General features: G+C 60.1%; 54 protein-coding genes (2 of these 54 running past the window's edge). 22 read left to right on the forward strand and 32 right to left on the reverse strand.

Annotated features, from left to right (window positions below):
* Positions 1–1,648, reverse strand: the 5' portion of a protein-coding gene (locus CFU_RS19805; RefSeq protein WP_041742511.1) for a PglL family O-oligosaccharyltransferase. The gene continues 35 nt to the left of window position 1, outside the view; the window shows 1,648 of its 1,683 coding nt (coding positions 1–1,648); its start codon is at positions 1,646–1,648; its stop codon lies beyond the left edge, outside the window.
* Between CFU_RS19805 and CFU_RS25295 the strand changes: the two genes are divergently transcribed.
* The gene (locus tag CFU_RS25295; protein WP_238531350.1) at positions 1,638–1,853 is read left to right on the forward strand and encodes a hypothetical protein; all 216 of its coding nucleotides are present in this window, start codon (positions 1,638–1,640) and stop codon (positions 1,851–1,853) included. The two genes, CFU_RS19805 and CFU_RS25295, sit on opposite strands and share 11 nt — an antisense overlap.
* A 97-nt stretch (positions 1,854–1,950) precedes the next feature.
* On the opposite strand, the gene CFU_RS25430 is transcribed toward CFU_RS25295, so the two are convergent.
* On the reverse strand, positions 1,951–2,436 hold the full coding sequence (locus tag CFU_RS25430; RefSeq protein WP_014007773.1) for a pilin: 486 nt from the start codon (positions 2,434–2,436) through the stop codon (positions 1,951–1,953).
* A gap of 52 nt (positions 2,437–2,488) precedes the next feature.
* Between CFU_RS25430 and CFU_RS24695 the strand changes: the two genes are divergently transcribed.
* Entirely contained in the window at positions 2,489–2,701 is a 213-nt protein-coding gene (locus tag CFU_RS24695) for a hypothetical protein (RefSeq protein WP_148264902.1), read from the forward strand.
* A 53-nt stretch (positions 2,702–2,754) separates the two neighbouring features.
* Here the strand turns inward: CFU_RS24695 and CFU_RS19815 are convergent, their stop codons facing one another.
* The 7 genes from CFU_RS19815 to recA all read right to left on the reverse strand — a co-directional run bounded on the left by CFU_RS19815 (position 2,755) and on the right by recA (position 9,240).
* A complete protein-coding gene (locus tag CFU_RS19815; protein ID WP_014007774.1) occupies positions 2,755–3,357 on the reverse strand; it encodes an FHA domain-containing protein in 603 nt (200 codons plus the stop codon).
* 171 nt (positions 3,358–3,528) lie between these two features.
* Entirely contained in the window at positions 3,529–4,269 is a 741-nt protein-coding gene (locus CFU_RS19820) for a Stp1/IreP family PP2C-type Ser/Thr phosphatase (protein ID WP_238531351.1), read from the reverse strand.
* 279 nt (positions 4,270–4,548) lie between these two features.
* Positions 4,549–5,430, reverse strand: a complete 882-nt coding sequence (sucD, locus tag CFU_RS19825) for a succinate--CoA ligase subunit alpha (RefSeq protein WP_014007776.1) — start codon at positions 5,428–5,430, stop codon at positions 4,549–4,551.
* A gap of 20 nt (positions 5,431–5,450) precedes the next feature.
* The gene (gene sucC / locus CFU_RS19830) at positions 5,451–6,617 is read right to left on the reverse strand and encodes an ADP-forming succinate--CoA ligase subunit beta (RefSeq protein ID WP_014007777.1); all 1,167 of its coding nucleotides are present in this window, start codon (positions 6,615–6,617) and stop codon (positions 5,451–5,453) included.
* A gap of 102 nt (positions 6,618–6,719) precedes the next feature.
* Positions 6,720–7,328: a DUF2889 domain-containing protein gene (locus CFU_RS19835; RefSeq protein ID WP_014007778.1), complete on the reverse strand. Its 609-nt coding sequence runs from the start codon at positions 7,326–7,328 to the stop codon at positions 6,720–6,722.
* Between the two features lie 205 nt (positions 7,329–7,533).
* On the reverse strand, positions 7,534–8,004 hold the full coding sequence (gene recX, locus CFU_RS19840) for a recombination regulator RecX (protein WP_014007779.1): 471 nt from the start codon (positions 8,002–8,004) through the stop codon (positions 7,534–7,536).
* 126 nt (positions 8,005–8,130) lie between these two features.
* A complete protein-coding gene (recA, locus tag CFU_RS19845) occupies positions 8,131–9,240 on the reverse strand; it encodes a recombinase RecA (protein ID WP_014007780.1) in 1,110 nt (369 codons plus the stop codon).
* Between the two features lie 96 nt (positions 9,241–9,336).
* Here recA and CFU_RS25305 point away from each other — a divergent pair, with 96 nt between their 5' ends.
* The 6 genes from CFU_RS25305 to CFU_RS19870 all read left to right on the forward strand — a co-directional run bounded on the left by CFU_RS25305 (position 9,337) and on the right by CFU_RS19870 (position 16,902).
* Complete coding sequence (locus CFU_RS25305) at positions 9,337–9,693, forward strand: hypothetical protein (protein WP_238531352.1); 357 nt, start codon at positions 9,337–9,339, stop codon at positions 9,691–9,693.
* A complete protein-coding gene (gene ggt, locus CFU_RS19850) occupies positions 9,690–11,441 on the forward strand; it encodes a gamma-glutamyltransferase (protein WP_238531512.1) in 1,752 nt (583 codons plus the stop codon). Before CFU_RS25305 ends, ggt begins: the two co-directional genes overlap by 4 nt.
* A gap of 308 nt (positions 11,442–11,749) precedes the next feature.
* Positions 11,750–12,787 (forward strand): DUF1338 domain-containing protein, encoded by a 1,038-nt coding sequence (locus CFU_RS19855; RefSeq protein ID WP_014007782.1) that lies wholly within the window; start codon positions 11,750–11,752, stop codon positions 12,785–12,787.
* An 8-nt stretch (positions 12,788–12,795) separates the two neighbouring features.
* Positions 12,796–14,214, forward strand: coding sequence for an FAD-binding oxidoreductase (locus tag CFU_RS19860; RefSeq protein ID WP_014007783.1), 1,419 nt, complete (start codon positions 12,796–12,798; stop codon positions 14,212–14,214).
* Between the two features lie 134 nt (positions 14,215–14,348).
* Positions 14,349–15,233: a transcriptional regulator GcvA gene (gcvA, locus tag CFU_RS19865; protein WP_041742514.1), complete on the forward strand. Its 885-nt coding sequence runs from the start codon at positions 14,349–14,351 to the stop codon at positions 15,231–15,233.
* A gap of 148 nt (positions 15,234–15,381) precedes the next feature.
* Positions 15,382–16,902, forward strand: coding sequence for an L-piperidine-6-carboxylate dehydrogenase (locus CFU_RS19870; protein ID WP_014007785.1), 1,521 nt, complete (start codon positions 15,382–15,384; stop codon positions 16,900–16,902).
* 75 nt (positions 16,903–16,977) lie between these two features.
* Here the strand turns inward: CFU_RS19870 and CFU_RS19875 are convergent, their stop codons facing one another.
* The 5 genes from CFU_RS19875 to CFU_RS19895 are packed head-to-tail and all read right to left on the reverse strand — an operon-like array spanning position 16,978 to position 21,699.
* On the reverse strand, positions 16,978–17,817 hold the full coding sequence (locus tag CFU_RS19875) for an SDR family NAD(P)-dependent oxidoreductase (protein WP_041742515.1): 840 nt from the start codon (positions 17,815–17,817) through the stop codon (positions 16,978–16,980).
* 22 nt (positions 17,818–17,839) lie between these two features.
* Positions 17,840–18,610 carry an SDR family oxidoreductase gene (locus tag CFU_RS19880; RefSeq protein ID WP_014007787.1) on the reverse strand — a complete coding sequence of 257 codons (771 nt, stop codon included), beginning with the start codon at positions 18,608–18,610 and terminating at the stop codon, positions 17,840–17,842.
* A gap of 21 nt (positions 18,611–18,631) precedes the next feature.
* Positions 18,632–19,339, reverse strand: a complete 708-nt coding sequence (locus CFU_RS19885; protein ID WP_014007788.1) for a histidine phosphatase family protein — start codon at positions 19,337–19,339, stop codon at positions 18,632–18,634.
* A gap of 30 nt (positions 19,340–19,369) precedes the next feature.
* On the reverse strand, positions 19,370–20,449 hold the full coding sequence (locus CFU_RS19890) for a phosphotransferase family protein (protein ID WP_014007789.1): 1,080 nt from the start codon (positions 20,447–20,449) through the stop codon (positions 19,370–19,372).
* Positions 20,446–21,699 (reverse strand): acyl-CoA dehydrogenase family protein, encoded by a 1,254-nt coding sequence (locus CFU_RS19895; protein ID WP_041742517.1) that lies wholly within the window; start codon positions 21,697–21,699, stop codon positions 20,446–20,448. The genes CFU_RS19890 and CFU_RS19895 overlap by 4 nt, the downstream gene beginning before the upstream one ends.
* A gap of 252 nt (positions 21,700–21,951) precedes the next feature.
* Here CFU_RS19895 and CFU_RS19900 point away from each other — a divergent pair, with 252 nt between their 5' ends.
* On the forward strand, positions 21,952–22,857 hold the full coding sequence (locus tag CFU_RS19900; protein WP_014007791.1) for a LysR family transcriptional regulator: 906 nt from the start codon (positions 21,952–21,954) through the stop codon (positions 22,855–22,857).
* A gap of 37 nt (positions 22,858–22,894) precedes the next feature.
* Here CFU_RS19900 and CFU_RS19905 read toward each other — a convergent pair whose 3' ends face one another.
* A complete protein-coding gene (locus CFU_RS19905) occupies positions 22,895–23,260 on the reverse strand; it encodes a helix-turn-helix domain-containing protein (protein ID WP_014007792.1) in 366 nt (121 codons plus the stop codon).
* A 93-nt stretch (positions 23,261–23,353) separates the two neighbouring features.
* On the opposite strand from CFU_RS19905, the gene CFU_RS19910 reads away from it, so the two are divergent.
* Positions 23,354–24,118, forward strand: coding sequence for an SDR family NAD(P)-dependent oxidoreductase (locus CFU_RS19910; RefSeq protein ID WP_190275186.1), 765 nt, complete (start codon positions 23,354–23,356; stop codon positions 24,116–24,118).
* Between the two features lie 222 nt (positions 24,119–24,340).
* Here the strand turns inward: CFU_RS19910 and trpS are convergent, their stop codons facing one another.
* From trpS to CFU_RS19925, 3 genes are all read right to left on the reverse strand, one after another.
* Positions 24,341–25,375 (reverse strand): tryptophan--tRNA ligase, encoded by a 1,035-nt coding sequence (gene trpS / locus CFU_RS19915; RefSeq protein ID WP_041742518.1) that lies wholly within the window; start codon positions 25,373–25,375, stop codon positions 24,341–24,343.
* A gap of 133 nt (positions 25,376–25,508) precedes the next feature.
* A complete protein-coding gene (locus CFU_RS19920) occupies positions 25,509–26,456 on the reverse strand; it encodes a Tim44 domain-containing protein (protein ID WP_014007796.1) in 948 nt (315 codons plus the stop codon).
* A gap of 218 nt (positions 26,457–26,674) precedes the next feature.
* On the reverse strand, positions 26,675–27,058 hold the full coding sequence (locus tag CFU_RS19925; RefSeq protein WP_148264903.1) for a hypothetical protein: 384 nt from the start codon (positions 27,056–27,058) through the stop codon (positions 26,675–26,677).
* A gap of 107 nt (positions 27,059–27,165) precedes the next feature.
* Here CFU_RS19925 and CFU_RS19930 point away from each other — a divergent pair, with 107 nt between their 5' ends.
* The 4 genes from CFU_RS19930 to CFU_RS19945 are packed head-to-tail and all read left to right on the forward strand — an operon-like array spanning position 27,166 to position 31,812.
* Complete coding sequence (locus CFU_RS19930; RefSeq protein WP_014007797.1) at positions 27,166–27,909, forward strand: response regulator transcription factor; 744 nt, start codon at positions 27,166–27,168, stop codon at positions 27,907–27,909.
* A gap of 11 nt (positions 27,910–27,920) precedes the next feature.
* Positions 27,921–29,477, forward strand: a complete 1,557-nt coding sequence (locus CFU_RS19935) for a sensor histidine kinase (RefSeq protein WP_014007798.1) — start codon at positions 27,921–27,923, stop codon at positions 29,475–29,477.
* A gap of 23 nt (positions 29,478–29,500) precedes the next feature.
* The gene (locus CFU_RS19940; protein WP_041743718.1) at positions 29,501–29,779 is read left to right on the forward strand and encodes a DUF4212 domain-containing protein; all 279 of its coding nucleotides are present in this window, start codon (positions 29,501–29,503) and stop codon (positions 29,777–29,779) included.
* Positions 29,776–31,812 carry a sodium:solute symporter family protein gene (locus CFU_RS19945; protein WP_014007800.1) on the forward strand — a complete coding sequence of 679 codons (2,037 nt, stop codon included), beginning with the start codon at positions 29,776–29,778 and terminating at the stop codon, positions 31,810–31,812. The genes CFU_RS19940 and CFU_RS19945 overlap by 4 nt, the downstream gene beginning before the upstream one ends.
* Positions 31,813–31,950: 138 nt before the next feature.
* Here CFU_RS19945 and CFU_RS19950 read toward each other — a convergent pair whose 3' ends face one another.
* The 5 genes from CFU_RS19950 to CFU_RS19970 form a co-directional block, all read right to left on the reverse strand.
* On the reverse strand, positions 31,951–33,510 hold the full coding sequence (locus CFU_RS19950) for a M20/M25/M40 family metallo-hydrolase (RefSeq protein WP_014007801.1): 1,560 nt from the start codon (positions 33,508–33,510) through the stop codon (positions 31,951–31,953).
* A 39-nt stretch (positions 33,511–33,549) separates the two neighbouring features.
* Positions 33,550–34,485, reverse strand: a complete 936-nt coding sequence (locus CFU_RS19955) for a transglutaminase family protein (RefSeq protein ID WP_014007802.1) — start codon at positions 34,483–34,485, stop codon at positions 33,550–33,552.
* Positions 34,482–37,028: a circularly permuted type 2 ATP-grasp protein gene (locus CFU_RS19960; protein ID WP_014007803.1), complete on the reverse strand. Its 2,547-nt coding sequence runs from the start codon at positions 37,026–37,028 to the stop codon at positions 34,482–34,484. Before CFU_RS19960 ends, CFU_RS19955 begins: the two co-directional genes overlap by 4 nt.
* A 125-nt stretch (positions 37,029–37,153) precedes the next feature.
* A complete protein-coding gene (locus CFU_RS19965; RefSeq protein ID WP_041742523.1) occupies positions 37,154–40,522 on the reverse strand; it encodes a DUF2126 domain-containing protein in 3,369 nt (1,122 codons plus the stop codon).
* Between the two features lie 109 nt (positions 40,523–40,631).
* Positions 40,632–41,855, reverse strand: a complete 1,224-nt coding sequence (locus CFU_RS19970; RefSeq protein WP_041742525.1) for a polyhydroxyalkanoate depolymerase — start codon at positions 41,853–41,855, stop codon at positions 40,632–40,634.
* 407 nt (positions 41,856–42,262) lie between these two features.
* On the opposite strand from CFU_RS19970, the gene CFU_RS19975 reads away from it, so the two are divergent.
* From CFU_RS19975 to CFU_RS20000, 7 genes are all read left to right on the forward strand, one after another.
* Positions 42,263–42,916, forward strand: a complete 654-nt coding sequence (locus CFU_RS19975) for a glutathione S-transferase family protein (protein ID WP_014007806.1) — start codon at positions 42,263–42,265, stop codon at positions 42,914–42,916.
* A 35-nt stretch (positions 42,917–42,951) separates the two neighbouring features.
* Complete coding sequence (locus CFU_RS19980; RefSeq protein ID WP_014007807.1) at positions 42,952–43,395, forward strand: cupin domain-containing protein; 444 nt, start codon at positions 42,952–42,954, stop codon at positions 43,393–43,395.
* Between the two features lie 5 nt (positions 43,396–43,400).
* Positions 43,401–43,541, forward strand: a complete 141-nt coding sequence (locus CFU_RS25310; RefSeq protein ID WP_238531353.1) for a hypothetical protein — start codon at positions 43,401–43,403, stop codon at positions 43,539–43,541.
* Positions 43,542–43,656: 115 nt separating this feature from the next.
* Entirely contained in the window at positions 43,657–45,072 is a 1,416-nt protein-coding gene (locus tag CFU_RS19985; RefSeq protein ID WP_014007808.1) for a circularly permuted type 2 ATP-grasp protein, read from the forward strand.
* A gap of 1 nt (position 45,073) precedes the next feature.
* A complete protein-coding gene (locus CFU_RS19990) occupies positions 45,074–46,075 on the forward strand; it encodes an alpha-E domain-containing protein (RefSeq protein WP_014007809.1) in 1,002 nt (333 codons plus the stop codon).
* Between the two features lie 8 nt (positions 46,076–46,083).
* The gene (locus CFU_RS19995) at positions 46,084–46,896 is read left to right on the forward strand and encodes a transglutaminase family protein (protein ID WP_041743719.1); all 813 of its coding nucleotides are present in this window, start codon (positions 46,084–46,086) and stop codon (positions 46,894–46,896) included.
* Between the two features lie 127 nt (positions 46,897–47,023).
* Complete coding sequence (locus tag CFU_RS20000; protein ID WP_014007811.1) at positions 47,024–47,896, forward strand: hypothetical protein; 873 nt, start codon at positions 47,024–47,026, stop codon at positions 47,894–47,896.
* Positions 47,897–47,982: 86 nt separating this feature from the next.
* On the opposite strand, the gene panB is transcribed toward CFU_RS20000, so the two are convergent.
* From panB to CFU_RS20035, 7 genes are all read right to left on the reverse strand, one after another.
* Positions 47,983–48,813 carry a 3-methyl-2-oxobutanoate hydroxymethyltransferase gene (gene panB / locus CFU_RS20005; RefSeq protein ID WP_041742526.1) on the reverse strand — a complete coding sequence of 277 codons (831 nt, stop codon included), beginning with the start codon at positions 48,811–48,813 and terminating at the stop codon, positions 47,983–47,985.
* 2 nt (positions 48,814–48,815) lie between these two features.
* The gene (locus CFU_RS20010; protein ID WP_014007813.1) at positions 48,816–49,475 is read right to left on the reverse strand and encodes a deoxynucleoside kinase; all 660 of its coding nucleotides are present in this window, start codon (positions 49,473–49,475) and stop codon (positions 48,816–48,818) included.
* Between the two features lie 77 nt (positions 49,476–49,552).
* Complete coding sequence (gene folK / locus CFU_RS20015; protein ID WP_014007814.1) at positions 49,553–50,053, reverse strand: 2-amino-4-hydroxy-6-hydroxymethyldihydropteridine diphosphokinase; 501 nt, start codon at positions 50,051–50,053, stop codon at positions 49,553–49,555.
* Positions 50,050–51,441, reverse strand: a complete 1,392-nt coding sequence (pcnB, locus tag CFU_RS20020; protein WP_014007815.1) for a polynucleotide adenylyltransferase PcnB — start codon at positions 51,439–51,441, stop codon at positions 50,050–50,052. Before pcnB ends, folK begins: the two co-directional genes overlap by 4 nt.
* Positions 51,438–52,112, reverse strand: coding sequence for an HAD family hydrolase (locus CFU_RS20025; protein ID WP_014007816.1), 675 nt, complete (start codon positions 52,110–52,112; stop codon positions 51,438–51,440). Before CFU_RS20025 ends, pcnB begins: the two co-directional genes overlap by 4 nt.
* Positions 52,109–52,810 (reverse strand): DnaA regulatory inactivator Hda, encoded by a 702-nt coding sequence (gene hda, locus CFU_RS20030; RefSeq protein ID WP_014007817.1) that lies wholly within the window; start codon positions 52,808–52,810, stop codon positions 52,109–52,111. Before hda ends, CFU_RS20025 begins: the two co-directional genes overlap by 4 nt.
* Positions 52,811–52,886: 76 nt before the next feature.
* Positions 52,887–53,969: an AI-2E family transporter gene (locus CFU_RS20035; RefSeq protein ID WP_014007818.1), complete on the reverse strand. Its 1,083-nt coding sequence runs from the start codon at positions 53,967–53,969 to the stop codon at positions 52,887–52,889.
* 263 nt (positions 53,970–54,232) lie between these two features.
* Here CFU_RS20035 and purM point away from each other — a divergent pair, with 263 nt between their 5' ends.
* Positions 54,233–55,285, forward strand: a complete 1,053-nt coding sequence (gene purM, locus CFU_RS20040) for a phosphoribosylformylglycinamidine cyclo-ligase (protein WP_014007819.1) — start codon at positions 54,233–54,235, stop codon at positions 55,283–55,285.
* Positions 55,286–55,362: 77 nt separating this feature from the next.
* Here purM and can read toward each other — a convergent pair whose 3' ends face one another.
* Positions 55,363–56,031, reverse strand: a complete 669-nt coding sequence (can, locus tag CFU_RS20045) for a carbonate dehydratase (RefSeq protein WP_014007820.1) — start codon at positions 56,029–56,031, stop codon at positions 55,363–55,365.
* Between the two features lie 134 nt (positions 56,032–56,165).
* Positions 56,166–56,723, reverse strand: the 3' portion of a protein-coding gene (locus CFU_RS20050; protein ID WP_050808668.1) for a chalcone isomerase family protein. 42 nt of this gene lie beyond the right edge of the window; only the last 558 of its 600 coding nucleotides appear in the window; the start codon falls outside the window, past its right edge; the stop codon is at positions 56,166–56,168.

A 56,723-nucleotide genomic window follows, 5' to 3' on the forward strand; every position in this document is an offset into this window, starting at 1 on the left:
AAAACCCTGCCAGATTTTCGTTGTTGGCGTGGCTGGCGGCAAGCTTGACCATATCAAGCATTTCAGGCGCCTGGTCCGGAAATGTTTTTTGCATCCTCAGAAAAGTTACCTTTGCTTCTGCCTCATTGCCTGCCAGCGCCTGATAGATGCTTTGACGGGTAATCACTACGCTATTCACCGAAGTATTCAGCAAGCGTTGATTGAGTGCCATGTTTTCCGACAGATTATCGGTGCCCAGAACGCGCCCGGTGCTGTCTATATAGTCGGTATAAGGCTCAAGAAAGATCCGGCTTGGCATTTGCGCAATTTCTTTCAGCTCCGCTGCGTGCAGGCTCCTCGAATAAATGGCGGTACTTCTTCTACCATACAGGTCGGTCACGTAGATGGCTTCAAAAAATGCATAAAACAAGATCCCTGCTGCAACCAGGCCCATGGCCTTGACTAATACTTCGGTCAACCTCGAAGGAAATTTCAAGCGTACAGCCTTTGTCTCAAACATCCCGGCGAACACACCAAGCGGCAGCAAAAAATAGGCGTACCAGAGCGGAGAGTCCGCCAAACTGTCCAGGCTGAGAACAATCACAACACCCAGTACAAATAGTTTTTCAGGCGACGCTGGAAACTTCAGCAGCCTCAGCAACCATAAAACGATAACAGACAGTAATGCGGCCGTGAAAAAAATGCCGGTTTCGGCGAGCAGCTGCAAGACAATATTATGGACATGGTTCACTGGCAAGATATCTGCTCTCAGGAACTCGTAGGAACCCAGGCGCCCCCAGCCCACGCCAAACCACGGCGCTTCTAAAAACACCGACCAGCCGACCTGCAACAACTTCAGATGCGCATTCCAGCTGCTGTTCAACCCTCGCGCGGCCGAAGTAATATCCATTACCGGCCAATGAAGCGCCGTGCGCATCAGATAACCCTGCAGCAGGTACACAAACGGTATGGCGCAGAGCCATACCGAACGGCGGCTGGAGCCAGGCGCGGCCTTGCCATTCATTGGAAAGCGCCAGAACAGGATGCTTAAGCACACGACATAGATAAAACCGCTGCGCTGGCCGGTCAATATGATGCCGGCAAACAGGAAAAACACAAAAGGCAGATATGCCTTCAGCTGCAAGCTGCCGCGCGATAACAAATAATGGGCTGCGGCCCAGCCGATCGCCAAATACGTGGCTGCGTGACTGGCTTGCCCGATATTGCCGTAGAGGTCATGGCGGGGAAGCCTCGCCATCAAGAAAGGCATGTGGGAAAAATCCGGCCACAACAACTGCATGAACTGCGCCACCACGGTGTAAGCAGCGCCAAACGCCAGGAAAAACCCAAGCCATGCCAAACAACGCTCGACCAGATGGCGTTGGCGCAGCCAGTATCCCAATTGGACCACTGCACACAAGCTAACGAAGTAACATATGGGTAAAAGCAGTTGCTGCAGATACTCTGGCGGCCAGACGAGCATTTGCATCGCTGCAAATGCTAGCAAGAGGCTCCCGGCGATGGAAATCATTGGTATTATCGCGGCCTGGCGCGGACCATCCCCGTGAAAGCAGGCGACGATTAGCGCAGCCCACAGCCATAAAAACGACTGCCATTCGGCAAATAACGAAGAAATCGGCGCGCCATGGAACGGCTGGATGAATGGCATTGAACATGCCAGGCCGAGCAAAACAAATATCGCGACGCTTGTGTCAATCCGTTTCAATTTTTCTCAACTCCATTTGCCCTGGCACTTACCGCCAGATGACCGGAAGTGGCTCGCCACGATTTCCGGTCTTGTTCCTTTGAAGCATTCGGCTCATTTTTCGATAGAAAAAATGGCCGAATATATTCCTATACTTCTTTGTTCTTAAAACCAAACCGACAGAAAAAAGCCCCTCACAAGAGGGGCTTTATCATGAAAAAGGCTAAAGCTTCAGCCATCCACCATGGATATATCGCTAAATGATATTAGGAACCGCTCAATTTGGTTTTAATATAGTTGAGTGCAGCATTGTTGGTGATATCAGCACTTGCCTTTGCCTCCCATTTAATGGCTGTATCGCCTTGATTAGGAGTTGACGAAAATTTAATTGTCGCATTCTTTGGGACATTAGTACCGAGGACATCGTTAAATGTCGCGGTAATTTCACCAGTAGTTGCTGTAGGACCGCTAGTTATCGTATATGTTGCTTCCTTAGTTGCAATGAGTTTGATTCCAGCTGCAGTGAGGGCATTGGTATCCGGGAACGAACCATTGGTCTGGAAGAATTCGGACATCGCCAGTTCGATAGGACCAACACCAGCTGCCACGTTAGACAGTTTGGCGCGCATTGTGTAGTCCTGATACTGAGGAATTGCCACGGCAGCCAGGATACCGATGATCGCCACGACGATCATCAATTCGATCAGGGTAAAACCGCGCTGGGCACGTTTAATCATTTTCATCGATTTCATTTGTTTCTCCGGTTAATAAAAAGGGGGCTTCACTACACAGGGGGATAGAGCAATGTCTGTGCCAGTGGAAAATCGCGGCTTTTGTTTGATCGGCGCCGGGAAAAGTGAGGAAATTTGGCAGATTTTTGATACCGCGCTGACAAAGTTTGTCACAAGAAACCGTATCGATTTTTTATTTATCGCCCCTCCGATGTCCGGCGATCTTCAGGGTTTAACAATACCAAAAAGACAAGACATCAAGCCATGTTATCGCATGCCTGGATAAATGAAACCGGCATTCATCTTAAATCCGACCGGATACTGCGTCTGCCAGCATTTTTAAACAGCCTTCCAGGAAAATTTCATCAAAGTCCCTGCAATATCAATCACATCCTCATCCTTAAGCGCCCGTGCTCCCGAGCTCAGCGGTGTATCGTTGACCCGGGTATAAGTCTGTCCTTCGACATGAGTCAGCTCATAGCCATGCGGCCGACGCGTGACTATGGCAACCTGAATGCCGGGACGCCCAATAGTAGTCAACACCTTGGTCAGCAACATCTCCTTACCGGCACTAGGCCCATCCAGCACAGTAATAGTGGCATCCGGCCGCGGCACAGGAAACATCTTCGGCCGGTTGTCCTTGATTTCCTCATCCGTATCAACCTGATACAACAGCTTGTACCTGGCCATCTGGATCACATCGTTATGCTGCAGGAAATGTTTGGTGACCGGATGACCGTTGACCTGGGTGCCGTTGGTGCTGTTGAGATCTTCCAGGAACGAATCGTTGTAGATAGTAATGATGACCGCATGTTCGCCGCTGATGGCAAGGTTATCAATGACCATGTCATTGTGGGCGCGGCGGCCGATGGTGGTGCGCTCTTTGGTGAGCGTCATCTCTTGTATCACGGTGCCGCCTTTGGTCAGGATGATCTTCGCCATTCCTATCTCTTTCGGGAAACGCTATCTGTAAGTTAATTTAAAAGCAAGCTGCAGATCCGGCCACGTCCGCAGCTACTGGTATATCCGGTTTCACATACTTCCACAAACCCCAGTTTAATGTTGTTTCGGGGCAATGACACTCAAAATCCGGGATTTATATCGGGCGCCGGCTTATTCGCCAGCCTGTCCGTTATCCGGCACGCTGACCAGGATCACCGACACATTGTCCTGTCCGCCCGACTGGTTGGCAGCATTGATAAGCATGGTGCATGCCATCTTCAGGTCGCCCTGGGCGTCGCTGACAATATTGAAGATATCCTCGTCGCCGATCCGGTCCGACAATCCATCCGAACACAGCAAATAAAGATCGCCGGCCGCCACCTGATGCTGATGAACTTCCACCACCAGCTGGTAATCGATGCCGACGGCACGTGTAACAATATTACGGTTGTTAGCGAATTGCGCGTCTTCGGCGCGGATCAGGCCGGCGTCGATCTGTTCCTGCAGCAGGGAGTGGTCGCGCGTCAGCTGTTCCAGCAAACCGTCGCGGATGCGATACGCGCGCGAATCGCCGACATGGGCGATGCTGACGCTGCCCTGCGGCGCGAACCAGGCTACCACCAGGGTGGTGCCCATGCCGCGGTATTCCGGCTCGCGGCGGGCGGCGTTGATGATGGTGCTGTTGGCCTGGCGCACGGCCTGCATCAGCCACAGGCGCGTCGGCAGCTCGGCTTCCGGCTTCTGCAGGCGGCGGTACTCCTGCAGTTGGCTTTCGATTTCTTCCTGGATGGCGACGGTGGCGATGCTGCTGGCGACTTCACCGGCGTTGTAGCCGCCCATGCCGTCGGCCAGGATCGCCAGCTGCAGGACATCGTCGACCACGACGGTGTCTTCGTTTTGTACTCGCACCATACCAATATCCGTTTTGGCGGCAAACTCAAGCGGCATATGTCGAGACACGATAAAAAGTTATGGCAGATCAGACGATTGCCTAGTTACAAGTATTTTCCTTGGTTCTGCTGGGGACGGCAAGACAAATTGCAAAGTCGGCGGCCGCCCTGCTCCTGGATGCGACACCTGTAATCCGGCCCGGTTGTGCGCGGCAATAAAAAGGGAGCCGAAGCTCCCTTTTCATAGTCCGGGCAGGTAATCGTCTATACGATAAGCGCCTGCCCTGCTAGCCAGCGACGATTACAGCATCGCTTTCAGCAAACGCGCCATTTCCGATGGATTCTTGGTGACGGTGATGCCACACGCTTCCATGATGTCCAGCTTGGCTTGCGCAGTGTCGGCGCCGCCCGAGATCAGCGCGCCGGCATGGCCCATGCGCTTGCCCGGAGGAGCGGTAACGCCGGCGATGAAGCTGACCACCGGCTTCTTCATGTTGTCCTTGATCCAATAAGCGGCATTCGCTTCGTCCGGACCGCCGATTTCGCCAATCATGATGACCGCGTCTGTGTCAGGATCGTCATTGAACATCTTCATGATGTCGATGTGCTTCAAGCCGTTGATCGGATCGCCGCCGATGCCGACTGCCGATGACTGGCCCAGGCCCAGTGCGGTCAGCTGACCGACTGCTTCATAAGTCAGGGTGCCGGAGCGCGAAACCACGCCGATGCGGCCCTTCTTGTGGATGTGGCCCGGCATGATGCCGATCTTGATTTCGTCCGGCGTGATCAGGCCTGGGCAGTTAGGTCCGAGCAGCAAGGTCTTGCTGCCAGCTTTTGCCATGCGGTCTTTCAACGCCAGCATGTCGCGTACAGGAATGCCTTCAGTGATGCAGATGGCCAGGTCGAGTTCGGCTTCGACGGCTTCCCAGATCGCTGCTGCCGCGCCTGCTGGCGGCACATAGATCACCGAAACGTTGGCGCCGGTGGCGGCCTTGGCTTCGGAAACGTTAGCGAAAATCGGGATGCCTTCGAAATCTTCGCCGGCTTTTTTCGGATTCACGCCAGCGACAAACGCGTTCTTGCCGTTTGCGTAGTCGCGGCAGCCGCGGGTGTGAAATTGGCCGGTCTTGCCGGTAATGCCTTGGGTGACGACTTTAGTGTCTTTGTTGATCAGGATCGACATAGTTGTTCCTAGTTATTTACTTATTTACCGTTAGCCGCAGCAACAACCTTCTGCGCCGCTTCTTCCATGCTGTCCGCCGCGATGATCGGCAGGCCGGAGTCGGCCAGCATTTTCTTGCCGATTTCTTCGTTGGTGCCCTTCATGCGGACCACCAGCGGCACTTGCAGCGAAACGGCCTTGGATGCAGTGATGACGCCTTCAGCGATCACGTCGCAGCGCATGATGCCGCCGAAGATGTTGACCAGGATGGCTTTCAGGCCTGGATTCTTCAACATGATCTTGAATGCTTCAGTGACTTTTTCAGCAGTTGCGCCGCCGCCAACGTCGAGGAAGTTGGCAGGTTCGCCGCCGAACAGCTTGATGGTGTCCATGGTGGCCATGGCCAAGCCGGCGCCGTTTACCAGGCAACCGATATTGCCGTCGAGCGAGATGTAAGCCAGGTCGAATTTCGAAGCTTCGATTTCAGCTGGATCTTCTTCGTCCAGGTCGCGGTAGGCGACGATTTCAGGATGGCGGAACAGGGCGTTGGCGTCGAAGTTAAACTTGGCGTCCAGGGCGATGACCTTGCCGGAACCGGTGACGATCAGCGGATTGATTTCGGCCAGCGAGCAATCGGTATCCCAGTAAGCCTTGTACAGACCTTGCAACTGGACGCGCGCATCGGCGATCGAACCGGCAGGAACACCGATCAGGGTGCTGATGCTGTCAGCTTCAGCATCGGTCAGGCCGGTAGCCGGGTCGATGACGACTTGATGAATTTTTTCAGGGTGGCTGGCTGCGACTTCTTCGATGTCCATACCGCCTTCGCTGGATGCCATCAGCACCACGCGCTGGCTGACACGGTCGGTGACCATGCTGACGTACAGTTCTTGCTTGATGTCTGCGCCTTCTTCGATCAACAGGCGACGGACTTTCTGGCCTTCAGGGCCGGTCTGGTGCGTGACCAGCTGCATGCCGAGGATCTGGCTGGCGTATTCGCGCACTTGTTCCAGCGACTTGGCAACCTTGACGCCGCCGCCCTTGCCGCGACCGCCGGCGTGGATCTGGGCTTTGACGACCCAAACCGAACCGCCCAGGGTTTCCGCTGCCTTGACCGCGTCATCGACGTTCAGGCACGGGATGCCACGCGGTGTTGTCACTCCGAACTGACGGAGAATTTCCTTACCCTGATACTCATGGATCTTCATACGAGCTTCCCTTCTGACACTTAATTGAATGAAATTGCTTGGTTGGATAAATATGGCTCTAAATGCGATGGCTCTAAATGCGATGGTTCTAATGCGACGGTTCTAATGCGACGGTTCTAAATGCGGTGTTTCTAAATGCGGCGATTCTAAATCAGACTCGGTGTCGGTTCCTGCGGGAGGGCTGATTGCCCACTTCGGATAATATTTGGCGACAACTGCGCCTTCACTACGTAAAGCATGGCAGCGATCAAGCTGGGGCGGCTTCTGGTCGGCAGCGCGATTGATCTCGCCGCCGAAAGCCTGTAATGCAGCGGTCGGCAATATCTGCGCCAACTCGGTCAGATGGGTACAGCCGAGCGCGCCGCCGATATTCTCTCTCAGAGCGTGGCGGAAACCCTTGACCAGGCTCAAGCCGATCAATTTCTTGTAATCAGGTTCGATGGTGTTGCAATGGCCGCGATACGGCACCGCTTCGGAATTCGCCTCGACCTCGACGATCACGAACTGGCGGTCGAGCGTCAGCCGCAGCCACAGGCTGTGCAGGGGCTGGCCTGCCGGTAAATTGCCGGCTGGCAAAGGAAGATCGAAGGGTTTGGTATCGGTAACATGGGCGTCGATTTCCCATAGGTCGTCGTCACGTACGAACGCGTCGATCTGAATCGCGCGGGTGTGCTTCAACGCTCGGCGGGAAATGGAAGGTGTCAGAGACATAATGGTGGACTGATTTGCGTGTCGTTACCACAGTTTCTATGGTAACTGCCGCTCCTGCGGTTTGCAAAAAACCCCAAAAGTGTAGCACAGCTTGGCGGGCTTAGCGATTTTGATGGGCCGTTGCAAAATAGCCACTGCCGGTCACCACCATTCAAATCAGCAGGGAAAACGGAGCGGAAACACGGTGGAAAACACTGCCCCGGACTCAGTAACCTTCGCCGTCGCTGTCATCATCGCCGCCACCTTTCACCGCCGCCTGTATCGCTCGATGAGAAAATCCGCGCTGCAGCAAGAAACGCATCTGCTTGGCGCGCTCTTCGGCGCTGGCCGGGACTTGCTTGAATTTCTTGCGCCAGACTTCGCGCGCGCGGGCGATTTCGCCGCTGGCCAGGCCGGCCTTGATGTCTACCAGCGCATCGGCATCGATGCCGTGGCTTTGCAGTTCCGACAGGATGCGGCTGTTGCCGTAACGATGGGCACGCCTGTGAATCAAGGATTCGGAAAAACGCGCCTGCGACAGGAGTTTTGCCGCCTCCAGCGTATCCAGCAAGGCTTCGATATCGTCGCCTTCCTGCGCATAACGGGCCAGTTTGCGCGCCAGCTCCAGGCGGCTGTGCTCGCGCGCCGACAGATAACGCAGCGCCCTGGCCTTGAGACTGATCTGTGGTTTTGCCATGGCAGCTTCCTGTAGTTCTAAATACCTGCCCGAAAACTAAAACGCCTTTCAACAATCCATCCGGCGGATATGTATGAAAGGCGTTTGCCGAACGGGGCCGGCGGACATCGCTAAAGGCGAAGTCTATTAAACCGGCTCTTCAGCCTTGGCAGCAGCCTTGCTTGCCTTGGCAGCGGCTTTTTCCGCCGCCTTGTCGCCGCCGTCCGACTTGATCTCGCCCAGTAGCGGCACACCCAGCGAAGCACGCACCTTGTTTTCGATTTCACGCGCCAGTTCCGGCCGTTCTTTCAGGTAGGTACGGGCATTGTCCTTACCCTGGCCGATACGTTCGCCGTTGTAGCTGTACCAGGCGCCCGATTTTTCAACGATCTTGGCGTCGGAGCCGAGATCGAGGATTTCACCTTCGCGCGATGTGCCTTCGCCATACAGGATGTCGAAATGCGCTTCCTTGAACGGCGGCGCGATCTTGTTCTTGACGACCTTGACCTTGGTTTCGTTGCCGATCACCTCATCGCCCGACTTGATCGAACCGGTGCGGCGGATATCCAGCCGCACCGAAGCGTAGAACTTCAGCGCGTTGCCGCCGGTGGTGGTTTCCGGATTGCCGAACATGACGCCGATCTTCATGCGGATCTGGTTGATGAAGATCACCAGCGTGTTGGTGCGGTTGATGCTGCCGGTCAGCTTGCGCAGCGCTTGCGACATCAGGCGCGCTTGCAGGCCAGGCAGGGAATCGCCCATGTCGCCTTCGATTTCGGCGCGCGGCGTCAGCGCCGCCACCGAGTCGACCACGATCAGGTCGACGCCGCCCGAGCGCACCAGCGCATCGGTGATTTCCAGCGCCTGTTCGCCGGTGTCCGGCTGCGAAATCAGCAGCTCGGACAGGTTGATGCCCAGCTTCTGCGCATAACCGACGTCCAGCGCATGTTCCGCATCGATGAACGCGCAAGTGCCGCCCAGCTTCTGCATTTCGGCGATGGTTTGCAGGGTCAGCGTGGTTTTACCGGAAGATTCCGGACCGTAGATCTCGACCACCCGGCCGCGCGGCAGGCCGCCCACGCCCAGCGCGATGTCCAGGCCGAGCGAACCGGTCGAGACAACCTGCACTTCTTCGACCACGGCGCCGTCTTCCATGCGCATGACCGAACCTTTGCCGAATTGTTTTTCGATCTGCGCCAAGGCCGCGGCAAGGGCCTTGCTTTTATCCGGATTGGGTGCGGATTTTTTATCGTCCATGGTTGTTCTTTCGGCAAAAATGGTGAGTGATAATGGTGAATGATTCAGGACCTGAGCTAGAGCTTCAGGTAGTACTGTATAAAAAAACAGTGATTTATGCAAGCACTGTCGCAAATTTTTAAAAGCCTGATGCATATTGTATGTGCAGAAATCTCTGCCGGCGATGCGAATCGCCCTAAATCCCCTGTAAAAAATCACGTTTTAGGTACGGACTTATTACGAATCTTATTGCCAGGGCTTAGAAACATCGGGCGCATTTCATGCTTATTACGCATATCGTCATCAGGAAAAGTAAAAAGGATGCCGGATGCGCAAGAGGATGCAATAATCGTGACGCACATTTTGCTTCGGCCGCCAGTCGGCCGCCGGGCAATGCGCCATATTTCGAGACAGGGGCAAGCGGCTTGCCCACTAATAAACGGGGAGAAGGTATGCGTATTACATATTGGATGAAACCATTGGCGGCGTCGGCGCTGCTGCTGGGTTTGCTGGGCACGGTCCAGGCAGCGTCCGCACCTGCGGTCGAGGCGAAGAACGGCATGGTGGTGACTTCGCAGCACCTGGCGTCGCAGGTCGGGGTCGACATCCTGAAGATGGGCGGCAACGCGGTCGATGCGGCGGTAGCGGTCGGTTATGCGCAGGCGGTGGTAAATCCCTGCTGCGGCAATATCGGCGGCGGCGGCTTCATGACCATCCACCTGGCCGACGGCCGCGATACCTTCATCAATTTCCGCGAAACGGCGCCGGCCGCGGCCAGCGCCAACATGTACCTGGACGCTAACGGCAAGGCGATCACCAACGCCAGCCTGTTCGGCTACCTGGCGGCCGGCGTGCCGGGCACCGTGCTGGGACTCGACAGTGCGCAACGCAAATACGGCAAGCTGACCCGCGCTCAGGTGATGCAGCCGGCGATCAAGCTGGCGCGCGACGGCTACATCCTGAACCGCGGCGACACCGACATCCTCGACACCACCATCGCCCAGTTCAAGAAGGACCCGGAAGCAGCGCGCCTGTTCCTGCGCCGCGACGGCACGCCGCTGCAGCCGGGCGACCGCCTGGTGCAAAAGGACCTGGCCAAGACGCTGGAAGCGATTTCGCGCAACGGCCCTGACGCCTTCTACAAAGGCGCGATCCCGGCCGCGGTGGAACGCGCTGCCAAGGCTGGCGGCGGCATCATCACCGCAGCCGATTTCGCCGGCTACAAGATCAGCGAAAGCGCGCCGCTGTCGTGCAATTACCGCGGCTATGTGTTCGTCTCCGCGCCGCCGCCCAGCTCGGGCGGCGCCACCATGTGCCAGATCCTCAACATCCTCGAGGGCTACGACATGAGGGCGCTCGGGTTCCACTCAGCGTCGGCGGTGCATTACATGACCGAAGCGATGCGCCATTCCTACATGGACCGCAATACTTTCCTGGGCGACCCGGCGTTCGTCAAGAATCCGCTGGAGCGCTTGCTGAGCAAGGAATACGCAGCCTCCATCCGAGAGAAAATCGCCGCCGACAAAGCCACGCCGTCGGTAGAAGTGCAGCCCGGCATGGCGCCGCATGAAAAACCGGAAACCACGCATTATTCGATCGTCGACAAGGACGGCAATGCGGTGTCCACCACCTACACCATCAACGGCCGCTTCGGCGCCGTCGTGATTGCGCCGGGCACCGGCTTCTTCCTCAACGATGAAATGGACGACTTCACCGTCAAGGCCGGCGTGCAGAACCTGTTCGGCCTGGTGCAAGGCGCCACCAACTCGATCGCTCCGGGCAAGCGTCCGCTGTCGTCGATGGCGCCGACCCTGGTCACCAAGGATGGCAAGACCTACATGGTGCTTGGCTCGCCAGGCGGTTCGCGCATCATCACCATCACCCTGGAAACGGCCCTGAACGTGATCGACTACGGCATGGCGCCGCAGGAAGCGGTCGATGCGCCGCGCATCCACCACCAATGGCTGCCGGACGAGGTCTACTACGAAACCCGCGGCCTGTCGCCGGATACCCTGAAAATCCTGGATGGCATGGGCTACAAGATGAAAGAGCAAACCCCTTGGGGGGCGGCTGAGCTGATCATGATCGGCCTGCCCGGCGCAGCCGGCGTCGCCGGCGCCAGCTCGGGCAACGATGCAGGCGTATCGGGCGCGGTCCGTCCGGGCCTGTATTACGGCGCCAACGATACACGCCGCCCTGCCGGCGCTGCTATCGGTTACTAAACTGCCGTATAGGTTGAATTCCTGGCGTGTTCAAAAAGGGGGAGCTCTGCTCCCCCTTTTTTATTTCAATAAAAGAAAAGCAAGACGCCTCTGCCAGCCGTAGCGAGCGGGACAAGGTTGGGGTTGAGAAGCGCAGCTGTACGAAAGTACAGTGAGCATCGCAAACCCCAAGATTGCCCCGCGCAGTAGGCTGGCAGAGGCGGCGTTGGGATCATGAGAAAAACGCATTGATGCATCAGTATTAATCGTTTTATCCAGCTTCAAATCAAATTTACACTGCGCCTATCCTCCCCCGATAGAGAGCGCGCATGTCCTCCACCAACCTGCAATATATGCTGACGTCGCTGCTGGGCGCCGAGCATGCCAATCAACTATCCGATCTGCTGCAGATCCCGGCCAGCACCCTGCGGCCGCGCGCCGATACGGTTTCCCGCATCGAAATCGCACAGGCGCTGAACATGCTGCTGTTCGAGAAACTGCTGAAAGCCGTCCCACAAGGAAATGACTATGTGCAGGACTCGGTGCGCGCCGGCAACAAGATCCGCTTCGACCATGGCGCTTTGCGCACCGTGCTGGGCATCAGCACCGGCACCCTGCCGGCCGGCGAGGCTGCCTTCACCCGTATCCTCCGGCCGCTGGGCTACCACGTGAACGGCGTCTATCCTTTGCAGCGGATCAGCATGACCGGCCGCGCCTACGCGCATGAAGACGACGCCGAGGAAATCGCCCAATTCTTCCTGAGCGAACTGCACCCGCATCATTTCTCCAGCGAATTCCAGGCCACCGTCAACAAGGTCTTGTCGACCTCGCAAGATCCTGTCGATGCGCACTCGGCGCAGCTCCTGCAACAGCTCGGCAACGACAAGAGCTTGCCGCTGGCCGATGCGCTGGCCTTGCTGCCGGTGCTGGTGGCCTGCTTCGACCGCCAGCATGCCCTGCCCAGCATCGCCGAATACCAGGTCTTGCTGGCTGAATCGGCCGAAATGGCCTGGATTTCGACCGAGGGCAACGCCTTCAACCACGCCACCGACCGCGTCGCCAATGTGGAACAGGTAGCCGACGCGCAACGCGCACTGGGCCGCGCCATCAAGGAAAAGATCGAAGTGTCGCGCAACGGCCGGGTGCGGCAGACCGCTTTCCGCGCCAGCACCGTGACGCGCCCGATGCGCGACGACAACGGCGTCATGGTCGAGATGAAGGTGCCGGGCTCGTTTTACGAATTCATTTCACGCGACCGCTACCTGGACGAGGAAACCCGGCAAGAAAAGCTGGACCTGACTTTTGACAGCGGCAACGCCCAGGGCATCTTCAAAATGACCGCCTCATCCAACGCCGCATCCTGCTGAAGGCAGACATGGACGATACCAGCCTGATCCGGCAACACATCAGCGACCTGCTCGGGCCGCAAGGCTGCCTGCTCGCCCCCGACCAGCGCCAGCCCTACGAAAAGGGCGCGCGCTACGGCGACGGCCGCAGCCTGTGCATCGCACGCCCGGCCAGCGTCGACGAAGCAGCCGAGCTGATGCGCCTGTGCGCCAGCGAAAAAATCCGCATCATCCCTCAGGGCGCGAATACCGGCCTGGTCGGCGCGTCGTCGCCGGATCGTTCCGGCCTCGACGTGGTGCTCAGCATGGAGCGCATCAAGGGCGTGACAGACATCGATCCGGTCGACCGCGTGGTGCAAGCCTATGCCGGCACCCGCCTGTCCGACCTGAACCAGGCGCTCAAGCAGCATGAATTGTACTTCCCGATCGACCTGGCGGCCGATCCGTCGATCGGTGGCATGCTGGCCGCCAATACCGGCGGCGCGCGCCTGATCCGCTACGGCGACGTGCGGCATAACGTGCTGGGACTGGAAGCACTGCTGATCGATCCGCCAGGCCAGCGCCTGGACCTCACCAACCGCCTCAGGAAAAACAATACCGGCCCCGACTGGAAACAGAATTTCATCGGCAGCGGCGGCGCCTACGGCATCATCACCCAGGCGCTGCTGCAAGTGCATCCGCTGCCGCAGCAATGCGCCACGGCGCTGGTTGTTCCTGCCTCGCTGCAGGCTGCCGCCTTGCTGCTGCGCGACGCCGAACGCAATTTCTCGGATTTCCTGAGCGCGTTCGAGGGTATCTCGCACAATGCCATGCAAGCCGTATTGCAGCACATCCCTTCGATACAAGCGCCGTTCGAGCCGCTGCCGCCTTATGTTTTCCTGATCGAACTGAGCAGCGCGCGGCCGCGCAGCGCCGATTTCGACCTGGAAAAGCTGTTCGGCGCCTGGCTCGAAGCCTGTTTCGGCGACCTGATCCTGGACGCGGTGATCGACAAACCCGAAGTCCTGTGGCGCATCCGCCATGCCATCACCGACAGCGTGCGCCAGGAAGGCAAGGTAATCGCTTTCGACATCGCCGTGCCGCGCTCGAAACTGGCCCTCTTCCGCGATGAAGCGATCGCGCTGCTGGAGCAGTCTTATGCCGGCGTCAAGGTATATGACTTCGGCCACTGGGGCGACGGCGGCCTGCATTTCAACCTGGTGCTGCCGCCGCACCTGGCCGACGACTATCCGCCGCAGCGCATCCATGCCCTGCGCCAGGAAATCTACGACCTGGCGGTCCATAAATATTACGGCAGCTTCAGCGCCGAACATGGGGTCGGACCGTTCAACCAGGAGTTCTATGAACGCTACACGGCACCTGAATCGCAGGCGCTGGCCGCCAGGGTGCAAACCGTATTCGACCCGGCCGGACTGCTCGGCCTGACGCGTTTCGGTACGGCGCCGTAAAGCCCATGCCTGACTCCCCGCGCAGCCAGGCTGGAACCGGCATTGAAGGTAAAGCTGAAAAGCGCCGCCGCGTTTGGTATAGTGCCTGCTCGACAGCAAGCACGGCAGCACATACCTACTCGGCACCAAGAAAAATGCGCAGATTCATCCCCTCCACCTCCTGCCTGATCGCTTTCGATACGGCAGCGCGCCACCTGTCGTTCACCAAGGCCGCCAACGAACTGCACATGACCCAGGGCGCAGTCAGCCGCCAGGCCGCCATCCTGGAGGATTACCTTGGAGTCAAACTGTTCGAACGCATCAACCGCCGCCTGATACTGACCGCCGCCGGCGCCGAATATGCGGCCCAGGTCGCCGCCATCCTCAAGGAAATCGAGATGGCGACGTTCCAGGTGATGGCGCACAAGAATTCCGGCGGCGTGCTCAATCTGGCAACATTGCCGACTTTCGGCGTCAAGTGGCTGATTCCGCGCCTGGCCAAATTCACCGCCGCCCATCCCGATGTGATCCTCAACCTGAGCACCGAAGTGCTGCCTTTCGATTTCAACAGCCGCGCAGTCGATGCGGCAATCCACTTCGGCGAGCCGAACTGGCCCGGCGCAGTCATGGTGCGGTTGATGGGCGAAGAGGTGCTGCCAGTGTGCAGCCTGGAGCTGGGCCGAAAGATCAAGCGTATCGAAGACTTGCCGGAAATGACGTTGTTGCAACATACGACCCGGCCGCAAGCCTGGCACGACTGGTTCAGCCATGTCGGCGTGGCCTGCCCGGACGCTTTGTCGGGCCCGCGTTTTGAACAATTGTCGATGGTGATCCAGGCCGCCGCCGCCGGCCTTGGCGTGGCGCTGATGCCGAAATTCCTGGTGGAAACCGAAATCGCCCTCGGCCAGCTGCACGTGCCCTTCCCGTTCGCGGTCAAAAGCCCGCAATCCTATTACCTCACCTATCCCGAAAAAAACGCCAGCAAGGCGGCCGTGATCAAATTTCAGGAATGGATACTGGGCGAATTGACCGAAGCCTGAGGAACGCCCCTGCATGATCAAAGGTAATGATGTTCTGATATTTTTTGATTTTAAGGAATGACGATTTATTCCTTATACTCAAGCTATAAGCTCGCCCGCAGTATCCGGTTGGCGGCGCTCAGATCAATTCCCGAACAAAGGCTTTCCAATGACGCAAATCTCCACCATCTTCGCTGAACTCGGCTTCGATTTTTCCGCGCATGCCGGCAACGACCTCCATTCGCGCTCGCCGCGCGACGGCGCCGCGATAGCTTCGCTGCGCGCACACACCGTGGCGGAAGCCGAAAGCGCCATCAAGAATGCCCAGCAAGCCTACGAAAAATGGCGCGTGGTGCCGGCGCCGGTGCGCGGCGAACTGGTGCGCATCCTGGGCGACGTGCTGCGCGAGCATCGTGAGCCGCTGGGCAAGCTGGTGACCCTGGAATCCGGCAAGATCCTGTCCGAAGGCATAGGCGAAGTGCAGGAAATGATCGACATCTGCGATTTCGCGGTCGGCCTGTCGCGCCAGCTGTACGGCCTGACCATCGCTTCCGAGCGCCCTGGCCACCGCATGATGGAAACCTGGCATCCGCTGGGCGTGTGCGGCGTCATCACTGCCTTCAATTTCCCGGTTGCGGTATGGGCATGGAATGCGGCGCTGGCGCTGGTCTGCGGCAATGCCGTGATCTGGAAACCGTCGGAAAAGACCCCAGTCGTTGCGCTCGCCGTGCATGCCTTGTTTGAAAAAGCCGCTGCGCGCTTTTCGCAACAGCGTCCGGACCTGCTGCCGGTCAACCTGTGCCAGGTGTTGCTAGGCCGCGCCGAAATCGGCGCCGCGCTGTCGGCTTCGCCGCTGGTGCCGCTGGTCAGCGCCACCGGCAGCGTGCGCATGGGCCGCAAGGTCGCCACCACCGTGGCAGAGCGCCTGGGCCGCAGCCTGCTGGAACTGGGCGGCAACAACGGCATGATCGTCACGCCTAGCGCCGACCTCAGCTTGGCCCTGCGCGCCATCACTTTTTCCGCTGTAGGCACTGCCGGCCAGCGCTGCACCAGCTTGCGCCGCCTGTTTGTCCACAGCAGCATCTATCAGGATGTGGTCAGCCGCATCGAACGCATCTACGCCAGCGTCAAGGTCGGCGATCCGCTGGCGGCGGATACCCTGGTTGGTCCGCTGGTCGACCAGCACTCCTTCGACGCCATGCAAACCGCGCTGGCGCAAGCCAAGGCCGAAGGCGGCGTGGTGACCGGCGGCGAACGGGTGCAGGTGGGCGACAGCAGCAATGCGTTCTACGTACGGCCGGCGCTGGTGCGCATGCCCCGGCAAAGCGACATCGTGCATCACGAAACCTTCGCACCCATCCTGTATGTGCTGTCTTACGATAATTTCGACGATGCGGTGCGCTTCAACAACGCCGTGCCGCAAGGCTTGTCTTCGGCCATCTTCACCAACGACGTGCGCGAAGCAGAGGCGTTCATGTCGGCCAGCGGCAGCGATTGCGGCCTGGCCAATGTCAACATCGGCACCAGCGGCGCTGAAATCGGCGGCGCTTTCGGCGGCGAGAAGGAAACCGGCGGCGGCCGCGAATCGGGTTCCGATTCGTGGAAAACCTATATGCGCCGTGCGACCAACACCATCAACTACAGCCGCACCCTGCCGCTGGCGCAGGGTGTCAAGTTCGATATCGAGTAGGGTGGGCACCTGTGCCCACGCGGAACGTCGATCATTCGAGGAGCTAATTCAGCGTGGGCAGAAAATCTGCCCACCCTACGTTATCTTCAGTAAAGTCGGCGTCCGCTGCTGCAATACATCTTGCATGCGGACCTCGATCGCCTGCTTCATTTCCGGATGCGTCAGGATATAAAAACGCTCCGCAGCAATCGCATCGAATACCTCGTCCGCCACCTGCGTCACCGCAATCCCGTTCTGCACCGCGTTCAATACCGACATGCCAACCTTGAGTGCGACAGCATCGGTCGGGCCGCTGTCGCCGCCATTTTCCCGGTTGCGTTCCGAATGGCCGATGCCGGTCTTGACCCAGCCCGGACACAGCACCGATACCTTGATGTGCGACTGGCGCAGCGTCAGGTCATGATGCAAACCCTCCGACAGCGTCACCACGGCATGCTTGCTGGCGTTATAGCTGGCCAGGCTGGGCTGCGAAGTGAGTCCGGCCATTGACGCCGTGTTGACGATATGGCCTTCCTCGCCGTTCTCCAGCATGCGCGGGATAAAGGCGCGCAAGGCGTGGCTGACGCCGTAGAAATTGACGCCCATGACCCAGTCCCAGTCCTTCTGGCTGGTTTCCCAGGCCGGCTTGGCTACTGCGACGCCGGCATTATTCACCAGCAAATGCACGTTGCCGAATCTGGCGAATGCCTGATCCGCCAGGGCGTTTATCTGCTCTTCCCTGGCGACGTCGGTAGGCACGCCTATCACTTCCACGCCCATGGCTTTGAATCCGGCAACGGTTGTTTCCAGCTTGGCGGCGTTGATATCGGCCAGCACCAGCTTCATACCCTCGGCGGCGGCCCGTGCGGCGATTCCTTTGCCTATGCCTTCGGCGGCGCCGGTAATGACGGCGACCTTGCCTTGCAAATTCTTCATATGGTTTCCTGTTGGTTCCCGATCAGTTGAGCAGATAGCCGCCGTCGACATTCAAACAAACCCCGGTGGTGTAGCTGGCCGCAGGCGACACCAGGTACAGCACGGCGCCCGCCATTTCATTCGGCTGGGCGACGCGGTTCATCGGAATATGCTGCAGCGCCTGCTTCAGGATCGCCGGGTTGTCGATCAGGGTGGCGGCAAACTTGGTTTCAGTGAAACCCGGCAGCAAGGCATTGACGCGCACGCCGCTGGCGGCGCATTCCTTGGCGAAGGACTTAGTCATCGAAATCACCGCCGCCTTGGTGATCGAATAGATGCCCTGAAACACGCCAGGCGTGACGCCATTGACCGAGGCGACATTGACTATCGCGCCGCCGCCGTTCTGCGCCATCAGCTTGGCGCCGTAGGACGACATGAAAAAATAGCCGCGGATATTGACATCGACGGTTTTCTGGAAAGCTCCCACATCGGTTTCGGTGATCGGCCCGAAATGCGGATTGGCGGCAGCGTTGTTGACCAGGATATCGAGCCGTCCATGCTTGCTGCTGATGGTTTGGTACAAGGCCTCGATCTGCGCCATCTCGCCGATGTGGCAAGCGATGGTTTCGGCCGAGCCGCCCGCGGCCTTGATTTCCGCCACGACTTTCTCGCATGCCTCCGCCTTGCGGCTCGATACGATCACGTGCGCGCCCTGTTGCGCCAAGAGCTTGGCGATGGCCTCACCGATGCCGCGGCTGGCGCCGGTCACCAGCGCGATCTTGTCCTTCAAGTCAAAAATGGCTGTACTGCTCATGTTGTCTCCTTTATCTGTAACTCATCTGTAACTCACTAAGGCCGGATCGCATCCAGCTACCAGGTGCGAAAAATTGTTCAGGTAGCTCAGGCTGACGCGCCCCGGCCGGTATAACAGTTTGGTGACGCCGGTATTAACCAGCGACCAGTTCAAATCGAAAATCTGCCGGTCCGGGATCGCCAGCAGCTGCTGGCAAATCACGCTGATCGGCCCGCCGGAAGTAAACACCCAGGCCGTCTGGCCCTTGCCCAGCTGCGCCAGCAGGCGGGCCAGGGCCGCGTTGCAGCGTTCCTTGAATACCGGCCACGGTTCGCTGTATTCGGCGTCATGTTCGCCGCTGACCCAGCGCGCCACCGCATTCACGAATACCCTCTGGAAGGCGCGTTCAGGATGCTCCTGCTGCTCCAGGTAGGCAGAGAACAGGCTGTCGGCAAAGCGCGGCATGAAGCGCAGCAGTATTTGCTTGTGATCGAATTCGTCGAATCCCGGGTCTTCCAGCACCTGCAGCTCCGGTCCTGCAACGTTGCCCGACATGGCGGCCAGGCAGGCTGCGCTGCTCTGCAGTTGCCGGCGATGGCTGCCTGTCACCAGCAGGGGGATCTGCTGGCCGGTCTGGGCCAGCCACTTGCCCAACAATGCGGATTGTCGCAGGCCCAGCTCCGACAGCTGGTCGTAGTCGGCGGCGCCGAAACTGGCCTGGCCATGGCGCACCAGATAGATAGAGCCCATCTTAAGCGCACTCCAATGACGTGTTCTTGCTCATATGGTCGATTGCGCAATCAGCTTCTTGCATCGCTGCTCCAGGTAATTGGTGACGTGGACAAAGAAGGCAAATTGCGGATTCGTGGTTTGCCCGTGATGGAAACGATAGTAGATTTGCTGCACGATCACGGCCAGGCGGAACAACCCATAGATTTCGTAGAAATCGAAATGGTCGGTGCGGTAGCCGGTTTTTTCACCGTAATAGGCGATCACTTCCCTGCGCGTCAGCATGCCCGGCAAGTGCGTCGGCTGGCGCCGCATCTGCTTGAATTGCGGCTCGTCGTCGGCCTGCACCCAGTAGGCCAGCGTATTGCCGAGATCCATCAGCGGATCGCCGAGGGTCGCCATTTCCCAGTCAAGGACGCCGATCACATGCAGCGGATTCTCAGGATCGAGAACCACGTTGTCGAAGCGGAAATCGTTATGGATCAGGCAGGTGGCGACATCGGCGGCCGGCATCTTGTCTTCCAGCCAGCGCATCACCGTTTCGAAATCGACCGCGTCGTCGGTGCGCGCCTTGCGGTAACGCTCGCTCCAGCCGCTGATCTGGCGTTGCACATAACCCTCGCCCTTGCCCAGATGCGCCAGGCCGGCAGCCTGGTAGTCGACCTGGTGCAAGGCGATCATCTTGTCGACCACATTCAGACACAGCTGGCGCGTATCGGCTTCGCTCAGCACCAGGCCGGGGGGCAACTTGTCGCGCAGGATGATGCCGCGCAGCCGCTCCATCACATAAAAATCGCTGTCCATCACGGCCCGGTCCTGGCAGGTCGCAAACACCTTTGGCACATAGGGATAGACCGGCTTCAGTTCGGCCATGATGCTGGCTTCGCGCAGCATGTCGTGGGCCGATTTGGCCTTGGCGCCGAACGGCGGCCGGCGCAGGATCAGTTCGCGCTCGGCGCCGCTCAGCCGATAAGTCAGCAGGTAAGTCAGGTTGGAAGCGCCGCCCGGAAACTGGCTCACGGCCGGCATGCCTTGCAGGCTGCCGTCGACGCTTTCCAGGAACGCGGCGACCTTCGCCACATCCAGTTCTTCGCCGCTGCGCACGGCGCCGGCCTGGTCGATCAGCGTCATGCCGGCTCTCCCGCAGTAACAACGCTAGCAACACCCACGGCCTTGGCGGCTTGCGCTTTCAGTTCCAGCTTGGCGATCAGGGCGCGGTGCACTTCATCCGGCCCGTCCGCCAGGCGCAGCACCCGGGCGTAGGCAAATAAAGCCGTCAGCGGCAAGTCGTCGCACAGGCCTGCGCCGCCGTGGATCTGGATCGCTTGGTCGATCACCAGCTGCGCCACGTTGGGCGCCACTACCTTGATTTGCGAAATTTCGCTCATCGCCGCCTTGGCGCCGACCGTGTCCATCATCCATGCCGCTTTCAGGGTCAGCAAACGCGATTGTTCGATCGCCATGCGGGCATTGGCGATGATGTCGGCATTGCCGCCGAGATCGGCCAGCGGCTTGCCAAAAGCGCTGCGCGTCAGCGCCCGTTTGCACAGCATTTCCAGCGCCATTTCAGCCGCTCCCAGCGCCCGCATGCAGTGATGGATCCGGCCCGGGCCAAGGCGGCCCTGGGCGATTTCAAAACCGCGCCCCGGCCCGGCGATAATGTTGGCCAGCGGCACGCGCACATTGGTGAAACTGACCTCGCCATGGCCGTAAGGTTCATCCAGGGCGCCAAATACCGGCAGCATGCGTTCGATCTTCACGCCGGGCGTCGCCATCGGCACCAGCACCATCGAGTGGCGCGCGTGCTTGGGCCCGTCCGGATAGGTCAGTCCCATGAAGATCACGAACTTGCAGTTGGGATGGCCGATGCCGGTGCTCCACCATTTGCGGCCGTTGAGCAGCACTTCGTCGCCTTCGACCAGCGCGGTAGCGCGCATGTTGGTGGCGTCGCTAGAGGCGACATCGGGTTCGGTCATGCAGAATGCCGAGCGATATTCGCCTGCCAGCAATGGCTTGAGCCATTGTTCCTGCTGCGCCGGCGAACCGTATTTGGCCAGCACTTCCATATTGCCGGTATCGGGCGCATTGCAGTTGAAGACTTCCGGCGCGATGAACGAGCGCCCCATGATTTCGGCCAGCGGTGCGTAATCGGTATTGCTCAGTCCGGCGCCGAATTCTTCATCGGGCAGGAACAGGTTCCATAAACCCGCTTCCTTGGCCTTGGTTTTCAGGGCCTGCATTACCGGCGGCACATTCCACGGCAGCGGGCCGCGCTTGAGCTGGCTGAAATATTCAGCTTCGGCCGGGAACACGTGCTCGCTCATGAAAGCATTGAGCCGCTCCATGTATTGGCGGGCGCGGGGTGAGTAGGCGAAATCCATGGCATTCCTCAACTGGTAATCGATATTAGGATCCTTTAGGCAGTAAATTGAACATTTGTGCTGGCCGTGGCCGGCGCGCTGCTGCGTTGCCCACCGCTTGCAGTGCTCGCACTGCGGCGCGTCGGGCGCCTTGCATCGCATCCGGCCACGACCGCCCAAATATCCAACTTACTGCCTAACGGGTCCTATGAAGTGTGCCGCAACCGCTATAATTCATCAAATGAATGATTTATATAGACCATAATTAATTCCATGCATATAAGCCGGATCGACCTCAACCTGTTCGTGGTGCTCGACATCATCTACGCGGAAGGCAACATCACCCGCGCGGCCAAGGCGCTCAGCCTGACCCAACCGGCTGTCAGCCACGCGCTGGCGCGCCTGCGCGAACTGCTGGGCGATCCCTTGTTCATCCGGCAAGGTAGCAAGATGCTGCCGACGCCGATGACGCGCTCGCTGATCGGCCCGGTGCGGCAAGCGCTGCAAACGCTGGAGGTCAGCGTCAAACACGGCAACCAGTTCGACCCGACTACCAGCCGCCGCAGCTTCAACCTCGGCTTGCCGGGCGTGCTGGAAGCGCGGCTGCTGCCGCCGCTGATGCAGCTGCTGCAAACCCAGGCGCCCATGGTGGAAATCAATTCGGTGCGGGTGGAGCGACGGCAGCTGGAATCGGAGCTGGCGGCCGGCACGCTGGACATCGCGGTCGACGTCTTGCTGCAACGCCCAGGAGAAATCCGCAGCACTTCTTTATCGCGCGATACGCTGGTGGTGGTGGCGCGCCAGGACCATCCGGCGCTGAAACACGGGCTCGACCTGGAAACCTACCTGGCGCAAAACCACGTCCTGGTTTCCTCGCGCCGCACCGGCCCCGGCGTCGAAGACGTGGAGCTGGCCCGCATCGGCCGCCAGCGCCATATCGGCCTGCGTTGCCAGCATTATTACGCGGCTTGCCAGGTGGCCAGCGTTTCCGACCTGCTGACCACGATGCCGGAGCATTACGCGCACATCGCCAACGTCAACCTGCCGAACCAGATCTGGCCGCTGCCGCTGCCTACGCCGCCGCTGGATGTTTACCTGTACTGGCATGAGAACGCCGAACTTGATCCGGCCAATCGCTGGCTGCGCGGGCTGTTGGGACGATTGTTTCCCCAGGCATAGCCGTCGCCGGGCGGCACGCAGGGCATGCGCTCCTGGCTCAGCTTTTTTTTGCCGGGTGAGTCGTTTGCCATTTGTTGACGCAGAACTCGATGTATTCGCCGATGCGGTTCTGCTCTTCCTCCGGGATGGCAAGGAACGATTCCACGCTGATGCTGAAAGGCCACTGGCCGGAAGCCTTGGTCAGAATCTTCGGGCCGCCTACACCTGTGGCCAGCCAGAATATGTCGACGCCCAGGAATTTGGCGGCGAGCGCCGAATTCTCCGCAGTCAGCGCCTTGGTTTTGCCGGCAATCACCTGCCCGATCGCCTGCACGCTGACGCCGATGCCGTCTGCGAGTTCCTGCCTGTCTTTTTGCGCCAAATGCAAAGCTTCTGCCAGTCGCGCCCCGTAATTATTCATCATCGGTAAAGAATACTTTCAATCATTTAAAGCATGGTTGCAATGTGCACTAAAGAATGCTTTAATTGCGTGTAAAAACTGACAATGATTCTGCCGATGATGAATCCGCTTACCGCCTATTTCCCTCTTAAAAACAAGGTCGCCCTGGTCACTGGCGCGGCGCGCGGCATTGCCTTGCATGTCGCCTGCGCGCTCTCGGCCGCTGGTGCACATTTGGCGATTCTAGATGAACGGCAGCAGGAGGAGAGCATCATCGCCAGGCTGCTCGGCGGCAAAAAGGACAAGGTGCGTTTCTGGCAAGTCGACGTCAGCGACAACGAGGCGGTGCAGCGGGTGATGGCGGCAGTCGAAGCGCATTTCGGCCGCATCGATATCCTGGTCAACAGCGCCGGCCTCGACGCCGGCAGTGCGTCGTCCCGGGAACTGGCGATGCAGGCCAACGTCAACGGCAGCATCTTGTGCAGCAAGCACGTGGCGCCGGCAATGGAACGCGCCGGCGGCGGCGCCATCGTCAACGTCCTGTCGCTGTGCGCCATGGACGGCGGACAGCAGGAAGCGGCGGACCGTGCGGTGCGAGCGGCGCTGCGGATGAACAATGCGCATGCGATGCGCTATGCGATGCAGAATATCCGCGTCAATGCCATCCTTCCGGGCGTGGTGCGGCCGCCTGCGCTGGCCGCAGCCATGCGCAGGCAGGATGACCTGACCCAGGTGCTGGCAGACAGGGCGGAATTGCAGATGCTGACGGCGCGCGGTTCGGCCGCCGATGTGGCGGCGGCGATCCTGTATCTGGCGTCGGATGCCGGCCGCTTTGTTACGGGTAATGAATTGGTGATTGATGCGGGGCCATCACATTGCTAACAACAAGGCTGTTGCTGTTGCCGTTGTTTTTGAAGTTGTGGTTGCTTTTGACGTTGCCGTTGAAGTTGCTTTTGAATTCCGCATGGGGATGTTGCCAAATTAACGTCGAGCGGAGGTCGACTGCCACCATACGCACTCCGTAGCCCGTTAATTGCGGTCAGAGTAATTTTCGCAAAGGGCGCGAAAAAAAACTCTGACCCCAATTAACTACGCTGCGAGCGTTTAGAAGTAAGTTAAACCTAAAGCTGCCTTGACTTCGTCGGCGGTTTTGGCCGCTACTTCGCGCGCCTTGGCGGTGCCTTCTTTCAGGATCTGCATGACATGCCCCTTGTCCTTGGCCAGTTCCTCGCGGCGGGCGCGGATCGGCGCCAGCAGGTCTTGCAGGCAGGCTTCCAGGCGCGCCTTGACCAGGCTGTCGCCCAGGCCGCCGCGCACATAATGCGCTTTCATCTCGGCCAGGCCGGCCTGGTCGGGATCGAAGGCATCCAGGTAGAGGAAGGCGACATTGCCTTCCAGGTGGCCGGGATCCTGCACCCGCAGGTGCAAAGGATCGGTATACACCTGCTTGACCGCGGCCCGGATCTCGTCGGCAGTCGCGCCCAGGTTGATGGTGTTGCCCAACGATTTGCTCATCTTGGCCTTGCCGTCGATGCCTGGCAGGCGACCGATTTCAGGCACCAGCGCCTTCGCCTCGACCAGTACCTCGCGCCCCGCGGTGCGGTTAAAGCGCCGCACGATTTCATTGGTTTGCTCGATCATCGGAATCTGGTCTTCGCCCACCGGCACCAGCACCGCCTTGAACGCCGTGATATCGGCTGCCTGGCTGGCCGGATAAGTCAGGAATCCAGCCGGAATATCGCGCTCGAAACCGCGCAAGCGGATTTCTTCCTTGACCGTAGGATTACGTTCCAGCCGCGCCACCGTCACCAGGTTCAGGTAATAGAAAGTCAGCTCCGCCAGTTCCGGAATCTGCGACTGGATCAGGATCGTCGACAAGGCCGGGTCGATGCCGACCGCCAGGTAATCCAGCGCAACTTCGACCACATTGCGGTGCACCTTGCCGGTGTCGTCCATATTGTCGGTCAGCGCCTGGGCGTCGGCCAGCATGATGAACTGGCGGTAGGTGTGCTGGTAAGCGATGCGGTTACGCAAGCTGCCGACAAAATGGCCCAGGTGCAAAGGGCCGGTCGGACGGTCGCCGGTCAGGATCACGGCAGAACCAGGGGCCGTCGTCGGCAAACTTGTTGGCAAACTCATTGAAATTCCTTTAGCGGTATCCTGAAAACCCCGTATTGTGCCACTACTGGCGCCACTGGCGGGCGCCAAAAGAAAAAGCCGCCGGCGATTGCTCGCCGGCGGCTTTGCTACGGAAGCCGGTTTCAGCCCGGGTTCAGCTCTTTTGTTCGACCTGCTCGATCCCTGCCAGTATCCAGCCGCCCTGCCCCGCGGTCGGCTTCGACAAGTTCCAGACCTCGGAGAACGGCGCGGCAAAAGCTGCATCGTCTTCCTTGATCATGCCGGTGAATTTCACGCTGGCCAGGTATTCGGCGTCGGCAGTCTCGATTCCCAGCAGTTCGGCATCCAGCGACACGACATCGGTATGGTTGTCCGAAGCGCCGCGCTCCTGCAATTGCATGCGCAACTCGGCAAACATTTCCGGCGTGGTGAATTCGCGGATGTCGTTGCTGTCGGCCTTGTCCCATGCGGCTTGCAGGCGCAGGAAATAGGTCTTGGAATGACGCAGGAAACCGGCCGTATCGAAATCGGCAGGTACGCCCCAGGCAGCAACGCCCGCGACTCCCGCGCCTGTCGCCGCCGCTGCAGGCGCGGCGTCAAACGCCGTACGCTGCATAGGCTGCTCGAGGCGCGAAGCGATTTCCGGCGTAAAGCTGGAAGGCGCTTGCGCAGCAAAGGCAGGACGCATGCCGTTGTTGCCGGCTGCGCCGTTGCCCATCTTGCGGCGCACCAGCTTGTAGATGAACATGGCGGCGAATGCGAACAAGGCGATCATGATGATATTGCTGATCATGCCAGCCATAGCGCCGCCCAAGCCCATGCTCGACAGCAAGGCGCCCAGGCCCAGGCCCAGCAGCGCGCCGCCCAGCATGCCTTTCCACATGCTAGGTTTGGCGGCAGCCGCAGCGGCCGGTGCTGCTGCAGCAGCAACTGGCTTGGCGGCATTGCTAGCCTGGTTCTGCGCCGGCGCCGCCTGGCGGTTCATGCTTTGCGATTTTTTGCCGAAGGAACCGCCACCGCCCATGCGCTTGGCTTCAACGGTCGAGATGCCGGCTGACAACGTCATGGCGACGACGATCAGCGCCACAAATAATTTCTTCATACTTTCTCCTGAGATTTGATGCCATCACGGCCATACGGGCCGCTAAGTTTTAAAACTTCGCAGCCATGCCACGAGCTTGAACAACCCGGAATTAAGGCGAGGCGCTAGACGCGCATCGGCCTGCTGCTCAACATCATGGATGGCTGGAATCGCCAGGCAGTTACCCGGCAGATGGGAAGGCGCCTGCCGCCGGATGCAATCGGGCGGCGTAAAGGCGCTTAAGCTCTGGGCGGAGGACCGGCCGGAGGCAGGAACGGGGGCTGGAGCGCTTTATCGTTGCTCAGCGCGGGTGTGGAAGCGATCGCAGCAGCGGCAAATACGAGGGGGAAAGCAGGCACTGTCTCATCGCCGAGATCGACATGCATCTCGATGTCGTCAACTGCGATATCTTCAGAATCGCAAGCGCTGTCCACCCTGCAGGCGGGCGCATCTTGCAAGCCATCATGGAGAATTTCCTGCTGGACTGCCAGCGTCGCCACGGTGTTTGCCTGGGATTCGGTCATGCCTGCAAAGACTTGCATAGGCAGCAGAAACATCAGCAAAAGAATCAGTAAGCGTCGCATCAAAGTAGGAAAGCAGGTCCAGGCCGGATTGAGTGGCAATGATTATACCAAACAGCGGCAATGTTACGTCGACCTTGCTGGGAAGAATGAAACGCCATAGACTACAAGCAGCACCTTTCATCCACCGTACGGGAAACACCTCCATCATGCGCATCCTGCTTGCCGAAGACGACAGTGTTCTAGCCGATGGACTGACGCGTTCGCTGCGCCAGTCGGGTTATGCCACCGACTGCGTGATGAACGGCATGGAAGCGGATTCGGCTCTCTCGACCCAGGATTTCGACCTGCTGATCCTGGACCTGGGCTTGCCCAAGATGACCGGCCTGGAGGTATTGCGCCGCCTGCGCGCCAGGAATTCGCGGCTGCCGGTGCTGATCCTGACTGCGGCAGATTCCCTGGAGCAACGAGTCAAGGGCCTGGACCTGGGCGCCGACGACTACATGGCCAAGCCGTTCGAACTGTCCGAGCTGGAAGCGCGGGTGCGCGCCCTGACCCGGCGCGGCGCCGGCGGCGGCCCTACCGTCATCAAGCACGGCCCGCTGAGTTACGACCAGGTCGGACGGATCGCCTATATCAATGAGCAGATGCTGGACTTGTCGGCGCGCGAACTGGGTTTGCTGGAAGTATTGCTGCAGCGGACCGGCCGCCTGGTTTCCAAGGAACAGCTGGTCGACCACCTGTGCGAATGGGGCGAAGAAGTCAGCAACAACGCCATCGAGGTGTATGTGCATCGCTTGCGCAAGAAAATCGAAGTCGGCGGCGTGCGGATCGCCACGGTGCGCGGCCTCGGTTATTGCCTGGAAAAAATCAGCGAGCCGCAAGCCGCTGCCGCGGGTCCGGCAGCTTCCTCTGCTCCGCTCTCGCCGCTCGACGCCTCCAGCCGCCGCTGACGCTTGCCCTCATGCGCGACGCTCAATCTCTGGCTGCGCAGCCAAACCCATCCGCCGCGCAAACCGAAGAACGGGTGCAGCGCTCCCTGTTCGGCGAAATCCTGGACTGGATGCTGGTGCCGCTGTTGCTGCTGTGGCCGATCAGCATCGCGATTACCTATGTGGTGGCAAAGTCGATCGCCAACCAACCCTTCGACCAGGCGCTGGACGACAGCGTCACGGTCCTGTCGCAGCAGGTGAGCGAAGTCAACGGCAAGGTCCTGACGCGCCTGACCACGCCCTCGCGCGACTTTCTGCGCGCCGACGATGTCGACAATGTGTATTACCTGATCACCGGCCCGCACGGCGAATATATCGACGGCGACCGCGACATGCACTCACCACCTGTAGCCGAAGACGAGCCCGCACACCCGGGCAAGGTCAAGTTCTGGGACAGCTCTCTGCATGGCAGTGATGTGCGGATCGCCTATACCTATGTCGACCTGCGCAACACGGTCGATAACACAGTCGATGTCGCCGCCAGCCAGCAAGAGCGGCCACGGGTAGCGCTGGTGCAAGTCGGGGAAACACTGGAAAAACGCGCCCGGCTGGCGAACGAAATCATCAAGGGCGTGATCCTGCCGCAATTCCTGATCCTGCCGATCGCGCTGGCGCTGATCTGGTTCGCCTTGTCGCGCGGCCTGTCGCCCCTGTCCGAATTGCAGCAGCGGATCCGGGCCCGTCGCCCGGACGACCTCAGTCCCATCGATTCCGGCCAGGTGCCGGAAGAAATCTCGCCGCTGGTGCGTTCGCTCAACGACATGCTGTCGCGTCTGTCGCTGTCGATCCAGACCCAGAAACGTTTCATCGCCGACGCCGCGCATCAGATGAAAACGCCGCTGGCCGGCATGCGCATGCAATCCGAACTGGCGCTGCGGCAGACCAGCCAGCACGATATCCACCGCTCGCTGGAGCAGCTGGCGAAGAGCTCGGAATCGGCGACCCGGCTGGTGAATCAGCTGCTGTCGCTGGCGCGGGCGGAAAACCAGTCGCAGGAAAGCGCGCCGTTTGTCGAAGTCGACCTGTCCGAATTCGCCCGCGCCGTGGTGCAGGACTGGGTCGAGGCTTCATTCGGCCAGCGCATCGATTTTGGCTTCGAACAGGCCGAGCAGCCGGTGCCGGTGCTGTGCAATCCGCTCATGCTGCGCGAGCTGCTGGGCAACCTGATCGACAATGCCTTGCATTACACGCCGGTCGAAGGCCGGGTTACGGTCCGCGTACGCGGCGAGCGGGCGGAAAACTCCACGGCGGGGATAGCGATACTGGAAGTCGAAGATACCGGCCCGGGTATCCCGCCGGCCGAACGCGACCATGTGTTCCAGCGCTTTTACCGCATCCTCGACAGCGGCCGCGGCGGCAGCGGCCTGGGGCTGGCGATCGTGCGCGAGATCGCCCAGCAGCATGACGCCCAGGTAACCATTTCCTATAATCCGCGCAGCAGCGAACCGGAACTGCCGGGCAGCCTGTTCCGCGTCGCCTTCCGTTTGCTGGAAAAACCTGCGCTCGATTTCAATTCGGATTTCCATTGACAACCACCAGACCAGACATGCCCATGCCGAAACCCCGTCCGCACCATCCCGCCAGCCATTGGCAAAGCACCAGACGGCTGACGCTGGGCCTGCTGCTGGTCTGGTTCGTCCTGACGTTCGGCGTCATCTTTTTTGCCCGTGAATTATCCGGCATGCGCTGGTTCGGCTGGCCGCTCTCGTTTTACATGGCGGCGCAAGGACTGGCCCTGGCCTACCTGCTGATCGTCGCGGTATACACCTGGCAGATGCGGAAAATAGACCGCCGTCAGCAAGACCGCCCACAAGACCGAAAATCACAATGAAGGACAGCTCTTTTTTCTGGCGCCTGGTGCGCTATTACGCCTGGTACACCGGCGGCTTCATCCTGTTGCTGGTGGTGCTGGCGATCCTCGAAAAGGAAGGCTTGCCGCGCACCTGGATCGGTTACCTGTTCATGTTCGCCACCATCGTCCTGTATGCCGGCATCGGCATCATGAGCCGCACTTCCGATGTCTCCGAATATTACGTTGCGGGGCGGCGGGTGCCCGGACTGTTCAACGGCATGGCGACCGCCGCCGACTGGATTTCCGCGGCCACCTTCATCAGCCTGGCCGGCGGCCTTTACCTGCAGGGCTTCGACGGCCTGGCCTATATCATCGGCTGGACCGGCGGCTACTGCCTGGTGGCGCTGCTGATCGCACCTTACCTGCGCAAGTTCGGCCAGTACACCATCCCGGATTTCCTGGCGGCACGCTACCGCGGCCACACCAGCAGCAATCCGGTCAGGATATTGGCGGTGGCCGCCACCGTGGTGATTTCCTTCATTTACGTGGTGGCGCAGATCTACGGCGTCGGCCTGATCACTTCGCGCTTCACCGGCGTCGATTTTTCGGTCGGGATTTTCCTCGGCCTGGCCAGCATCCTGGTCTGCTCCTTCCTGGGCGGCATGCGGGCGATCACCTGGACCCAGGTGGCGCAATACGTGATCATCCTGTTTGCCTACCTGATCCCGGTGATCTGGCTGTCGATGGAGCATACGCACAGCCCGGTGGCGCAGGTTTCCTACGGCTCAGTGCTGGCGCAGATCACCAATATCGAAAAAAAGCTCGATGTCGATCCCAAGGAAATCGATGTGCGAGCGATCTTCAAGGCCAATGCGGATGACTACGACGCCCGCCTGCGCGACCTGCCGAAATCCTGGGAACAGGGGCGGATTGAAGCGCAGCGGCAGTTGGAACTGCTGAAACGCAACAACAGTTCCCTGATCGAGATCCGCGCCGCCAACCGCGCCTTGAACAGCTATCCGAAAACACCGGAGGAAGCCGAACGCAAATGGCAGCAGGACAAGGCCAGCAACCTGGCGCGCGCCGAACCGCCGGTGCCGCAGGCGACGCCGTTTCCCGGCGCCACGCGTGAAGCATCCGACATCAAGCGCAACAATTTTCTGGCCCTGGTGTTTTGCCTGATGATGGGCACGGCTTCCCTGCCTCACATCCTGATGCGCTACTACACCACGCCGTCGGTGCAGGAATCCCGCAAGTCAGTGTTCTGGACACTGTTTTTCATCCTGCTGATCTATCTCACCGTGCCGGCGCTGGCGGTGCTGGTGAAATACTATATCTATACCTCGCTGGTCGGCTCCGATTATGCGCACCTGCCGGAATGGGTCTCGTACTGGGCCAATATCGACAAGATCAATCCGCTGGTCAGCATTACCGATTTCAACCATGACGGTCTGGTGCAATTGTCAGAGATCACCCTGGACGGCGACATGATCATGCTGGCGACGCCGGAAATCGCCGGCCTGCCCTATTTTGTTTCCGGGCTGGTAGCGGCGGGCGGACTGGCGGCGGCGCTGTCGACCGCGGACGGTTTGCTGCTGACGATTTCCAATGCCTTGTCGCACGATGTCTATTACAAGATGATCGATCCGCACGCTTCCACCGCCAAGCGCGTCACGGTATCGAAGCTGCTGTTGCTGGTGGTGGCGCTGCTGGCGGCGTATACCGCTTCCCTGAAACCGGGCGATATCCTGTCGATGGTGGGCGCGGCGTTTTCGCTGGCGTCCTCCACCTTGTTCCCGGTGCTGGCGCTAGGCGTGTTCTGGAAACGCGGCAACCAGCAAGGCGCAATCGCCGCCATCGTGGTCGGCTTCGGCACTTGCATCTACTATATGCTGCACACCTATCCGGCGCTGGGCGGTTCGGCCAGCGGCCAGTGGTTCCACATCGCACCGATGGCGGCCGGCATCTTCGGCGTACCGGCCGGCCTGCTGGCGCTGATCGTGGTCAGCCTGCTGACGCCGCCGCCCGATCCGCGCGCGGTGGCGCTGGTGCATCATGTGCGGACGCCTTAGGGGTGTTGACGTTGCTTTTGAGCGTGTCACCGCCGCCACTCCGTAGAACGTCAAATGGGGTCAGAGTAATTTTCGCAAAACCCGCGAAAAAAAACTCTGACCCCATTTGACTGCTGCCGTGGAAGTTTTTTTGATCGTTCAGAGCTTGCTGCCAAAAGGCTCCGACAGAATGCCTACCAGGCTGTTCACACCATTGATGTAATTTCCCAGCCGCATATTCTCATTGGCGCTGTGCTGATTGTTATCGGCATTGACCAGCGGCACAATCACAAAAGGAACTTTCAGTGCATCGACTAGCGCGCCGGTGGGAACAGTGCCGCCCATCATTCTGATCTGTACCGGTTCCTTACCGTAGGTCTTGGTCAAAGACCGGCGCAGCCAATTACCGATTGGCGCATGCAGATCGGTGCGCACGGCGCTGCTGGAGGCCGATGCCGACTCGAACTCCAGCGAGGCCAGTTTAGGATAGCGGGCGCGATCCGCATCGCTCGGCTCGCCATTGACCAGGTGAAAACCCTGCTTCTCCACAAATCCCTTGAGTAAAGCTACCAATGCCGCCGGCTCGGTTTCAGGCACGGTACGCAGATCCAGTTCGGCAACGGCCATCGCCGGCACGACAGTGCGAGCCTTCTCGCCGACATCTCCAGATTGCATGCCACGCACGTTGAGCGACGGATATTGCATAGCCTCCTGATAATTTTGTCCGACCTTATCCGCCACCGCAATCCCGAGGCGCTGGCGCAGCGCCGCTTCGTCGTCTGGCACCGCACGCATGACACGCAATGAATCGGCGTCCAGCTTGACGCTATCGTAATAACCGGGAACCGTAACCCGGCCCTCATCGTCTTTCATCGATGCCAGCAAACGCGCCATCAGTTGCGCCGGGTTGGCGGCATAGTTACCGTAATGCCCGCTATGGCTATCTTGCTTCGGGCCATACACCTTCAAAGTACCGACGACGATTCCGCGATTACCGAATACCAGCGTTGGCTGATTGCTGGGGTGCATCGGACCATCCAGTACGACCAGCATATCGGACTTCAGCAAATCCTGATTCCGCTTGATGACGCCGCCCAATGACGGCGATCCTTTTTCTTCTTCCGCGTCAAGAATCACCTTGAGGTTGATCGCCGGTGTCTTGCCGCCGGCTTTGAGCGCGTCAATCGCAGCCAGCAGCATCATGATCGGCGCTTTGTCATCCGCAGAGGCCCTGGCGAACAAACGCCACTCAGGATCGACATCCTTGGCGAACAGCCTATCCAGCGGCATGGCTTCCCACTGGCCTGCCGCATTGCGCTGTTTCAGTACCGGTGTCCACGGGCTTTTCTGTTGCCATTCAGAGGGATTGACCGGCTGTCCATCCATGTGCCCATAAAACAGTACCGTGGGAAGACCGGGACCACCCTTTGGAAACTCTGCAAACAGCAGCGGCTTGCCGTTATTGGCCAATTGCCTGGTATGAAAACCACGCCGCTGAAAAGCCTGTTCAAACCAGGCGGCATTGCGCTGGATATCGGCGGCTACCGCAGAGTCGTTGGGAATTGCCAGCACCTCGGCCCATTCCTTGAAGCTTGCCTGCGCAGCATTCTGCACTTGCGGCGCGATCGGCGATTCAGCCGCATAAAGAGAGGGTGTCGAAAATATGGCCATGGCACAGGCGGCCAACTGGCAGTGCTGGAAGAATGTTTTCATATGCATTTTAGAGGTGCGAAAAAATGAGGTTGGAGTAAGTACCGTTCAGACCGCGAATCCGAAACCTGGCGCTTCATGTGCCGGCAGCACCGTCACCGCCACATCCATGGTTTGCTGGCCGCCGCCGATCAGTACGCCGCGCAAGGGCGAGACATCCAGGAAATCGCGGCCCCAGCCAAGCGTGATATGGCTGGTATCGGGGAAGATGCCATTGGTTGGATCGGCGTCGATCCAGCTGCTGGCCTGGCCATTGAATCCCGGACAGTACACCGATACCCAGGCATGCGAAGCATCGGCGCCGATCAGGCGCGGCTGGCCGGGCGGCGGTTCGGTCAGCAGGTAACCGCTGACATAACGCGCCGCCAGCCCCAGCGAGCGCAGGCAGGACAGCATAAAGTGGGCAAAATCCTGGCATACGCCGCGCCGGGTAGCGAACACCTCGGTGACCGGGGTGGAGACGGTAGTGGCCAGCGGGTCGAAGGTGAATTCCTGGAAAATCCGCGTCATCAAGGCGTTGATCCCTGCCAGCAAAGGCAGCCCCGGGGTAAACGATTCCGCCGCATATGCCAGGAATTCCCGCTTGATCCGCACATGCGCCGACTCGAACAGGTAACGCGTGGCTTCCAGGTCGTCAGGCAGCAGGAACTGGCCAGCCTGGTAGGAGAGCGCGGCGCGCCCCTGTTCCCAGGGCGGCGTCGCCGGCGGCAGCTGGCGCGGCGACAGCGTGACCCAGGATTCGGCCAGGGCGCGCAGGTCGGTATGGTCGTTTTCCAGCGAAAACGATTGCAGGGGATTGCCGAAGCTGTCGAGGAACATGCGCAGGTTTTGCGGTTCCGGCGTGATGCTGATGCCGTGCGAAGTGCAGGTCTGCCATGGCAGCGAACGCGGCGTCAGGCGCAGCATCTGGTGCGACAGGCGCACCGCCTGCGAATAGGCGTAATGGGTATCGTGGCGAATATGGTAGGTGTGATCGCTCATCATGACACTCCTTGGCTGACCGGCGCGTTCAAGGGCGTGAAGAAATGCCGGGCCAGCTCGTCCGACAGCGAAAAGGCGCCGGCGATGGCGTCGCGCATCAGCTGCACCAGGCGCGCATGGGCGTCTGCCACGAACAAGGAATCATGGCTGAGGTCTTGCAGTTCGAATTCGCGCAGCACGGCCGATAGATGCGCCGGCGTGTCCATGCTGAGGGTGCCGAGCTGTTCGGCGATATCGCTCAAATAGCGCTCCAGCATATGGAACTGGAATGCAATGCCGTGCGGATTGCTGACATCGAACACCAGCAGGTGCAGCACCGGCAGCCATTCCGGCGTGCGCCGGTAGCGCACGCGGTAGGTGACCACGCTGTTGGCCGATTCCAGCAGCCACGGCAGCGTGCGGTTCTGGCGCTCCGCCGGCAGCCGCAGGAACTGGCCGAACAAGGTCGCCAGGTGGGTCATGCGTTCTATATGGCGGCCCAGCATCAGGAAGTGCCAGCCTTCATCGCGCGTCATGTCGTCCAGCGCATGGCCGGCCAGGCCGACGCAGGCCTGGATCACATTGTTGAGCATGTGCAGCGCGGCGGCCGGAGTTACGCCGCTGGGGCCGCTGCTGTCCGTCGTCAGGCCTGGCATGCGGTTGAGCGCCTGCCAGTTGTCCAGCGACAAATGCTCGCGCACCTGGTAGCCGCAGTGATGCAGATGGCGCAGATTGCCGGCAATGCCGACGCTGGCGGCAGGGTCGGCGATGGCGGCAATCAATGCCTGTTGCAAGGCGGCGACGGTTGGCCGTGCGGTCGCCGTGACGGCCGGCAGGGCAATCCCGAGGCCGCGGCAGATTTCGCACAGCTGGTAGAAAGTCTCGCGCGCCTCGCCCTGCAGGTCGTTGCTGCGTTGCAGGGTGGCGCGCAGCAGATGCGCCAGGTTATCGCAGCGTTCGGCGTAGCGCCCCATCCAGAACAGGTTTTCGCCGGCGTGCGATGAAATGTCGACCGTGCTCCTGATCAGATCCAGCGTGCGCTGCCGGCCATCGCCGTCTTCCGGCGGCGCTGTCGCCGGCGCCGCCGCATCGCCGACCTCATCGCGCACTGGGCTCAGCACCCAGACATCCTTGCTGGCGCCGCCCTGCTGCATCGACACCACGTCCTTGCGCTGGCGCGGCGCGACCCGCGTCAGGCCGCCCGGCATCACATGGTAGCTGCCGTCGGCGGCGGCCACCACGAACACCCGCAAGCTGACCGCACGGCTCATCAAGCGATATTCGCCGCTGCGCGACAGCACCGGCGCCTGCGACAGCCGCACCCATTCCTGCGCCACGTAAGCGTGCGGCTGGGCCAGCAGGCTGTCGACCAGGCGCTGGCGCGATTGCGCATTCAGGCTGTGGCCATACACCGGTTGCATGCGCATCGAGGGAAACGCCGGCATGATCACCAGCTGCTCCAGGTTGGCCAAGGTATAGTCGAGCGCGGGTTTTTCACCGCACCACCAGGACGCCACCGCCGGCAGCGCCAATGGCTGGCCGAGCAGACGCTGGCAGATGGCCGGCAGGAAACCGTGCAAGGCGCCCGATTCCAGCACGCCGCTGCCGAGCGAATTGGCGATCAGCACATTGCCAAGGCGCGCCGCCTGCACCAGCCCGGGAATGCCGAGCGCGGAATCGGAGCGCAGTTCGAGCGGATCGCAATAGTCGTCATCCAGCCGCCGCAGGATCGCATGCACGCGCCGCAGGCCGCTCAGGGTCTTGAGGTAGACCATGTCGCCGCGCACCATCAGGTCCGCCCCTTCGACCAGCGGAAAGCCCAGGGTATGCGCCAGGAAGGCGTGCTCGGAATAGGTTTCGTTATACGGCCCCGGCGTCAGCAGCACCACCAGCGGCGTCTCGCCGCCAGCCGGCGCCAGCGCGTTCAGGCTGTCGTGCAGGGTATGGAAAAATTTCAGCAGCGATTGCACATGCATGTCGCGCACCGTCTCCGGCAGCGCGCGCGACATGATCTGCCGGTTCTGCAAGGCGTAACCGGCGCCGGAAGGTCCCTGAGTGCGGTCCGACATGACCCACCAATGGCCGTCCGGCGAACGCGCCAGGTCGATTGCATACAGGTGCAGGTGTATGCCCGCCGGCGGCTCGATGCCGCGGCAAGGCCACAGGTAGCCATGCTGGCCGAACACCAGCGCCGGCGGCAGCAGGCCTTCGGACAACAGCGTCTGCGGACCGTACAAATCGGCCAGCACTGCATTGAGCAGGCGCGCACGTTGCACCACCGCGGCGGACAAGGTCTGCCATTCGTCGGCGGAAATGATCTGCGGCAGCAGGTCCAGCTCCCAGGGCCGGTTGGCGCCCTGCGGATCGGCGTACACATTGTAGGTCACGCCATCGGCGGCAATCGCTTCGCGCACCTCGCGCGCGCGGCGCCGCAGGATCTCCGGCGACAGCCCTTCGAGCTGGTCGATCAGGGTACGCCAGTGCGGCCGCAAGCGGCCGCCGGCTTCCAGCATTTCGTCGTAACGATCCGCCTCTGCGGGATAACTCTCGAGTAAACGCCGGTACATGATTATTCGCTTGCGTCACTTGAAACGGTTAAATGCACATCCTGCCGCCAAGGCTGCGAAAAATCGCAGCGCAAACTGGAAATAGTTGCGCTACGGCTTTTCTGCACCACGGCTGCCGAGCTTGATCAGAAGTGACGTAAGTCTAACGTAAATGGGAACTCGATGGATGCTATCGGTTGCCTTACCTGCATCGGCCCTGGGGTATGGTTGAGGCGGAAATAACGCCCCAGGCGCCGGCTTTCGGCTTCGAAGGCATTGACCGGGAACGTCTCGTAGCTGCGCCCGCCGGGATGCACCACGTGATACTGGCAACCGCCCAGGCTGCGGCCGTTCCAGGTATCGACCAGGTCGAAGGTCAGCGGCGAGTCGATGCCGATGGTCGGATGCAGGGCCGACGGCGGCTGCCAGGCGCGGTAACGCACGCCGCTGACGAATTCGCCGACCCGGCCGGTCGGCTGCAGCGGCACCGGTACGCCGTTGCAGGTCAGCACATAACGATCCGGCGCCATGCCGTTCACCTTCACCTGCAAGCGCTCCAGCGAAGAATCGACGTAACGGGCGTTGCCGCCGGAACGGCTTTCCTCGCCCAGCACATGCCACGGCTCGAGCGCGGTGCGCAATTCCAGCCCGATGCCATTGATGGCAAAGTCGCCGATTTTCGGGAACCTGAACTCGAAATGCGGCGCAAACCACTCCGGCTTGAATGCGTAACCGGCCTGCTGCAGGTCGCCCATCACATCGCAGAAATCCTGCCAGATGAAGTGCGGCAGCAGGAAACGGTCGTGCAGCTCGGTGCCCCAGCGCACCAGGCGCGGCGGCTTGTACGGCGTTTTCCAGAAACGCGCCACCAGCGCCCGCAGCAACAGTTGCTGGGTCAGGCTCATGCGCGCATGCGGCGGCATTTCGAATGCGCGCAGCTCCAGCAGGCCGAGGCGGCCGGTGCTGCTGTCGGGCGAATACAGCTTGTCGATGCAGAATTCGGCGCGATGCGTGTTGCCGGTGACGTCGATCAGCAGGTTGCGCAGCAGCCGGTCGACCAGCCATGGCGCACAACCGTCTTTCGCCAGCTGCTTGTCCATTTCGGTAAACGCCAGCTCCAGTTCGACCACCGCATCGTTGCGCGCTTCGTCGACGCGCGGCGCCTGCGACGTCGGGCCGATGAACATGCCGGAAAACAGGTAAGACAGCGCCGGATGGTTGTGCCAGTAGCTGATCAGGCTGCGCAGCAGGTCGGGCCGGCGCAGGAACGGCGAATCGCTGGTGGTGGCGCCGCCCAGCACCAGGTGGTTGCCGCCGCCAGTGCCGGAATGGTGGCCGTCGAGCATGAATTTCTCGGTGGTCAGGCGGGTCTCGCGCGCTACGTCGTACAGATAGGTGGTGTTGCTTACCAGCTCGCTCCAGCTGTGCATGGGCTGGATATTCACTTCGATCACGCCGGGATCGGGCGTGACGCTGAACTTGGCCAGGCGCGGATCGTGGGGCGGCTCATAACCTTCCATCAGCAACGGCTGCTCCAGGGCCTGCGCCGTGGCCTCGATCGCCGCCACCAGTTCCAGGTAATCTTCCAGCCGCTCCAGCGGCGGCATGAACAGGTACAGCACGCCCTGCCGTACTTCCGCGCACAGGGCGGTGCGGGCAATCTGGTCAGCCGATTCGAACGGCGCCGGCGCCGCCTGCGCTTCGCTGGTGAAGGCTGCGCTGTATGAAGTGGAGCTGTACGAAGTCGAGCTGTACTTCGGCGCATCAGCCGCGGTCGCCCTAGCGGCAGCAACCGGAGTCGCCAGCTGCTGGCGGATTTGCTGGGTAACCGGCAGCGGCTGGAATTCCTGAGTCGGGTCCTGCTGGTGCACAAAGGGGTAATCAGCCTTCTTGACCCAAGGCTGCGAATCGAGCGGCAAGCGATAGCCCAGGGGAGAATCGCCCGGCAGCAGATAGCAGTGTTCGCCGCGCAAGTACCAGCTCGTGCTTTGCCAGCTGCTTTCATCGGCGGAGCGGACCAGCGGCAATACGTAGCCGGCGACCTTGCGCAAGCCTTGCGAAAAGACCCGCGCCAGCCGCGCCCTTTCCTGCTTGTCGTCCAGCCGCGCGTCGGACGGATCGACGTTGATCGCCAGCCGGCGTTCGCGCCACAGGTAATAGTAGATGTCTTCATAGGCCGCGAATACGTACTGCCGCTCCAGCGTCAGCCGTGCGGCAACGCCATGCAAGAAGCGCTCGGCGATATTGTCGTCGGTGGCTTGTTTCTTGGTTTCGTCGGCAATCAAGGCCGGCGTCGACCAGATCGGCTCGCCGTCGCGGCGCCAGTAGCAATTCAGCGCCCAGCGCGGCAGCTGCTCGCCCGGATACCATTTGCCCTGGCCGAAATGCGGCAAGCCTTGCGCTGCATATTGCAGGCGCAGCCGATGGTAGAGTTCGGCCGCCAGCGGCTTCTTGGTGGGGCCCATGGCGGCCGTGTTCCATTCTTCGCCTTCGGGATCGTCAAGCGCGACGAAAGTCGGTTCGCCGCCCATCGTCAGGCGCACGTCGAGTTCGTCCAGGTCGTCGTCGATGGCGTGGCCCAGCTCTTCGATCTCTTCCCACTGCTGTTCGCTGTACGGCTTGGTGACGCGCGGCGACTCCCAGATGCGGCGCACGCTCATCGCATGTTCGAATTCGACTTCGCATGGCTCCACCATGCCGCTGACCGGCGCCGCCGACGACGGTTCCGGCGTGCAGGAAAGCGGGATATGCCCTTCGCCGGCGAACAGGCCGGAGGTGGGATCAAGGCCGATCCAGCCGGCGCCGGGCAGGTAGACCTCGCACCAGGCGTGCAGGTCGGTGAAGTCGGTCTGCGGGCCGGACGGGCCGTCGAGCGATTTCTGGTCGGCCGTCAGCTGGATCAGGTAGCCGGAGACGAAACGCGCCGCCAGCCCGAGGTAGCGCAATATCTGCACCAGCAGCCAGGACGAATCGCGGCATGAGCCGGAACCGAGGGTTAACGTCTGTTCCGGCGTCTGCACACCAGGTTCCATGCGGATGGTGTAGCTGATCAGCTGCGCCAGCTGCTGGTTCAGGCTGACCAGGAAGTCTTCCGTGCGGATCCTTTCGCGCGGCACCTGGTCCAGGAACTTCTGCAGCAGGGGCGTCAGCGGCAGTTTCTTGCGGTACGGCTCGAGCTCGTTCTGCAGTTCGGGGGCATAAGAAAACGGCACTTTCTCGGCATACGGCTCAAGAAAAAAGTCGAACGGATTGAGCACCGACATTTCCGCCACCAGGTCGACCTCAATGCGGAATTCGCTGGCCTTTTCCGGAAACACCAGCCGCGCCAGGTAATTGGCCTGCGGGTCCTGTTGCCAGTTGATGAAATGCGGCTCCGGCAGTATTCGCAGCGAATAGCTGAGGATGCGGGTGCGGCAATGCGGCGCCGGGCGCAGGCGGATGATCTGAGGCCCGAGGGTGATCGGGCGCTCGTAACGATAGGTGGTGAGATGATTGAGTGCTACGTGAATTGACATGGATATCCTCTGCGACAATCAATAAGTAGTTCGTAGGGTGGGCACCCGTGCCCACGCGTGACCGTGATAACCGGAGTGCAGGCAACAGCGTGGGCACACAGTGCCCACCCTACTGATGGCTGTGGATGAAATCGCGCAGGCGCGGGTAAATTTCATTGTCCCAGCGCCGGCCGTTGAAGACCCCATAATGCCCGACCCCGGTCTGCACATGATGCGATTTCATGTACGGCCGTATGCCGCTGCACATGTCCTGGGCGGCCACGGTCTGGCCTACTGCGCAAATATCATCCTTCTCTCCTTCTACGGTGAACAATGCGGTGCGCCGGATCGCCGACGGCTCTATCGTACGCCCGAATGCCTGCATTTCGCCAAGCGGCAATGCATGGTCCTGGAATACGCTTTGCACGGTTTCCAGGTAAAACTCCGCCGCCAGGTCCGACATGGCGAAATATTCGGCGTAAAACGTCTTGATGGTGTTGGCTTTTTCGTCCTCGCCGTCGACCAGGTAGTTGTACAGGTTCTGGAAGGCCTTGAGGTGACGCTCCAGGTTCATGCTCATGAACGCATTCAGTTGCAGGAAACCGGGATAGACCTGGCGCTGGCTGCCGGCGAAACGGCCGGGAACGGTGCTCACCAGGTTCTTCTGGAACCACTCGATCGGCTTGCTTTTCGCCAGCTGGTTGACCGCGGTAGGATTGATGCGGGTATCGATAGGGCCGGCCATCAGGGTCATGCTGGACGGCTGCGCCGGATGCTTGTCGGCCGCCATCAGCGACACCGCCACCAGCGCCGCCACGGTCGGCTGGCAGACTGCCACCACGTGCGTGCCGGGGCCGATCTTCTCGATGAAGCGGATCAGGTGGGCGACATATTCGTCGAAACCGAAACGGCCGTCGCTAAGGGCGACGTCGCGGGCGTTGTGCCAGTCGGTGATATACACGTCATGGTCGCGCAACAAGGTGTTCACGGTGCCGCGCAACAAAGTGGCGAAATGCCCGGACATGGGCGCAACCAGGAGGATGCGCGGCTGCACGGCCTTGGTTTCTTTACGGAAACGCAACAGAGTGCAGAACGGCGTCTGGTCGCTTATTTCTTCATGCACCGAAACCGTGCGCCCATTCTCTTCCACGCTGTCTATCCCGAATGCAGGGCGCTGGTGCGTCAACTGGGTGCATGAAAACAGTTCGCAGGCGGCGGCCAGCTTGCGCAGCGCGAGGCTGTCAGGCCAACCGGGAAAACGGTAGCCCAACATCGGTGCGGCAGCGCCAGCCCACGCACGCATCGGATCGCTGAAATCCGCATAGCCCTGATATGCCTGGTAAATTTTAGTCATGGGACTACCCTGTTTATTGGAATGCCGGCAAACGTAGCAGGTGCAATATCCATGCCCATATCTCTGGCACGGCCTTTGCTCAGTAGACATCAACCGGTTTGCCAATAGGGCCTGTTGACATTCAATTTGGGAGTGCGAACGCGCGGCAGGCGTTACAGGCCTAGGCGCGACGACGCGACGTAGTGGTGCTACGGCAAGGAGGAGCAACAACGGCATGTGACGCCTGCAGCCGTTCCCGGAGGGTTCAAACCAAAACGTGCGCTGGGCGCGTTGCATGGCTTGCAGGGGCGGCCTGCCCCTGCGACGCCACGCGTCTTGCCAGCACACGTTTTGGTTTGAACGCATCTCCCAAATTGAATGTCAACAGGCCCTAAAACGCTTTCGATCCAATACGGAAGAATATTGCCATGCCTAAGACCACCTTGAGCATCACCAGTAAAAACTATTCGTCGTGGTCCTTGCGCGGCTGGCTGCTGACCAGGTTCTCCGGACTGGAATTCCAGGAAAACCTGATCTCGCCGGACGATCCGGACGCACGCGCCGAAATCCTGCTGCTGTCGTCGTCGATCCTGGTGCCCTGCCTGTATCACGGCAACATCGTGGTGTGGGATACCCTGGCCATCGGCGAGTACCTGCACGAGATCCGGCCCAAGGCCGGGCTGCTGCCGGCGGACCGCGCTGCGCGCGCGCACTGCCGCTCGATCTGCGGCGAAATGCATTCCGGCTTCAGCGCCCTGCGCTCGGCGCTGCCGATGAACATCAAGGCGCGCTTCCCCGACTTCAAGGTGTGGTCGCGCGCCGAAGCCGACATCAAGCGCATCACCACTATCTGGAAACAATGCCTGGCGACCTATGGCGGCCCGTTCCTGTTCGGCGAGCGCTCGATGGCCGACGCCATGTACGCGCCGGTGGCGACGCGCTTTCTGACGTACGATGTAAAGCTGGATTCCGTCTGCAGCGCCTATTGCAAGCGCATCATGGCGTTGCCGGAAATGCAGGAATGGATCAAGGCGGCCAAGCTGGAGCCGGACGATATCAATGAACTGGACGTGGAATTCTGAAAACGGTTTCCGATGCCAAGGAAAGGATAGCTGCAATGGATACAAAGACAGAAGCTGGACCCAAGACCGTGTTCTCCCATGTGCGCGAAGGCGACACCGAATTCGAATCGGGCGGCTTGCGCGATTTTTTCCTGTACCGCGATCTCGGCATCGCCGCCGCCACCGGCGGCCAGGTGGTGGCGCACCTGGTGAAAGCCAACATGGCGCCCGAGGTCGGCACCGGCTGGCACCGGCATGAAGCCGATTTCCACATCGTCTATATGCTCAAAGGCTGGGCGCGCTTCATGTACGAGGACAAGGAAACGCTGGTCAAGGCCGGCGACTGCGTGCACCAGCGGCCGGGCATCGTGCATTTTTTATTCGACTACTCGGAAGACATGGAGTATCTTGAAATCGTCAGCCCGGCGGCATTCACTTCGATCGACATGCCCGCACCGTGTCCTGTCCCGGCGCCGGCGCCATGGCCCAAGGAGGGTTGAGCGGCATGGTTGAACAGCATTTAATACAGCAGTTTTTGCAATCAGATCATCACGGAGGCCACCACCCAGATTATGCAAAATTTGCTAAGAGCGAACCTGGCATTGCCGAAAATAAAGCCTATTCAACCAGCAAGATCGCATGTTAATCTTTAATTAATATAATGCTGAGTTAGCAACGAATAGGCAACAACCGGCTTGTTACGGGCACGCTTCTTGATAGCTACTTGATAGTTTCCGATCAAACCACAGCAAAGCAAGATCATGGCAAATTTTTTCGATGAAATGTACTCCGATGGCAATTCGTCGGTGCGCCCGCACTATAACGAATTTTCCAATTGGCTCAACGCCCAGACCGCTGAAACGATTGCCCGCAAACGCGCCGAAGCCGACCTGATTTTCCGCCGGGTCGGGATTACCTTCGCCGTGTACGGCAACGATGCCGGCACCGAACGTCTGATCCCCTTCGACATCATTCCGCGCATCATCCATGCGCAGGAGTGGGCAACGCTGGAAGCCGGCCTGATCCAGCGCGTCAAGGCGCTCAATATGTTCATCCACGACATCTACCACGACCAGAACATCGTCAAGGCAGGCGTGATCCCGGCGGAACAGATTTTCCGCAACGCCCAGTACCGCCCCGAAATGCAGGGCATCTCGGTCGCTTCGGATATCTACGCGCACATTGCGGGGGTCGATATCGTACGCGCCGGCGAGGGCGAGTTCTACGTCCTCGAAGATAACCTGCGGGTGCCGTCGGGCGTGTCCTACATGCTGGAAAACCGCAAGATGATGATGCGGCTGTTCCCCGAACTGTTCCTGCGTCACAAGATCGCGCCGGTCGACCATTATCCCGACATGCTGCTGGATAACCTGCGTTCGGTGGCGCCGGTCGGCGTCACCGATCCGACGGTGGTGGTGATGACGCCGGGGATGTACAACTCGGCCTACTTCGAACATGCTTTCCTGGCGCAGCAGATGGGCGTCGAGCTGGTCGAAGGACAGGACCTGTTCGTCAACGACAATCACGTCTACATGCGCACCACGCGCGGCCCCAAGCGGGTCGACGTGATCTATCGCCGGATCGACGACGACTATCTCGATCCGCTCGCCTTCCGCGCCGATTCATCGCTCGGCGTGCCGGGCCTGCTGTCGGTCTACCGCGCCGGCAACGTCACGCTGGCGAACGCAATCGGCACCGGCGTCGCCGACGACAAGTCGGTCTACCCGTTCGTGCCGGACATGGTGCAGTTCTACCTGTCGGAAAAACCGATCCTGAACAACGTCCCGACTTTCCAGTGCCGCAAGAAAGAAGACTTGCAATACACCCTGGACAACCTCAAGGACCTAGTGGTCAAGGAAGTGCATGGCGCCGGCGGCTACGGCATGCTGGTCGGCCCGGCGTCGACCAAGCAGGAAATCGAGGATTTCCGCCAACGCGTGCTGGCCAAGCCGGACGGTTATATTTCCCAGCCGACGCTGGCCTTGTCGGCTTGCCCGACCTATGTCGAATCCGGCATCGCACCGCGCCACCTGGACCTGCGGCCATTCGTATTGTCCGGCAAGAATGTCTCCCTGGTGCGCGGCGGCCTGACCCGCGTCGCCCTCAAGGAAGGTTCGCTGGTGGTCAACTCGTCCCAAGGCGGCGGCACCAAAGACACCTGGATTCTGGAGAAATAACATGCTCAGTCGCACCGCCGACCATTTGTTCTGGATGTCCCGCTATACCGAGCGGGCAGAAAATACCGCACGCATGCTGGACGTGCACGTGCAGACCGGGCTGCTGCCGCAGTCGGTCGAAGATGTGGAAAAAGGCTGGCGCGCAGTGCTCGGCATTTCCGAGCTGACCCATGCCTACGACAAGAAATACAGCGTGGTCACGCAAAAAGACGTGATCGACTTCATGGTGCGCGATCCCAGCAATTCGTCCTCGATCGCCTCCTGCCTGAAACAGGCGCGCGAGAATGCGCGCGCAGTACGCGGCGCGCTGACCACCGAAGCCTGGGAAATCCAGAACGCCACCTGGATCAAGATGCAGGGTTATCTGCAGACCAACGCGCTGGAGCAGAACCCCAGCGAATTCTTCGAGTGGGTCAAACACCGCTCGCACCTGTCGCGCGGCGTCACCATCGGCACCATGCTCAAGGACGAGGCCTTCCACTTTATCCGTCTCGGCACCTTCCTGGAGCGCGCCGACAACACCGCGCGCATCATCGACGTCAAATTCCACGGCGCCAAGGAAGGCGCCTATACGAAGAACCTGCAGAACCAGAACGGCCAGCGGCAAAGCCAGGAACAGGATGCGATCGCCGATCCGCAAATCGATTTCTATTACTGGGCGGCGATCCTGCGTTCCGTGTCAGGTTTTGAGATCTACCGCAAGGTGTACCGCGACGTCATCACGCCGGCGCGCGTGGCCGACCTGCTGATCTTGCGGCCGGACATGCCGCGCTCGCTGCTGTCGTGCATGGAACAAGTGGTCGGCAATCTCAAGCATGTGCATAACGACACGTCCTCCGACACCGAACGCTTCGCAGGAAAATTGCATGCCGACCTGAAGTTCAGCAATCTCGAGGAGATCCTGGACGCCGGCCTGCATGATTACCTGACCCGCTTCTTCGAACGGATCTTCGAGCTTGGCAATCGCATCAGCCGCGATTTCCTGGTGCCCCTCAACACCTGATGGCCGACATGCTCCTTACCATCCGGCATGAAACGGTTTACCACTACACCGCGGCGCTGACCTACACGATCCAGCAGCTGCGGCTGTCGCCGCGCGCGGAAGCCCAGCAGCGCACGCTGGCGTGGCATATCAGCAGCTCGGGCAACCGCCATCCCTACATCGATGCGTTCGGCAACCTGTGCCATACGCTGACTGTCACCAAGCCGCACCATGAGGTGCGCATCATCGCCGAAGGCACGGTCGCGGTGACGCCGCTGCAGCAAGGGCGGCTGCCGCAGGCGGGGGAGTTTTCACCGCTGGTGTTTACCGTGCCGACCCAGCTGACCCAAGCCACCGCGGCAGTCATGGATTTCGCCCATAAGAATTTGCGCGCGGGCGCCGGCAGCAGGCAGCTGCTGGAGCTGGCGCAGGCGATCTGCGCGACGGTGGCTTACCAGAGCGGCTCGACTGCGGTCACCAGCAGCGCCGACGATGCGCTGGCGCTGGGCCAGGGCGTGTGCCAGGACCATGCGCACCTGTTCCTGGCTTGCTGTCATATAGCGGGCATCCCGGCACGTTACGTGTCGGGTTATATCGATCCCGGCAACACCAATCACGCGGAAAGCCATGCCTGGGTCGACGTCTGGGTGCAGGAAGGCGATTTCGCCGGCTGGATCAGCATCGATGTGACTCATGCCTGTTTTGCCAGCGACAACTATTGCAGGCTGGCAATCGGACGCGACTACGATTCGGCCGCGCCGGTGCGCGGCGTGCGGCGCGGCGGCGGCGAAGAGACACTGACTGTGCAAGTCAATGTTTCTGCCTTACCATCTGATCAATAAGAGAATCAATAAGCGGCTTACACAAATTTACAATAAATTGTCGTATTATTAACATAAAACCTTGATCTGACCGGGAAACCGCCCTGGCTTCCTGTAAAATCGCCACTTTGCATTTTTCTTCGACACCATGACTTACTGCGTTGCCCTTCGCCTGGAATCCGGCCTGGTTTTTCTTTCCGACTCCCGCACCAATGCGGGCGTGGACCATGTCGCCACCTCGCGCAAGATGAGCGTGTTCGAAAATCCCGGCGAACGCCTGATGGTGTTCATGACCGCCGGCAACCTGTCGATTTCACAGTCGATCAAGGAAATCATCGGCGAACACATGAATGGCGCCGGCAAGACCATCTGGACCGTGGATTCGATGTACGAAGCGGCGCAGATCGTCGGCGAGGCGATTCGCACCGTGTATGAGCGAGAAGCAAAGGCGCTGGAAAAATTCGGCATCGATTTCAACGTCAGCATCATTTTCGGCGGCCAGATCAAGGGCGAGCGCTGCCGCTTGTTCCAGATTTATTCGGCCGGCAATTTCATCGAATCGCACAACGAAAACACCTACTTCCAGATCGGCGAATCGAAATACGGCAAGCCGATACTTGACCGTGTCATCACACCTGCGTCAACGCTGGACGAAGCGGCAAAATGCGCATTGATTTCGATGGATTCGACGCTGCGCTCGAATGTCTCGGTTGGCTTGCCGCTGGATATGCTGCTGTATGAAAACGATACGCTGGCGGTCACGCGCTTTGTCACCATCGGCGAGAAGAACCAGTATTTCCAGATGATCCGCGAAAACTGGGGCAAGCAGCTCAAAAGCGTATTCGACGGCATCGCCGATCCGGTCTGGAACGCCGATCCGGCAACCACCTCGAATGTGCTGTCGGCGCAAGGCTCGCGCAGCGAACCGCTGGTAGTCACGCCGCCGCAAGGAGTCGGCAACGACAGCCAGCCGGCGCCGCTGCAGACCCTGGCGCAGGGAAGCAACGGCAAACAGCATTAACAAGCCCGACAACAAAAAACGGCGCCCGAACTCGGCGCCGTTTTTTATTCAGGCTTTGCTTCAGTGCCGGCCACGGCCGGGAAACCTCAGAAACAGTGTTCCGGCGCCGGAAACGACTTGTCTTTCACCGCGCTGACATAGGCCAGCACAGCCGCATCGATGCTGGTCTGGCCTTCCATGAAGTCTTTCACGAAACGCGCCTTGTGGCCAGGGAAAACGCCCATCAGGTCGTGCATCACCAGCACCTGGCCGGAACAGTCCGGACCGGCGCCGATGCCGATGGTCGGGATCGACAGCAGCTCGCTCACTTCCTTGCCCAGCGCCGCCGGAATCGCTTCCAGCACCAGCAGGCTGGCGCCCGCCTCTTGCAGCGCCAGGGCGTCGGCTTTCAGCTGCTCCGCAGCCGCGTGCGACTTGCCCTGCACCTTGTAGCCGCCCATCTGGTGCACCGACTGCGGCGTCAGGCCGAGATGGCCGCAGACCGGGATCGCGCGTTCGGTGAGGAAACGCACGGTAGGCACCAGCCAGGTGCCGCCTTCGATCTTGACCATCTGTGCGCCGGCCTGGATCACCGGCACGGCGTTGGCAAATGCGCTTTCCGGCGTGGCATAAGTGCCGAACGGCAGGTCGGCCAGCACCAGCGCGGTGCGGTTGCCGCGCGCCACGCTGGCGGTGTGGTAAACGATGTCCTGGATGGTGACCGGCAGGGTTGAACTGTGGCCCTGGCATACCATGCCGAGCGAATCGCCGATCAGCAGGGTTTCCACGCCGCAGCGGTCCATCAGGGCGGCGAAGCTGGCGTCGTAGCAAGTCAGCATGGTGATTTTTTCACCTTTGTCGCGCAAGGCTTGCAGCGCCGGAATAGTGATCGGCTTACTGCGCGCAGCCGGGTCGCTGCCTTGTAAATATCCTGCCATTGTCATTCTCCACGATTGAAAAATTCACGCTTGCCGCGCATGCCGTCGATGCGCGCCAAGAGCAAGCTGAAATCGGCATCGTTGCCGGCCAGGTCCAGGTGTTCGTTATTGACGATCATCAGCGGCGCTTCGTCATAGTGATAGAAGAAGCGGCTGTAGCTTTCGCACAGGCGCGCCAGGTACTCCGGCGAAATGCTTGCTTCCATCTCGATGCCGCGCTTCTTGATGCGCTCTATCAAGGTTTCGGGCTCCGCCTGCAGGTAGATCACCAGGTCCGGCGTCGCTGCCTGCGGCCGCAGGTGGTCGTACATTTGCTGGTACAGCTTGAACTCCTCGTCGGCCAGCGTCAGGCGGGCAAAGATGGGGTCCTTGGCCAGCAGGAAATCGGCGACCAGGTGGCCGGGGCTGTCGAACAGGTCGTTCTGCGCCAAGGTTGTGGAAAAATCGCGCAGCTGGTTGATGCGCTGGAACAGGAAGAACATTTGCGTCGACAAGGCATAACGCGGCGCATCGCGATAGAATTTTTCCAGGAACGGATTGGCTTGCGGCTGCTCCAGCAAGACCCGGCCGCCCAGGTGCATGGCGATCTTGTTGACCAGCGTAGTCTTGCCGACCCCGATCGGGCCTTCGACGACGATGTACTTGTAGCTGTCTAGATTCATGTTTAAGAAGTGTGCTGCATTCGTGAAGGGGACAGTGTGCCAGAAGCCGGCGCAGGCTGCCCCAATGAAACCAATCCCTATATCTTGCGGATGGCCTGGTGCGCGACCTGCGGGGCAAACTGGTGTGCCGGGCCTTGCTTGGGAATGACGATGAAGGGATCCAGCTGCAACAGCGGGATCAGGACAAAAGCGCGCTGCGTCATGCGCGGGTGCGGCACGGTCAGCACCGCATCCGCGAAGGTCGACTGGCCATACAACAGCAGGTCCAGGTCCAGCGTGCGCGGGGCATTGGGATAGGGGCGCTGACGGCCGAAATCCTGTTCGATCTGTTGCAAGCCTTGCAGCAAGGCATGCGCGTCGAGGCGGGTCTTGATGCGCGCCACGGCGTTGATGTAATCGTCGCCGCCGGCGTCCAGCGGCGCCGTGCAAAACAGGCTGGACTGTGCATCGAGGCTGGTGTCAGGCAGTTTGCCGAGCTGCAGGATGGCGCGCTGCACCTGGCCGCTGGCGTCGCCCAGGTTGGCGCCGATGCCGATGTAAGCAGTGACCGCTGCGGCGGCAGGAGACATTGCCGTCATTGACCACCTTGCTCATCATTGCCGCGGCCGCCGGCGCTGCTGCCGGTGTTGACACCCTTGGCGCCGCTGCGCGAACCGCGCCGGCGCGGACGTTTTTTGGCAGGCGCGGCTTCGGCGGCAACCTTCGGCTTTTGCGCCAGCAGCAATTCGCGCTCGCTGCCGTCGCCTTCCATGAAGCCGGTCCACCACTCGCCGATTTCGCTGTCGATCTCGCCCGAGGCGCAACGCAGCAGCAGGAAGTCGTAGCCGGCGCGCAAGCGCAGGTGTTCCAGCAGCTTGTACGGCGCCTTGCCGGCCCGGCGCTCGAAGCGCGGCTGCATGGCCCAGATATCGCGCATGTCGGAAGCGATCTTGCGTTGCAGGGCCAGCTTGTCGGTCTGGGCTTCCAGCACATCGTCGGCAGCCAGGTGCAGCGCCGGGATCGGAAACTCGCCGGCCGCCTTGTAGGCAGTCCATTTTTCCAGCACCTGGTGCCACAACAGCGATGCAAACAGGAACCCGGGAGACACCGGCTTGCCCTGCTGCACGCGGACGTCGGTATTGGCCAGCGCCAGCGTGACAAATTTTTCGCCGAGCGGCTGCTCCAGCACCACGTCGAGCAAAGGCAGCAGGCCGTGATGCAGGCCTTCCTTGCGCAATTGCTGCAGGCAAGCCAGGGCATGGCCGCTCATCAGCAGCTTCAGCATTTCGTCGAACACCCGCGCCGCAGGCACGTTGTCGATCAGCGCCGCCATCACCGGGATCGGCGCCCGGGTGGCCGGATCGATCGTGAACTTGAGCTTGGCGGCGAAGCGCACGATGCGCAGCATGCGTATCGGATCTTCGCGGAAGCGCGCTTCCGGCTCGCCGATGATGCGCAAGGTCTTGGCGCGGATATCGTCGATGCCGCCGTGGTAATCGAGCACGCTCTCGGTGGCCGGATCGTAGTACATCGCATTGATGGTGAAATCGCGCCGCACCGCATCTTCGTGCTGCTCGCCGAAGGTGTTGTCGCGCAACACGCGGCCATGCTCGTCTTTCGGCGAACCGTCGGAGGAGGCGCCGCGGAAAGTGGTGACTTCGATCAGTTCCTGGCCGAACATCACGTGCACGATCTGGAACCGCTTGCCGATGATGAAAGCACGCCGGAACAGGCGCTTGACCTGTTCCGGCGTGGCGTTGGTGGCGACGTCGAAATCCTTGGGTTTCACGCCCAGCAGCAGGTCGCGCACCGCACCGCCGACGATAAAGGCCTTGAAGCCGTTATCCTGCAGGGTCTTGGTGACCCTTACCGCATTCGGCGACACCAGCTGCGGATTGATGCCATGCTGTTTCGGGCCGAGTATCAACGGTTGGGTGGGATCTTTTTTCTTTTTCCCAAGGATGGAGCGAATCAGCTTCTTGATCATTGCGCGTCGAATAAATTCAGGATGGGCCAGCCGTGGGCAATTGCGTGCTCTTTCAGGCGGGCGTTCGGATTGGTGGCGACAGGGTCGGTGACCAGCGCCATCAGCGGCAGGTCGTTGTGCGAATCGCTATAGAAAAAACTGCGCGGGAAACTGGCCAGCGTCATGTCCATGGTCGCCAGCCAGGCCCGGGTGTGGGTGACTTTGCCGGGGCCGTAGGTCGGCGTATCGGCCAGCTTGCCGGTGATCTCGCCGTCGCCGGTGGTTTCCGGATCGGAGGCGATCAGGAAATCGACGCCCAGGGCCTTGGCGATCGGCTCCGTCACGAAACTGTTGGTGGCGGTCACGATCGCCACCAGGTCACCGGCGTCCTGGTGCTGTTGCAGCAAGTCGCGCGCCGCCGGGGTGATCTGCGGCAGGATCACTTGCGCCATGAACTGCTCATGCCAGGCATCGAGCTGCTTGCGCGGGAATTTCGCCAAGGTGCCGAACGCGAATTCCAGGTATTTGACCGGATCCAGCGTACCGGCCTGGTATTGGGCAAACCATTCGGCGTTGCTCTTTTCGAAAGCATCGGGATCGACTGCGCCGATGCGCGCCAGGAACTGCCCCCATTCATAGTCTGAGTCGACAGGCAGCAGCGTATGGTCAAGGTCGAATAGAGCCAAATTCATAGTGATTGTTTATCTTCGGATTCGAGTTGCAACAAGCTGCGTAGCAAGGGCAGCGTTATGGGGCGCTGGGTTTCCAGTGAATAGCGGTCGAGTTCGTCCAGCATGGCTGACAAAGACCGCATGTCGCGCCGGAAATGCGTAATCAGGTAGGGTAACACGCCGCTCGACAGATGCAGGCCGCGCGCTTGCGCCGCATGCGTCAGGGCGGCGATCTTTTCTTCGTCGCTCAAGCCGTGCAGCTGGTAAATCAGGCCCCAGCCGAGGCGGGTCCGCAAATCTTCGCGCACGCTCAGCTCGGACGGTGGCAGTTCGCCGCTGGTGACCAGCCAGCCGCCGTGTTCGCGGATCTGGTTAAACAGGTTGAAGGCTTCGATCTGGTCGTCGGCCGACAATTTGTCGCAGTTGTCGATCAGGTAACCGGCCACGTCGGGCGAAAATTGGAAGGCCTCGGCGTCGTCATTCGGGCCGTGGATCAGGCGCGCGCTGGTGCTGCTGGCCAGCGCCTGCAGCACATGGCTTTTGCCGGCGCCGGCCTGGCCCCACAGGTAAACGAAGCGGTCGCCCGGCGCGGTGAGGGATTTTGCCGACGGCGCGACCAGACGCTGCAAGAACTGTAACGCTTCTTGGTTCTGCCCGACCACAAAAGTAGCCAGGGTCTGCGGCTCATCCGCGGTAATGTCCAGCGTTAGCTGCCTCATTCTTGTTTCTTCACTTGTTACTTAAACTCAATCAATTGGGGAGCAATATAGGAAGCAATGCGGGGCGACGCATGCTTCACGTATTATAAAAACTGCTGCTCAGGTAATGCGCGCGCACATGCTTGACCACTACCGACATGATCGCCGAACACGGCAGCGCCAGCAGTATGCCGACAAAACCGAACAGCTGGCCGAAGGCCATCAAGGCAAAAATCACCACCAGCGGATGCAGGCCGATGCGCTCGCCTACCAGGCGCGGCGTCAGGATAAAACTTTCCAGCACCTGGCCGATGCCATACACGATGGCGACCGCGATCAGTCCGTGCCAGCCGCTGAACTGCAGCATCGCCGCGATCAGCGCCAGCACCAGCCCAAGGCCGAAACCGACATACGGAATGAATACCAGCAAACCGGTAATGATGCCCACAGGCAACGCAACATCAAAGCCGGCAATTGCCAGCCCGGTCGAATAATAAATCGCCAGAACCAACATTACCAGCAATTGGCCGCGCAAATACTGCGCCAGCAGGCTATCGACCTCCTGCGTCATGTTGCCGGTCTTGCCTTGCCAGCGGCGCGGCACCAGGCGGCCTAAGCGCTCGACAATCGAGTGCCAGTCCTGCAGCAGGTAAAACAGCACTACCGGCACCAGTAGGATGGTGGCGAGCCAGCCCAGCACCGCCGTGCCGCCGACCTTGACCGAAGCCAGCACCGAGGTCCAGATTTCATCGCCGCTGGTCGACAGCTGCTTGGTCAGCATTTCCTTGATGCCGGTGCCGTCCAGCCGCACGTTGATGCCGAAATCCTGCAGATGCGGTCCGATCAGGCCGTCCAGCTTGTTCAGGAAGTTGGGGATCTGGTCTTGCAGCAAGGGAAATTCTTTGCGCAATACCGGCACCACGATCAGGATCACCGCCAGGATCGCGAACACCAGCAGCAGTATCACCACCAGCACCGCCAGCGCGCGCGGGAAGGGAAACTTGCCGATGCGCCGGCGCGACAGCCAGTCGACCCCGGGATTGAGCGCATAGGCGAGGATGGCGGAGGCGATGAAAGGCGTCAGGATCGGTCCCAAAGCCACCATCAGCGCTATCAGCAACAGGCCCAGTCCCAGCCATAATGCGGTTTGTTTTTGTTCGTCGGTAAAAGAAAATGGCATGGAATCGAAAGTTTGATGGATCGGTTTGATAAAATACCGCTTTTACCGCGCAATAACCTGGCCGCAACCAAGCGATTGGAAAGTTAAAAACAAGCTGAAAACAAGACAAAATCAGTGGAAAAGCCGTATTCTCCACTGATTTACTGCTTGTTTGGCTGTTTTTGGCCGGTTATTTGACCTGACAGGCAACGCTGATGCAGCGCTGAATCTCGGGTGCGTGGCCGAATTCCCCCTATTTTACCGCCTCTGCCGCCAATCACATCATGACTTCCACTTCAAACGTGTCCAACGTTCCTCTCTCTTATCGCGATGCCGGTGTTGATATCGACGCCGGCGACGCCCTGGTCGAAGCCATTAAGCCCTTTGCAAAGCGCACCATGCGCGAAGGCGTGATGGGCGGCATCGGCGGTTTCGGCGCGTTGTTCGAAATCAGCAAAAAATTCAAGGAGCCGGTGCTGGTGTCCGGCACCGACGGCGTCGGCACCAAGCTGAAGCTGGCATTCCTCCTGAAGCGCCACGACACGGTCGGCATCGACCTGGTCGCCATGAGCGTCAACGATATCCTGGTGCAAGGCGCCGAGCCGCTGTTTTTCCTGGACTACTTTGCATGCGGCAAACTCGACGTGCCTAGCGCCACCGACGTCATCAAGGGCATCGCCAAAGGCTGCGAGCTGGCAGGCTGCGCCCTGATCGGCGGCGAAACCGCTGAAATGCCGACCATGTATCCGGACGGCGAATACGACCTGGCCGGCTTCGCCGTCGGCGCGGTGGAAAAATCCAGGCTGATCGACGGCACCAAGATCGTCCCGGGAGACGTCGTGCTGGGCCTGGCGTCCTCGGGCGCGCACTCCAACGGCTATTCGCTGGTGCGCAAGATCATCGAAGTGGCCCAGCCTGACCTCGACGGCGACTTCCATGGCCGCAAGCTGGCCGACGTGCTGATGGAGCCTACCCGCATTTACGTCAAGCCTCTGCTGGCGCTGATGGAGTCGATGGAAGTCAAGGGCATGGTGCACATCACCGGCGGCGGCCTGGTGGAAAACATTCCGCGCGTGCTGCAAGACAACCTGACAGCCGTATTGCGCAGCGACAGCTGGACCATGCCGCCGCTGTTCACCTGGCTGCAACAGCACGGCCAAGTGGCCGACGCCGAAATGCACCGCGTCTTCAATTGCGGCATCGGCATGACCGTCATCGTCGCCAAGGAAAACGCTGACGCCGCCGTCGCGCAATTGCAAGCCGCTGGTGAAACGGTCTACCGGATCGGTGAAATCCGCGCACGCGCCGAAGGCGAGGCGCAGACTATCGTGCTGTAACTCCTGCGCGGCCAGCCTCAAAAGAAAAAGACGACCGCTTGGGTCGTCTTTTTTTTGCCCGGCAATCTCGAGCGGCGTCAGTCTTCGTAGCGTTTCAGGCTGGTCGCCATGCCCTTTTCCAGGTCGGACATGCAGCTGACAGTCACTTCCAGGTCGCGCAGCAGGCCGTCGCGCACGCCGTACACCCAGCTATGGATAGTCAGCGGCTGGCCGCGGTCCCAGGCGTCCTGGACGATGGTGGTGCGGCAGATGTTGGCCACCTGCTCCATCGAATTGAGTTCGCACAGGCGGTCGTGGCGCACGCTTTCCGGCAAGGCTTCGCCCAGGTAGCGCTCATGCTTCTGGTGCACGTCCTCGACATGGCGCAGCCAGTTGTCGGCCAGGCCGACACGGCGCTTGGTCAGCGCCGCATGGACGCCGGAGCAACCGTAGTGGCCGACCACAAAAACGTGTTTGACCTTCAGTACATCTACCGCAAACTGCAGCACCGACAAACAGTTCAGGTCGCTGTGCGCGACCACGTTGGCGATGTTGCGGTGGACGAACAGTTCACCCGGCAGCAAGCCCAGCAATTCATTTGCCGGCACCCTGCTGTCGGAACACCCGATCCAGAAATACTCCGGCGCCTGCTGCGACGCCAGTTTTTTGAAAAACCCCGGATCGCGGGCGGTAATGGCCGCCGCCCACTCACGGTTTCTCTGGAAAAGGTCTTCTCTGGTCAGGGATTGCTTGTTGTTTGCTGTCATCGTTTTCTATTCAATAAAGTTCCATCTGCATAGTGTTTTTACAACACATGCACGACATCCTGGGCCTTATTTTATAGAAAGTTAGCTATTGCCATCGGCTTTTATCCGATATGCAGCATTCCCTTTGACGTCACCTATCCGGTCTGGCCCAGCAACAGGAGCTTCAGTTTGCTGTCCGCCGGTTTCTCGCCCAGCCAGATTTTCAGCAAGGAATTGTAGAAAACCAGGTCCGGCAGCGTCTCCGAGACTGGCTTGCCGTTGAAATGGATCTGCGTGCCGACGCCCGGAATCCAGTCGGTGGTCATGACGTCGCCTTTCTTGAGTTCCGGGATCGAGGCAAACAGTTCGCCGAATTTCAGCAGCTGGTTGACGATCTTCGACTTGTCCGCCTTGTCGACGTTGTTCTGGATGCCGCTCATGAAAGCACGGCTGAAATCCTCGCTGCTGACGTCGCGCAGCATCACCAGTTCGATCCGGCGCGCGCCTGGAGCCGCCAGCACGTCCGGCACCGTGGTTTTCTTGTCGGAGAGATAGAGCGCCGCCGTATAGACTTTAAAAATGACTTTGTAGCGGACTCCGGCGCCGTTGAGCTTCAAATCCTGGTTGCCGACTTTTGCCGTTTCTTCGATCTTGACTCCGGCCACGTCAACCGCAAATGCACCTTGCGCCAGCAACAGCGCGGACAATACGCA

Origin of the sequence: Collimonas fungivorans Ter331 (genome assembly GCF_000221045.1) — a bacterium.
GTDB lineage: Bacteria > Pseudomonadota > Gammaproteobacteria > Burkholderiales > Burkholderiaceae_D > Collimonas > Collimonas fungivorans_A.

Coding starts and splice junctions, on each gene's coding strand:
- CFU_RS25295 (WP_238531350.1), top strand. CDS start 1,638: ATGAATGGCATTGAACATGCCAGGCCGAGCAAAACAAATATCGCGACG.
- CFU_RS25430 (WP_014007773.1), bottom strand. CDS start 2,436: ATGAAATCGATGAAAATGATTAAACGTGCCCAGCGCGGTTTTACCCTG.
- CFU_RS24695 (WP_148264902.1), top strand. CDS start 2,489: ATGTCTGTGCCAGTGGAAAATCGCGGCTTTTGTTTGATCGGCGCCGGG.
- CFU_RS19815 (WP_014007774.1), bottom strand. CDS start 3,357: ATGGCGAAGATCATCCTGACCAAAGGCGGCACCGTGATACAAGAGATG.
- CFU_RS19820 (WP_238531351.1), bottom strand. CDS start 4,269: ATGGTGCGAGTACAAAACGAAGACACCGTCGTGGTCGACGATGTCCTG.
- sucD (WP_014007776.1), bottom strand. CDS start 5,430: ATGTCGATCCTGATCAACAAAGACACTAAAGTCGTCACCCAAGGCATT.
- sucC (WP_014007777.1), bottom strand. CDS start 6,617: ATGAAGATCCATGAGTATCAGGGTAAGGAAATTCTCCGTCAGTTCGGA.
- CFU_RS19835 (WP_014007778.1), bottom strand. CDS start 7,328: ATGTCTCTGACACCTTCCATTTCCCGCCGAGCGTTGAAGCACACCCGC.
- recX (WP_014007779.1), bottom strand. CDS start 8,004: ATGGCAAAACCACAGATCAGTCTCAAGGCCAGGGCGCTGCGTTATCTG.
- recA (WP_014007780.1), bottom strand. CDS start 9,240: ATGGACGATAAAAAATCCGCACCCAATCCGGATAAAAGCAAGGCCCTT.
- CFU_RS25305 (WP_238531352.1), top strand. CDS start 9,337: ATGCAAGCACTGTCGCAAATTTTTAAAAGCCTGATGCATATTGTATGT.
- ggt (WP_238531512.1), top strand. CDS start 9,690: ATGAAACCATTGGCGGCGTCGGCGCTGCTGCTGGGTTTGCTGGGCACG.
- CFU_RS19855 (WP_014007782.1), top strand. CDS start 11,750: ATGTCCTCCACCAACCTGCAATATATGCTGACGTCGCTGCTGGGCGCC.
- CFU_RS19860 (WP_014007783.1), top strand. CDS start 12,796: ATGGACGATACCAGCCTGATCCGGCAACACATCAGCGACCTGCTCGGG.
- gcvA (WP_041742514.1), top strand. CDS start 14,349: ATGCGCAGATTCATCCCCTCCACCTCCTGCCTGATCGCTTTCGATACG.
- CFU_RS19870 (WP_014007785.1), top strand. CDS start 15,382: ATGACGCAAATCTCCACCATCTTCGCTGAACTCGGCTTCGATTTTTCC.
- CFU_RS19875 (WP_041742515.1), bottom strand. CDS start 17,817: ATGAAGAATTTGCAAGGCAAGGTCGCCGTCATTACCGGCGCCGCCGAA.
- CFU_RS19880 (WP_014007787.1), bottom strand. CDS start 18,610: ATGAGCAGTACAGCCATTTTTGACTTGAAGGACAAGATCGCGCTGGTG.
- CFU_RS19885 (WP_014007788.1), bottom strand. CDS start 19,339: ATGGGCTCTATCTATCTGGTGCGCCATGGCCAGGCCAGTTTCGGCGCC.
- CFU_RS19890 (WP_014007789.1), bottom strand. CDS start 20,449: ATGACGCTGATCGACCAGGCCGGCGCCGTGCGCAGCGGCGAAGAACTG.
- CFU_RS19895 (WP_041742517.1), bottom strand. CDS start 21,699: ATGGATTTCGCCTACTCACCCCGCGCCCGCCAATACATGGAGCGGCTC.
- CFU_RS19900 (WP_014007791.1), top strand. CDS start 21,952: ATGCATATAAGCCGGATCGACCTCAACCTGTTCGTGGTGCTCGACATC.
- CFU_RS19905 (WP_014007792.1), bottom strand. CDS start 23,260: ATGATGAATAATTACGGGGCGCGACTGGCAGAAGCTTTGCATTTGGCG.
- CFU_RS19910 (WP_190275186.1), top strand. CDS start 23,354: ATGATGAATCCGCTTACCGCCTATTTCCCTCTTAAAAACAAGGTCGCC.
- trpS (WP_041742518.1), bottom strand. CDS start 25,375: ATGAGTTTGCCAACAAGTTTGCCGACGACGGCCCCTGGTTCTGCCGTG.
- CFU_RS19920 (WP_014007796.1), bottom strand. CDS start 26,456: ATGAAGAAATTATTTGTGGCGCTGATCGTCGTCGCCATGACGTTGTCA.
- CFU_RS19930 (WP_014007797.1), top strand. CDS start 27,166: ATGCGCATCCTGCTTGCCGAAGACGACAGTGTTCTAGCCGATGGACTG.
- CFU_RS19935 (WP_014007798.1), top strand. CDS start 27,921: ATGCGCGACGCTCAATCTCTGGCTGCGCAGCCAAACCCATCCGCCGCG.
- CFU_RS19940 (WP_041743718.1), top strand. CDS start 29,501: ATGCCGAAACCCCGTCCGCACCATCCCGCCAGCCATTGGCAAAGCACC.
- CFU_RS19945 (WP_014007800.1), top strand. CDS start 29,776: ATGAAGGACAGCTCTTTTTTCTGGCGCCTGGTGCGCTATTACGCCTGG.
- CFU_RS19950 (WP_014007801.1), bottom strand. CDS start 33,510: ATGCATATGAAAACATTCTTCCAGCACTGCCAGTTGGCCGCCTGTGCC.
- CFU_RS19955 (WP_014007802.1), bottom strand. CDS start 34,485: ATGATGAGCGATCACACCTACCATATTCGCCACGATACCCATTACGCC.
- CFU_RS19960 (WP_014007803.1), bottom strand. CDS start 37,028: ATGTACCGGCGTTTACTCGAGAGTTATCCCGCAGAGGCGGATCGTTAC.
- CFU_RS19965 (WP_041742523.1), bottom strand. CDS start 40,522: ATGTCAATTCACGTAGCACTCAATCATCTCACCACCTATCGTTACGAG.
- CFU_RS19970 (WP_041742525.1), bottom strand. CDS start 41,855: ATGACTAAAATTTACCAGGCATATCAGGGCTATGCGGATTTCAGCGAT.
- CFU_RS19975 (WP_014007806.1), top strand. CDS start 42,263: ATGCCTAAGACCACCTTGAGCATCACCAGTAAAAACTATTCGTCGTGG.
- CFU_RS19980 (WP_014007807.1), top strand. CDS start 42,952: ATGGATACAAAGACAGAAGCTGGACCCAAGACCGTGTTCTCCCATGTG.
- CFU_RS25310 (WP_238531353.1), top strand. CDS start 43,401: ATGGTTGAACAGCATTTAATACAGCAGTTTTTGCAATCAGATCATCAC.
- CFU_RS19985 (WP_014007808.1), top strand. CDS start 43,657: ATGGCAAATTTTTTCGATGAAATGTACTCCGATGGCAATTCGTCGGTG.
- CFU_RS19990 (WP_014007809.1), top strand. CDS start 45,074: ATGCTCAGTCGCACCGCCGACCATTTGTTCTGGATGTCCCGCTATACC.
- CFU_RS19995 (WP_041743719.1), top strand. CDS start 46,084: ATGCTCCTTACCATCCGGCATGAAACGGTTTACCACTACACCGCGGCG.
- CFU_RS20000 (WP_014007811.1), top strand. CDS start 47,024: ATGACTTACTGCGTTGCCCTTCGCCTGGAATCCGGCCTGGTTTTTCTT.
- panB (WP_041742526.1), bottom strand. CDS start 48,813: ATGGCAGGATATTTACAAGGCAGCGACCCGGCTGCGCGCAGTAAGCCG.
- CFU_RS20010 (WP_014007813.1), bottom strand. CDS start 49,475: ATGAATCTAGACAGCTACAAGTACATCGTCGTCGAAGGCCCGATCGGG.
- folK (WP_014007814.1), bottom strand. CDS start 50,053: ATGACGGCAATGTCTCCTGCCGCCGCAGCGGTCACTGCTTACATCGGC.
- pcnB (WP_014007815.1), bottom strand. CDS start 51,441: ATGATCAAGAAGCTGATTCGCTCCATCCTTGGGAAAAAGAAAAAAGAT.
- CFU_RS20025 (WP_014007816.1), bottom strand. CDS start 52,112: ATGAATTTGGCTCTATTCGACCTTGACCATACGCTGCTGCCTGTCGAC.
- hda (WP_014007817.1), bottom strand. CDS start 52,810: ATGAGGCAGCTAACGCTGGACATTACCGCGGATGAGCCGCAGACCCTG.
- CFU_RS20035 (WP_014007818.1), bottom strand. CDS start 53,969: ATGCCATTTTCTTTTACCGACGAACAAAAACAAACCGCATTATGGCTG.
- purM (WP_014007819.1), top strand. CDS start 54,233: ATGACTTCCACTTCAAACGTGTCCAACGTTCCTCTCTCTTATCGCGAT.
- can (WP_014007820.1), bottom strand. CDS start 56,031: ATGACAGCAAACAACAAGCAATCCCTGACCAGAGAAGACCTTTTCCAG.